This is a genomic window from Pseudomonas sp. PI1 (assembly GCF_000812405.1).
Classification (GTDB): domain Bacteria; phylum Pseudomonadota; class Gammaproteobacteria; order Pseudomonadales; family Pseudomonadaceae; genus Pseudomonas; species Pseudomonas citronellolis.
This window is the reverse complement of record NZ_JWMC01000030.1, coordinates 1-55,159: the sequence shown is the minus strand read 5'-3', so window position 1 is coordinate 55,159 and position 55,159 is coordinate 1. Positions and strand designations below refer to the sequence as shown.

At 69.6% G+C, this 55,159-nt stretch carries 52 protein-coding genes and 1 pseudogene (1 of these 53 cut by a window edge); 24 read left to right on the top strand and 29 right to left on the bottom strand.

Annotation, left to right across the window (positions count from 1 at the left end):
* Positions 1–263, top strand: the final stretch of a protein-coding gene (locus tag RN02_RS11155; RefSeq protein WP_043314542.1) for a helix-turn-helix domain-containing protein. The gene continues 619 nt to the left of window position 1, outside the view; only the last 263 of its 882 coding nucleotides appear in the window; its start codon lies off the left edge, out of view; it ends in the stop codon at positions 261–263.
* A 311-nt stretch (positions 264–574) separates the two neighbouring features.
* On the opposite strand, the gene RN02_RS11150 is transcribed toward RN02_RS11155, so the two are convergent.
* From RN02_RS11150 to RN02_RS11140, 3 genes are read right to left on the bottom strand one after another with little or no spacing between them, the layout of a single operon-like run.
* Entirely contained in the window at positions 575–1,870 is a 1,296-nt protein-coding gene (locus tag RN02_RS11150; RefSeq protein WP_043314541.1) for an NAD(P)/FAD-dependent oxidoreductase, read from the bottom strand.
* Positions 1,871–1,884: 14 nt separating this feature from the next.
* Positions 1,885–2,970, bottom strand: coding sequence for a polyamine ABC transporter substrate-binding protein (locus RN02_RS11145; protein ID WP_043314540.1), 1,086 nt, complete (start codon positions 2,968–2,970; stop codon positions 1,885–1,887).
* Between the two features lie 44 nt (positions 2,971–3,014).
* Positions 3,015–4,373 carry a glutamine synthetase family protein gene (locus tag RN02_RS11140; protein ID WP_043314539.1) on the bottom strand — a complete coding sequence of 453 codons (1,359 nt, stop codon included), beginning with the start codon at positions 4,371–4,373 and terminating at the stop codon, positions 3,015–3,017.
* A 525-nt stretch (positions 4,374–4,898) separates the two neighbouring features.
* Between RN02_RS11140 and RN02_RS11135 the strand changes: the two genes are divergently transcribed.
* From RN02_RS11135 to RN02_RS11125, 3 genes are all read left to right on the top strand, one after another.
* Positions 4,899–5,168: a hypothetical protein gene (locus tag RN02_RS11135; RefSeq protein ID WP_051879039.1), complete on the top strand. Its 270-nt coding sequence runs from the start codon at positions 4,899–4,901 to the stop codon at positions 5,166–5,168.
* A 176-nt stretch (positions 5,169–5,344) separates the two neighbouring features.
* The gene (locus tag RN02_RS11130; protein ID WP_009622394.1) at positions 5,345–5,908 is read left to right on the top strand and encodes a GNAT family N-acetyltransferase; all 564 of its coding nucleotides are present in this window, start codon (positions 5,345–5,347) and stop codon (positions 5,906–5,908) included.
* A gap of 16 nt (positions 5,909–5,924) precedes the next feature.
* Entirely contained in the window at positions 5,925–6,122 is a 198-nt protein-coding gene (locus RN02_RS11125; protein WP_043314538.1) for a hypothetical protein, read from the top strand.
* A gap of 79 nt (positions 6,123–6,201) precedes the next feature.
* Here RN02_RS11125 and RN02_RS11120 read toward each other — a convergent pair whose 3' ends face one another.
* Together RN02_RS11120 and RN02_RS11115 are read right to left on the bottom strand one after the other, a co-directional pair.
* Complete coding sequence (locus RN02_RS11120) at positions 6,202–7,098, bottom strand: universal stress protein (RefSeq protein ID WP_043314536.1); 897 nt, start codon at positions 7,096–7,098, stop codon at positions 6,202–6,204.
* A gap of 106 nt (positions 7,099–7,204) precedes the next feature.
* Entirely contained in the window at positions 7,205–7,906 is a 702-nt protein-coding gene (locus RN02_RS11115) for a hypothetical protein (protein ID WP_152623744.1), read from the bottom strand.
* A gap of 205 nt (positions 7,907–8,111) precedes the next feature.
* Between RN02_RS11115 and RN02_RS11110 the strand changes: the two genes are divergently transcribed.
* The 4 genes from RN02_RS11110 to RN02_RS11095 all read left to right on the top strand — a co-directional run bounded on the left by RN02_RS11110 (position 8,112) and on the right by RN02_RS11095 (position 10,812).
* On the top strand, positions 8,112–8,654 hold the full coding sequence (locus tag RN02_RS11110; RefSeq protein WP_043314535.1) for an Hsp20/alpha crystallin family protein: 543 nt from the start codon (positions 8,112–8,114) through the stop codon (positions 8,652–8,654).
* A 111-nt stretch (positions 8,655–8,765) separates the two neighbouring features.
* Positions 8,766–9,518 carry a fumarate/nitrate reduction transcriptional regulator Fnr gene (gene fnr, locus RN02_RS11105; protein WP_043314534.1) on the top strand — a complete coding sequence of 251 codons (753 nt, stop codon included), beginning with the start codon at positions 8,766–8,768 and terminating at the stop codon, positions 9,516–9,518.
* 143 nt (positions 9,519–9,661) lie between these two features.
* Positions 9,662–10,126, top strand: coding sequence for a CBS domain-containing protein (locus RN02_RS11100; RefSeq protein ID WP_043314533.1), 465 nt, complete (start codon positions 9,662–9,664; stop codon positions 10,124–10,126).
* 14 nt (positions 10,127–10,140) lie between these two features.
* Positions 10,141–10,812: a phosphoribosyltransferase gene (locus RN02_RS11095; RefSeq protein WP_043314532.1), complete on the top strand. Its 672-nt coding sequence runs from the start codon at positions 10,141–10,143 to the stop codon at positions 10,810–10,812.
* Between the two features lie 2 nt (positions 10,813–10,814).
* On the opposite strand, the gene RN02_RS11090 is transcribed toward RN02_RS11095, so the two are convergent.
* Positions 10,815–11,381, bottom strand: a complete 567-nt coding sequence (locus RN02_RS11090) for a phosphoribosyltransferase family protein (protein ID WP_009622377.1) — start codon at positions 11,379–11,381, stop codon at positions 10,815–10,817.
* Positions 11,382–11,571: 190 nt separating this feature from the next.
* On the opposite strand from RN02_RS11090, the gene RN02_RS11085 reads away from it, so the two are divergent.
* Positions 11,572–12,480, top strand: a complete 909-nt coding sequence (locus RN02_RS11085) for a universal stress protein (RefSeq protein ID WP_043314531.1) — start codon at positions 11,572–11,574, stop codon at positions 12,478–12,480.
* Here the strand turns inward: RN02_RS11085 and RN02_RS11080 are convergent.
* Positions 12,477–13,163: a type 1 glutamine amidotransferase domain-containing protein gene (locus RN02_RS11080; protein WP_043314530.1), complete on the bottom strand. Its 687-nt coding sequence runs from the start codon at positions 13,161–13,163 to the stop codon at positions 12,477–12,479. The genes RN02_RS11085 and RN02_RS11080 overlap by 4 nt on opposite strands.
* A gap of 179 nt (positions 13,164–13,342) precedes the next feature.
* Between RN02_RS11080 and RN02_RS11075 the strand changes: the two genes are divergently transcribed.
* From RN02_RS11075 to RN02_RS11040, 8 genes are all read left to right on the top strand, one after another.
* Positions 13,343–13,660 carry a DUF2388 domain-containing protein gene (locus tag RN02_RS11075; protein WP_043314553.1) on the top strand — a complete coding sequence of 106 codons (318 nt, stop codon included), beginning with the start codon at positions 13,343–13,345 and terminating at the stop codon, positions 13,658–13,660.
* 121 nt (positions 13,661–13,781) lie between these two features.
* Positions 13,782–14,297, top strand: coding sequence for a sigma-70 family RNA polymerase sigma factor (locus RN02_RS11070; RefSeq protein ID WP_043314529.1), 516 nt, complete (start codon positions 13,782–13,784; stop codon positions 14,295–14,297).
* Positions 14,294–15,268, top strand: a complete 975-nt coding sequence (locus RN02_RS11065; RefSeq protein WP_009622367.1) for a FecR domain-containing protein — start codon at positions 14,294–14,296, stop codon at positions 15,266–15,268. The genes RN02_RS11070 and RN02_RS11065 overlap by 4 nt, the downstream gene beginning before the upstream one ends.
* Positions 15,269–15,391: 123 nt before the next feature.
* On the top strand, positions 15,392–17,836 hold the full coding sequence (locus RN02_RS11060) for a TonB-dependent siderophore receptor (RefSeq protein WP_043314527.1): 2,445 nt from the start codon (positions 15,392–15,394) through the stop codon (positions 17,834–17,836).
* Positions 17,837–18,468: 632 nt separating this feature from the next.
* Complete coding sequence (locus tag RN02_RS11055) at positions 18,469–18,927, top strand: HvfA family oxazolone/thioamide-modified RiPP metallophore (RefSeq protein ID WP_043314526.1); 459 nt, start codon at positions 18,469–18,471, stop codon at positions 18,925–18,927.
* A gap of 61 nt (positions 18,928–18,988) precedes the next feature.
* On the top strand, positions 18,989–19,834 hold the full coding sequence (locus RN02_RS11050; RefSeq protein WP_043314525.1) for an HvfB family MNIO-type RiPP peptide maturase: 846 nt from the start codon (positions 18,989–18,991) through the stop codon (positions 19,832–19,834).
* The gene (locus RN02_RS11045; RefSeq protein WP_043314524.1) at positions 19,827–20,618 is read left to right on the top strand and encodes an HvfC family RiPP maturation protein; all 792 of its coding nucleotides are present in this window, start codon (positions 19,827–19,829) and stop codon (positions 20,616–20,618) included. The genes RN02_RS11050 and RN02_RS11045 overlap by 8 nt, the downstream gene beginning before the upstream one ends.
* Positions 20,615–21,040: an organic hydroperoxide resistance protein gene (locus tag RN02_RS11040; RefSeq protein WP_043314523.1), complete on the top strand. Its 426-nt coding sequence runs from the start codon at positions 20,615–20,617 to the stop codon at positions 21,038–21,040. Before RN02_RS11045 ends, RN02_RS11040 begins: the two co-directional genes overlap by 4 nt.
* 469 nt (positions 21,041–21,509) lie before the next feature.
* On the opposite strand, the gene RN02_RS11035 is transcribed toward RN02_RS11040, so the two are convergent.
* From RN02_RS11035 to RN02_RS11025, 3 genes are all read right to left on the bottom strand, one after another.
* On the bottom strand, positions 21,510–21,998 hold the full coding sequence (locus RN02_RS11035; protein WP_043314522.1) for an HvfX family Cu-binding RiPP maturation protein: 489 nt from the start codon (positions 21,996–21,998) through the stop codon (positions 21,510–21,512).
* A gap of 109 nt (positions 21,999–22,107) precedes the next feature.
* A complete protein-coding gene (locus RN02_RS11030; RefSeq protein ID WP_043314552.1) occupies positions 22,108–23,400 on the bottom strand; it encodes a sensor histidine kinase in 1,293 nt (430 codons plus the stop codon).
* 5 nt (positions 23,401–23,405) lie between these two features.
* Entirely contained in the window at positions 23,406–24,146 is a 741-nt protein-coding gene (locus tag RN02_RS11025) for a response regulator (protein ID WP_043314521.1), read from the bottom strand.
* A gap of 222 nt (positions 24,147–24,368) precedes the next feature.
* Between RN02_RS11025 and RN02_RS11020 the strand changes: the two genes are divergently transcribed.
* The gene (locus RN02_RS11020) at positions 24,369–24,623 is read left to right on the top strand and encodes a DUF2790 domain-containing protein (protein WP_043314519.1); all 255 of its coding nucleotides are present in this window, start codon (positions 24,369–24,371) and stop codon (positions 24,621–24,623) included.
* A gap of 61 nt (positions 24,624–24,684) precedes the next feature.
* Complete coding sequence (locus tag RN02_RS11015) at positions 24,685–25,890, top strand: cytochrome c biogenesis protein DipZ (RefSeq protein WP_043271679.1); 1,206 nt, start codon at positions 24,685–24,687, stop codon at positions 25,888–25,890.
* Between the two features lie 49 nt (positions 25,891–25,939).
* Here the strand turns inward: RN02_RS11015 and RN02_RS11010 are convergent, their stop codons facing one another.
* The 3 genes from RN02_RS11010 to RN02_RS11000 all read right to left on the bottom strand — a co-directional run bounded on the left by RN02_RS11010 (position 25,940) and on the right by RN02_RS11000 (position 29,452).
* Positions 25,940–27,940: a peptidase U32 family protein gene (locus tag RN02_RS11010; RefSeq protein ID WP_043314517.1), complete on the bottom strand. Its 2,001-nt coding sequence runs from the start codon at positions 27,938–27,940 to the stop codon at positions 25,940–25,942.
* A 126-nt stretch (positions 27,941–28,066) separates the two neighbouring features.
* On the bottom strand, positions 28,067–28,447 hold the full coding sequence (locus RN02_RS11005; RefSeq protein WP_043271675.1) for a RidA family protein: 381 nt from the start codon (positions 28,445–28,447) through the stop codon (positions 28,067–28,069).
* Between the two features lie 240 nt (positions 28,448–28,687).
* The gene (locus tag RN02_RS11000) at positions 28,688–29,452 is read right to left on the bottom strand and encodes an AraC family transcriptional regulator (protein ID WP_043271673.1); all 765 of its coding nucleotides are present in this window, start codon (positions 29,450–29,452) and stop codon (positions 28,688–28,690) included.
* A gap of 135 nt (positions 29,453–29,587) precedes the next feature.
* On the opposite strand from RN02_RS11000, the gene RN02_RS10995 reads away from it, so the two are divergent.
* The gene (locus RN02_RS10995; RefSeq protein WP_043314516.1) at positions 29,588–31,273 is read left to right on the top strand and encodes a 2-isopropylmalate synthase; all 1,686 of its coding nucleotides are present in this window, start codon (positions 29,588–29,590) and stop codon (positions 31,271–31,273) included.
* A 303-nt stretch (positions 31,274–31,576) separates the two neighbouring features.
* Here the strand turns inward: RN02_RS10995 and RN02_RS10990 are convergent, their stop codons facing one another.
* The 4 genes from RN02_RS10990 to RN02_RS10975 all read right to left on the bottom strand — a co-directional run bounded on the left by RN02_RS10990 (position 31,577) and on the right by RN02_RS10975 (position 35,293).
* Positions 31,577–31,816: a TetR family transcriptional regulator C-terminal domain-containing protein gene (locus tag RN02_RS10990; protein WP_268872059.1), complete on the bottom strand. Its 240-nt coding sequence runs from the start codon at positions 31,814–31,816 to the stop codon at positions 31,577–31,579.
* Between the two features lie 36 nt (positions 31,817–31,852).
* Entirely contained in the window at positions 31,853–32,740 is an 888-nt protein-coding gene (locus RN02_RS10985) for an amino acid ABC transporter substrate-binding protein (RefSeq protein ID WP_043314515.1), read from the bottom strand.
* Entirely contained in the window at positions 32,737–34,074 is a 1,338-nt protein-coding gene (gene potE, locus RN02_RS10980) for a putrescine-ornithine antiporter (RefSeq protein WP_009622339.1), read from the bottom strand. Before potE ends, RN02_RS10985 begins: the two co-directional genes overlap by 4 nt.
* An 853-nt stretch (positions 34,075–34,927) precedes the next feature.
* Positions 34,928–35,293, bottom strand: a complete 366-nt coding sequence (locus RN02_RS10975; RefSeq protein ID WP_043314514.1) for a hypothetical protein — start codon at positions 35,291–35,293, stop codon at positions 34,928–34,930.
* A 212-nt stretch (positions 35,294–35,505) separates the two neighbouring features.
* Here RN02_RS10975 and RN02_RS10970 point away from each other — a divergent pair, with 212 nt between their 5' ends.
* Positions 35,506–35,820: an I78 family peptidase inhibitor gene (locus RN02_RS10970; protein WP_009622335.1), complete on the top strand. Its 315-nt coding sequence runs from the start codon at positions 35,506–35,508 to the stop codon at positions 35,818–35,820.
* 83 nt (positions 35,821–35,903) lie between these two features.
* Here RN02_RS10970 and RN02_RS10965 read toward each other — a convergent pair whose 3' ends face one another.
* Together RN02_RS10965 and RN02_RS10960 are read right to left on the bottom strand one after the other, a co-directional pair.
* Positions 35,904–36,167 (bottom strand): hypothetical protein, encoded by a 264-nt coding sequence (locus RN02_RS10965; protein WP_009622333.1) that lies wholly within the window; start codon positions 36,165–36,167, stop codon positions 35,904–35,906.
* A gap of 253 nt (positions 36,168–36,420) precedes the next feature.
* Positions 36,421–37,518 (bottom strand): FUSC family protein, encoded by a 1,098-nt coding sequence (locus RN02_RS10960; RefSeq protein WP_009622331.1) that lies wholly within the window; start codon positions 37,516–37,518, stop codon positions 36,421–36,423.
* 88 nt (positions 37,519–37,606) lie between these two features.
* Between RN02_RS10960 and RN02_RS34265 the strand changes: the two are divergent.
* A pseudogene (locus tag RN02_RS34265) lies at positions 37,607–37,850 on the top strand (MHYT domain-containing protein); the annotation flags it as partial.
* On the opposite strand, the gene RN02_RS10955 reads toward RN02_RS34265, so the two are convergent.
* Entirely contained in the window at positions 37,810–38,676 is an 867-nt protein-coding gene (locus RN02_RS10955; RefSeq protein WP_043314513.1) for a LysR substrate-binding domain-containing protein, read from the bottom strand. The pseudogene RN02_RS34265 and the gene RN02_RS10955 overlap by 41 nt on opposite strands.
* Positions 38,677–38,790: 114 nt before the next feature.
* Between RN02_RS10955 and RN02_RS10950 the strand changes: the two genes are divergently transcribed.
* Together RN02_RS10950 and RN02_RS10945 are read left to right on the top strand one after the other, a co-directional pair.
* The gene (locus RN02_RS10950) at positions 38,791–39,246 is read left to right on the top strand and encodes a nucleoside deaminase (protein WP_043314512.1); all 456 of its coding nucleotides are present in this window, start codon (positions 38,791–38,793) and stop codon (positions 39,244–39,246) included.
* Positions 39,225–40,457, top strand: a complete 1,233-nt coding sequence (locus tag RN02_RS10945; RefSeq protein ID WP_052267704.1) for a CynX/NimT family MFS transporter — start codon at positions 39,225–39,227, stop codon at positions 40,455–40,457. The genes RN02_RS10950 and RN02_RS10945 overlap by 22 nt, the downstream gene beginning before the upstream one ends.
* Here RN02_RS10945 and RN02_RS33900 read toward each other — a convergent pair.
* From RN02_RS33900 to RN02_RS10905, 9 genes are all read right to left on the bottom strand, one after another.
* Positions 40,433–40,603 carry a hypothetical protein gene (locus tag RN02_RS33900; RefSeq protein WP_177331052.1) on the bottom strand — a complete coding sequence of 57 codons (171 nt, stop codon included), beginning with the start codon at positions 40,601–40,603 and terminating at the stop codon, positions 40,433–40,435. The genes RN02_RS10945 and RN02_RS33900 overlap by 25 nt on opposite strands.
* A gap of 531 nt (positions 40,604–41,134) precedes the next feature.
* Positions 41,135–42,802 carry a methyl-accepting chemotaxis protein gene (locus RN02_RS10940; protein ID WP_082033767.1) on the bottom strand — a complete coding sequence of 556 codons (1,668 nt, stop codon included), beginning with the start codon at positions 42,800–42,802 and terminating at the stop codon, positions 41,135–41,137.
* A gap of 151 nt (positions 42,803–42,953) precedes the next feature.
* Positions 42,954–43,901, bottom strand: coding sequence for an alpha/beta hydrolase family protein (locus RN02_RS10935; protein WP_082033766.1), 948 nt, complete (start codon positions 43,899–43,901; stop codon positions 42,954–42,956).
* 600 nt (positions 43,902–44,501) lie between these two features.
* Positions 44,502–47,078: a LuxR C-terminal-related transcriptional regulator gene (locus RN02_RS34580; protein ID WP_043314510.1), complete on the bottom strand. Its 2,577-nt coding sequence runs from the start codon at positions 47,076–47,078 to the stop codon at positions 44,502–44,504.
* A 55-nt stretch (positions 47,079–47,133) separates the two neighbouring features.
* Complete coding sequence (locus RN02_RS10925) at positions 47,134–48,570, bottom strand: amidase (protein ID WP_043314509.1); 1,437 nt, start codon at positions 48,568–48,570, stop codon at positions 47,134–47,136.
* Positions 48,571–48,685: 115 nt separating this feature from the next.
* The gene (locus RN02_RS10920) at positions 48,686–50,041 is read right to left on the bottom strand and encodes an MFS transporter (protein WP_043314508.1); all 1,356 of its coding nucleotides are present in this window, start codon (positions 50,039–50,041) and stop codon (positions 48,686–48,688) included.
* Between the two features lie 89 nt (positions 50,042–50,130).
* Positions 50,131–51,741, bottom strand: coding sequence for a WS/DGAT/MGAT family O-acyltransferase (locus RN02_RS10915; RefSeq protein WP_236695177.1), 1,611 nt, complete (start codon positions 51,739–51,741; stop codon positions 50,131–50,133).
* A 130-nt stretch (positions 51,742–51,871) separates the two neighbouring features.
* Entirely contained in the window at positions 51,872–52,675 is an 804-nt protein-coding gene (locus RN02_RS10910; RefSeq protein WP_052267699.1) for a lipase family alpha/beta hydrolase, read from the bottom strand.
* A gap of 34 nt (positions 52,676–52,709) precedes the next feature.
* Entirely contained in the window at positions 52,710–54,410 is a 1,701-nt protein-coding gene (locus RN02_RS10905; protein ID WP_082033765.1) for a long-chain-fatty-acid--CoA ligase, read from the bottom strand.
* Positions 54,411–55,159 lie beyond the last annotated feature (749 nt).

Sequence of the window (55,159 nt, the reverse complement as noted above, 5' to 3'; positions counted from 1 at the left end):
TGGCGGCGAAGGCGGGCGTTTCGCCGCGTACCCTGCAGCAGTCCTTCCTGCGCTATGCCGGCATGCCGCCCATCGTCTGGCTGCGCAACCGCCGCCTGAACGCCGCCCGCCGCGACCTGCTGGGCGCCGCCGAGTCGGGCATGACCGTCGCCGAGGTGGCGATGAAGTGGTCGTTCTGGCACCTGGGGCGCTTCTCCCAGTCCTACCACGCGCTGTTCGGTGAGTACCCCAAGGCTACTGTCAGGCAGGGTGCCCGGCCTTAGCGCCGTTACCTTCGGCCAGCGGCGGATAACCGCGAACGGTTATGCGCCCTACGGTGTTCGCCGGAAAGGCGGGGTGCGAGGATGGCGCCGGACTACCAGCGCACTCAGGACAGCCCCCTCTCCCGCTTGCGGGAGAGGGTTGGGGAGAGGGCGCTCTTGTGCCCAGCACCTACGCCACCGGGAAACACCGTTCGCGAGCAAGCTCGCTCCTACGAAAAGCTCTTCGCGCCACGCAAAGAAATGATGGGTATCGCTTCGCTCAACCCATCCTACGGGTGTTGTGTTTGCCGGAGAGCATTTCGGCGCGAGCCTCAGCCCAGCTTCTCGCGTATCCGGTACCAGGCCATGCCCAGCGCCAGCAGCGGCGAGCGCAGCAGCTTGCCGCCGGGGAAGGTCAGGTGCGGCACCGCGCTGAACAGGTCCAGGCCCTGGCTGTGGCCGCTGTGGATGGCCTCCGCCAGTAGCTTCGCCGACCAGTGCGTGACGTTCAGCCCGTGGCCGGAGTAGCCCTGGGCGAAGAACACGTTCGGCTGCGCCTTTAGCCGCCCCACCTGGGGGAAGCGGTTGGCGGTGATGCCGATCATGCCGCCCCACTGGTAGTCCAGCCTTACGTCCGCCAGTTGCGGGAACACCTTGAGCACCTTCGGCCGCATGTAGGCGCCGATGTCCTTCGGGTCGCGCCCGGAATAGTGGCAGGCGCCGCCGAACAGCAGGCGGCGGTCGGCCGTCAGGCGGTAGTAGTCCAGGCCCACCTTCTGGTCGCACAGCGCCATGTTCTGCGGGATCAGCTGCGCCGCCAGCGCCTCGGGCAGCGGCTCGCTGGCCACCACGTAGCTGCCGGCGGGCAGCACCTTGCCGGTCAGGCGCGGTTCCAGTTCTTCCAGGTGCGCGTTGCAGCCGAGCACCAGGTTGTCGGCCAGCACCCGGCCCCGCGCGCAGTGCACCACCACCTGGCGGCCATGCTCGATGCGCAGGGCGGGGCTGCGCTCGAATACCCTGGCGCCCAGGGCGGCCGCCGCGCGGGCCTCAGCGCGCACCAGGTCGAGCGGGTGCAGGTGCCCCGAGCCCATATCCACCAGGCCGCCGGCGTACTGGTCGCTGGCCACCACTTCGCGGATGCGCTCCGGCGCCACCAGATGCGTCTCGTGCGGGTAGCCCTGGGTGCTCAGCTGGGCGTGCTCCTCCACCAGGCCGGCATACTGCGCCGGGGTGTTGGCCAGCTCGCAGAAGCCCCAGCGCAGGTCGCATTCGATGGCCAGGTCGCGGATGCGCTGCGCCACCAGTTCCACCGACTCGCTGCCGGCCCGCTCCAGGTAGCGCACGCCTTCCTCGCCGACGTACTTGGCGAAGCCGCTGACGTTGTGGCCGATGCCGCGGATCAGCTGGCCGCCGTTGCGCCCGCTGGCGCCCCAGCCGATGCAGCGGGCCTCCAGCAGCACCACGCTGAGGCCGCGCTGGGCCAGCTCCAGCGCGGTGTTGACGCCGGTGAGCCCGCCGCCGACGACACAGACGTCCGCGCGAACCTCGCCCTCCAGCGCAGGGTAGGGCTGTTTGTCCCGGGCGCTGGCGGCGTAGTAGGACGCGACATGCTCGTCGGTGTGGCTCATGGCTCGCTCTCGCTTCATTGGTTGAACTTGATCTTGCTCCAGCTGCGGGTCATCAGGCGCATGATCTTGGGCGGCGGCGCCTTGGCGATGTACAGCTTGTCCAGCACCTGCTGGCTCGGGTAGACCTCGGGGTCGTTCTGCATCTGGGCGGGCAGCAGCGCCTTGGCGTCGGCGTTGGCGCTGGGGTAGCCGACGTACTCGCTGATGCCGGCGATCACCTGCGGATCGAGAATGTAGTTGATGAAGGCCAGGGCCTGCTCGGGGTGCGTCGCGTCCGAGGGAATGGCCATCAGGTCGAACCACAGGTTCGCGCCTTCCTTGGGAATGGCGTAGGCGATCTCGATGCCGTTCTTCGCTTCCCGGGCTCGCGCGGCGGCTTGGAACACGTCGCCGGAGTAGCCGAAGGCCACGCAGATGTTGCCGTTGGCCAGGTCCGAGATGTACTTCGAGGAGTGGAAGTAGGTGACGTAGGGGCGCACCGCCGCCAGCTTGGCCTCGGCCTTCGGGTAGTCCGCCGGGTTGGTGCTGTTGGGGTCCAGGCCCAGGTAGTTGAGCACCGAGGGGATCATCTCGTCGGGCGAGTCCATGAAGGCCACGCCGCAGGCGCTGAGCTTCTTGATGTTCTCCGGCTCGAACAGCACCGCCCAGGAATCGATGCGGTCCACGCCCAGCACCTGCTTGACCTTCGCCACGTTGTAGCCGATGCCGTTGGTGCCCCACAGGTAGGGCACCGAGTGCTTGTTGCCCGGGTCGTTCTGCTCCAGCAGCTTGAGCAGCCGCGGGTCCAGGTGCTTCCAGTTCGGCAGCTTGCTGCGGTCCAGCTCCAGGAACACCCCGGCCTGCACCTGGCGGGTGAGGAAGTGGTTGGAGGGCACCACCACGTCGTAGCCGGAGCGGCCGGCCAGCAGCTTGCCTTCCAGGGTTTCGTTGGAATCGAAGACGTCGTAGACCGGCTTGATGCCGGTGGCCTTCTGGAAGCCGCCAAGGGTGTCCGGGGCGATGTAGTCGGTCCAGTTGTACACGCTGACGGTCGGTTCGGCGTGGGCGCCCGCGGCCAGCGTGGCCAGGGCGAAGGGCGCAAGGTAGCGCAGCAGTCTCATGACGACTCCTGAATTGTTGTTGTGGTTGAGGCGAAAAGGGCGGATCAGACGCTCAGCAGCAGGAACTCGCGCTCCCAGGAACTGATCACCCGCTTGTAGTTCTCGTGCTCGGTGCGCTTCACCGCGACGTAGCCCTGCACGAACTTGCGGCCCAGGTATTCGCCGAGCACCTCGCAGTCTTCCATCTGCGCCAGGGCGTCCTCGATGGTGATCGGCAGGCGCAGGTTGCGGCGCTCGTAGGCGCGGCCCTGCACCGGGGCGCTGGGGTTCAGCCGCTCGACCATGCCCAGGTAGCCGCACAGCAGGCTGGCGGCCAGCGCCAGGTAGGGGTTGGCGTCGGCGCCGGGCAGGCGGTTCTCCACGCGCATGGCCGCGGGCGGGGCGGCCGGCACGCGCAGGCCCACGGTGCGGTTCTCCTCGCCCCACTCGACGTTCACCGGCGCGGAGGTGTCCGGCAGGAAGCGGCGGAAGGAGTTCACGTTCGGCGCGAACATCGGCAGCACTTTCGGGATGTACTTCTGCAGGCCGCCGATGAAGTGCAGGAACAGCTCGCTCATGGAGCCGTCCTCGTTGGCGAAGACGTTTTTGCCGGTGGCGATGTCCAGCACGCTCTGGTGGATGTGCATGGCGCTGCCCGGCTCGTCGGTGATCGGCTTGGCCATGAAGGTGGCGCTCACGTCGTGCTTGAGCGCGGCCTCGCGCATGGTGCGCTTGAACACGGTGATCTGGTCGGCCAGGTGCAGCGCGTCGCCGTGGCGGAAGTTGATCTCCATCTGCGCCGGGCCGTCCTCGTGGATCAGCGTGTCCAGGTCCAGGCCCTGCAGTTCGCACCAGTCGTAGACGTCTTCGAACAGCGGGTCGAACTCGTTGGCGGCGTCGATGGAGAAGCTCTGCCGGCCGCTCTCGGCGCGGCCCGAGCGGCCCACCGGGGCTTCCAGGGGGAAGTCCGGGTCGCTGCTGCGCTTGGTCAGGTAGAACTCCATCTCCGGCGCCACAATCGGGCTCCAGCCCTTGTCGGCGTACAGCTTCAGCACGCGCTTGAGCACGTTGCGCGGCGACAGCTCGATGGGGTTGCCGTATTTGTCGAAGGTGTCGTGGATGACCATCGCGGTCGGCTCCAGCGCCCAGGGCACCACGAAGATGGCGTCCGGGTCGGGTTTGCAGAGCATGTCGATGTCGGCCTCGTCCAGCAGGTCGTAATAGACGTCGTCATCGACGAAATCGCCGGTGACGGTCTGCAGCAGCACACTTTCCGGGAGCCGCATGCCCCCTTCGCCGAGGAACTTGTTGGTGGGGGAAATCTTGCCGCGGGCGATGCCGGTCAGGTCGCTGACCACGCATTCGACTTCGGTGATTTTCTGTTGCTTCAGCCGTTGCTCCAGTTGCTCGGCGGGGGTGCTCATACAAGCCTCGGATGGTTCATGGGTTCTGGGTGGGGGCGCCGGCAGCGTGGCGCTGCCTGGCCGCGGGGCTAGTTTCGTCCGCCGGGCGGGGGCGTTCTATCCACTTTCCGCACGCTTGAGGCCGCGGGGGGCGCAGGGCGGGGGACTTGTGGCGATTCTTCGGGCGGAATCAGGGGAAGTTTCCGTCGCGGCAACTGCCTTGAGCCCTTACAAGGCGCATCCGTAGATTCCGTCTGCCACGGTTCGCCCGTGGTGGGGCGTAGGAACCCCGGAATATCGCAAGACGTGCGGTAGCGCCATTGCCGCAGGGCAGACGTGTATCCAAGGCCCTGCGGTTCCATGGCGGACCGTGCGAGGAGGCTTCGGCCTGCCGGTTGTCTTGTGACGGTATTCCTACCCTGGCACGGTCCGCCTCTCCCTTCCAGGAGGCGGCTCCCATATCCCATAGAGGAGCAAGACGGAACATGCATCGCCTTGTCGTTCAGTCCAAGCAACACCCCCGCAGCACCCGCCAGGAGGTCCGTCATGGCTGACCTCGTTCCCCTCATCCCCCTCAGCCCGGCCACCGAGCCCCACGACGACGTGCTGTACGTCAACCCCAACGCCCCCGCCGACCACCTCCACGAAGCCGCCGTCCGCCGCCTGAGCGCGCTGGAAGACCTGCTGCACATGCTGGAGGACAGCGCCGACGAAATGCCCCTGACCCACCTCCAGGCCCGCATGGCTGCCGCGCTTGCGCCGCTGGCGGCGGAAGCGCGGCAGCTGTACGAGCTGGCGCAGGTCAAGCGGGGGTAATGCCCCGGCCCCGGGTGCGCCGGGGCCATGACGGGGCGGCGCTGGCGGCGTACCGTTCGACCGCCGGCAGCGTCGTCCTCCCCGTGATTTGATCGTGGTCAAACTTCCGTTCGCCCCGCGGCGTACAAGTGACCCGGCGGTTCCTTCCCACGCCGGCGCCACGCCAGGAGGTTTCCATGCCCACCACCCAGCCTTCACAGCCCACCACCGAAGCCCCCGACGAGCATTGGGTCGAGGCCCTGCCCGACGGCAGCCATGTTCTGATCCGGCCGTTGCGCGCGGAAGACCGCCAGCGCGAGGCGGACTTCATCGCCCGGCTGTCGCCAGAGGCGCGGCATTTCCGCTTCCTGTGCAGCATGCGCGAGGTCAGCCCGGCACTGCTCGACCAGTTGATGACGGTGGACTTCCACGACAGCGCCGCCTACATCGCCCTGGTGCACCAGGACGGTGAGCTGGTGGAGGTGGGCGTCAGCCGCTACGCCCGCGGCGCCGACGCCGGCCATTGCGAGTGCGCGGTGACGGTGGCCGATGACTGGCGGCACCGCGGCCTGGGGGTGGCCCTCATGCGCCACCTGATCGAAACCGCCCGGCGCAACGGCATGACGCAGATGTATTCGATCGATTCGGCAGCCAACGCGCCGATGCACGAGCTGGTGCGCTTCCTCGGCTTCAGCAGCCACCAGGACCCCGAAGACCCCACGCAGACCATCCATACCCTGCAGCTGCAACCGGCGACCTGAAGCGGGGGAGGCAGCCATGCACATCCAACTGCTGTGCACCGGCGACGGGCGTTGCTACGTCCAGCTCGACCAGTTCCGCGTGCATTTCCGCAACGCGGAGCAGGCCAGCGCCTACCTTGAGCGCCTGCAGCAGCGTATCGCCGCGCCCCACGTGCTGGCCGAGGCGCAGCGCCGCGACGCCGACAAGCGCCAGGCCCAGCGCCGCGCGGGCTAAGCCTTCCACGGGCCGCGGTCACGGCCGGCGCGCCGTGGGCCTCCTGGCCGCCCACAAGGGGCGGCCGCTCACCGGCCGTTCAGGGGCGTATCGCCAGGATGCTGGAGTGCACCCGGTACAGCGCCTGCTCGGTGGTGCTGCCGACGATCTTCGCCAGCCCGGCGTGGTAGAGGGTGCCCATGACCACCACATCCATGCGGTAGTCGTCGACGAATTCGGCGATGACGCGGTTGGCCGCGCCCTTGATAAGGTGCAGGCACTTCTGCTCGATGCCGAAGCGCTCGCCCAGGCGCTGCATGCGCTCGGTGGCGCGGCCGCTCATCTGCTCCTGGATTTCGCTGGTCCAGGCCACCGGCCCCACGGCATAGGCGAGGAAGCTGCTGCTCAGGTCGTAGGCCTGCAGCAGGTGCAGCTCGGCGTCGCATTGCAGCGCGAGCTGCTGGGCCGATTCGACGATGCGCTCGTTCAGTTCGTCGACGCGGGTGTCGTCCTGGGACAGGTCCAGCGCCGCCACCACCTTGCGCGGCAGGGGATGTTCCGCGTGGCTCACCAGGTGCAGCGGCACCGCGCACTGGCGCAGCAGTTGCCAGTCCAGCGGCGTCATCAGCGCCCGGCTCACGGCCGTTTCGTAGTGGACGTCCTTGACCAGCAGGTCGAAGCCGCGTTCGCGCACCCGGCGCAGGACTTCCTGCAGCGGGTCGTCGCTCCACACCGCCTCGGCGCTGGCCTCGATGCCGCGCCCGCGCAGCAGCTCCACCTGGTCGTCGAGCCAGGCCTGGTGCCGCTCCTGGATGGTGTTGCGGGCGCGTTGCTGCAGGTCGTAGTCGAGGGTGTTCAGGGCTGGCGCCAGGCTGTCGATCATCAGCATGTGCAGGCTGGCGCCGGCGGAGCCGGCCAGGGCCTGGGCGCGGGCCATGGCGGCGGAATAGTGCTGGTGGGTGTCGCAGATCAGGAGCAGGCGCGAGTAGGCGTTCATGGCGGTCTCCGCAGCGGCGCCCGCGCCACGGGCGGCGCGGGCTGGGTGGCTGTGAGCCTGGGCCGGGGCGCGTGCGGGCACTTTGATGCGCATCAAGAACGATGCATCAAGAACGATAGTGGAGAGGGGGCGGCAGGCGGTCGAAGCGGACCACCGGTCCTTCGCCCGGGGGCGGCGACAGCAGGCGCTCGTTACGCAGCCAGATGCTCGCCGCCGGCACCCCGCTGCGCAGGCACGCCTGGGCCGCGCTGCGGCCGAGAAAAACCGGGGTGGCGCAGAACACCACGTCGGGCGGCCGCTCCAGCAGTTGCCGGTGCAGGCGTTCCAGCAGGCAGGCGCCGTGGACCCTTTCGTCGAGCAGGCCCAGCGAGTGCAGCCAGCGCCGGCATTCCTCGGGCAGGCCCGCCAGGCTGGCGGCGTCGGCGATCAGGTCCAGGCGCAGCGCGGGCATCCAGCAGGCCAGTTCGTCGATCGCCGCCGCCACCGACAGCAGGCCGTTGCCGCTGGCCACCACCAGCAGCCGGCCGGCGCGCAGCGGCAGGGGCCAGCCGACGCCCAGGGGGCCGCGGTAGTCCAGCCAGCCGTCCGTGGCCGCGAACCGGCCGGGGTGGCTGGCGCTGACGATGAACGGCCCGTGGTGCTCCGGCAGGCTGATGTAGCTGCACGGCTGCAAGGCCCCGCCATGCGCGCCCAGCAGGCAATACTGGCCGGGTATGACGGCGCTGCCCGCGTCGTCCTCCAGCAGCAGGCGCAGGCATTGCCCCGTGCCCGGCAGGCAAAGCACTTCCAGTAGCCGTACCCGTTCCATTGCGCGCCCCCTTGGCGAGGTCGACCAGACGCGTCGTTTCGGGTCAGGCTAGGCGCCGCGGGCCGGGCCGCCTTGACCGTCATCAAGTTCTGCGCTGCGGGGGCCGATGCCGGCGTTTTGACCGGGATCAAGGACAGCCGCCATGGCCGTCGCAGAATCGATTCGCCCCATTTCCGAGGCGGTTCATCCAGCGGAGGAATTCCCCATGTCCGACCCCGCAAAGCAAGTCCCCGTCACGCCGTCCCCCAGCCAACCGACCAAGGCGCCAACCCCCGGCGCCAGCCCCTTCGATACGCTGCGACGGCAGATCGACAGCCTGTTCGACGACTTCGGCCGCACGCCGCTGCGCCTGCCCTTCGGCCACAGCGCCTTCGACGTGGAGCCGTTCTGGCGGCGCGAGCCGTTCAGCCGCGGCCTGCCCGCGGTGGACGTCAGCGAGCAGGCCGAGGAGTACCGCATCAGCGCCGAGCTGCCCGGCATGGATGAGCAGGACATCGAGGTGAAGCTGGCCAACGGCAACCTGGTCATCAAGGGCGAGAAGAAGGAAGAGAAGGACGAGAAGCGCAAGGAGTACCACCTGTCGGAACGCCACTACGGCAGCTTCGAGCGGGTGTTCCGGCTGCCCAAGGAAGTGGACGCGGAGAAGGTCCACGCGCAGTTCTCCAAGGGCGTGCTGCAAGTGCACCTGCCCAAGCGCGCCGAGGCGGTGCACCCGGAGAAGGTCATCCCGGTGAAGAACGGCGATTGATGCACTCGGGCGCGCCTGCTGGCGGCAGGCGCGCCCCTTCGTCGAGTGGCGTAGCGCGGCCAAGCGCAACGGCTATAGTGGGAAAATCCCCTTATTGCCGGAGGCGCCGCCATGTCCGACGCTTACCGCTCCCCGCCGCGCCCGCAGGTCAACTGCCAGGCGTGTTCGTTGAGCCGCCTGTGCCTGCCGGCGAGCCTCAGCGACGGCGAGGTCGAAGAGCTGGACCGCATCGTCCGGCGCAGCCGCCCCCTGCAGAAGGGCGAGTACCTGTTCCGCGCCGACGAGCCGATGCAGCACGTGTTCGCCGTGCGCTCCGGGGCGCTGAAGAGCTACCTGCTCGACGCCAACGGCGGCGAACAGGTGATCGGCTTCGTGCTGCCGGGCGAGATGCTGGGGCTGGACGCCATCGGCTCGCCGCGCTTCCCGGGCTATGCGGTGGCGCTGGAGGTTTCCATGGTGTGCAGCATCGGCCTGGAGCAGCTGGAGGACCTGTCCGGGCGCATCCCCGGCCTGCGCCACCAACTGCTGCACATCCTCAGCCAGGGCATCCAGGGCGAGTACGCGCACATCCGTTGCAGCCGCGAGCGCGCCGAACAGCGCCTGGCCGGCTTCCTCCTCGGCCTGTCGGCCCGCTACCAGCAGCGCGGCCTGTCGCAGGACCGCTTCACCCTGCCGATGAGCCGCGGCGACATCGGCAACTACCTGGACCTCACCATGGAGACGGTCAGCCGGCTGTTCACCCGCTTCGTGCAGACCGGCCTGATCGACTGCCACGGGCGCGAGGTGCGCCTGCTCGACCGCCAGGGCCTGTGCCGGATGAGCGGCCTGGAGGCGCAGCCGGAGCGCGCGGCGGGGCGCCCGTAGGCGGTTCCCGGGCCGTTCATCCGCTGGCCGCGGCGCGGGCGCCGGGCGCGCCGCCAATCTGATCGAGATCAAAGTCGGGCCGTGGCGTCGCGCCCATCGTGCAAGGCGAGCGAATGTCCGCTTCCCCGCACAGGAGACGAGCCATGGCCATCGGCGAATACTGCAACCGCGACGTCGTCATCGCGGCGCCTACCGTATCCATCCTGACCGCCGCCCGGTTGATGAGCGAATACCACGTCGGCGACCTGGTGCTCGCCGAGCAGGTGGAGCGCGAGCGCTACCGGCCCGTGGGCATCATCACCGACCGCGACATCGTGCTGGAGGTGGTCGCCAACAACGAGCCGGAGCCGGGCAGCATCCAGGCCGGCGACATCCAGCTGCGCAACCTGGTCACCGCCCAGGAAAGCGACGATGTGTTCGACGTCATCACCCGCATGCGCCAGGCCGGCATCCGGCGGATGCCGATGGTCGACGAGCAGGGGCTGCTGGTGGGGATCGTCTCGGCGGACGACCTGCTCGGCGTGCTGGCCGACAACCTGCGCGACCTCTCGCGGCTGGTGGGCTTCCAGAACCTGCGCGAAGAGGGCGAGCGCGAAGCCGACTACTAGGCGAGGTGGCTGCCATGCATGACGTAACGCTTCCCTTCGTCGACCGCGCCGCTGCCGGCAAGGCCCTGGCGCGGTTGCTGCCGGCTTACCGGGGCCGCCCCGGGGCGATAGTGCTGGCCCTGCCGCGCGGCGGGGTGCCGGTCGGCTATGAGGTGGCCAGCGAACTGGGCGTGGAGCTGGACCTGATGATCGTGCGCAAGCTCGGCGTGCCCTGGTACCCGGAGCTGGCCATGGGCGCCATCGCCAGCGGCGGCGTGCGGGTGCTGAATGACGACGTGCTGCGGATGCATGGCGTCGACGCGCACGCCCTGGAGGCGGTGGAGCGCAGGGAAAGCGCCGAGCTGCACCGGCGCGAGCGCGCCTACCGCGGGCAGCGGCCCATGCCGCAGCTGGCTGGCCGCCAGGTGCTACTGGTCGACGACGGCCTGGCCACCGGCGCCACCATGCTGGCCGCCGTGCGCGCGGTACGCCAGCAGGCGCCGGCGGCCATCGTCGTCGCCGTGCCGGTGGCGCCGGCGGAAGTGCTGGAAGAGCTGCGCCACGAGGTCGACGAGGTGGTCTGCCCGTTCACCCCGGAGCCGTTCAGCGCCATCGGCCGCTGGTACCTGGACTTCTCCCAGACCAGCGACGCCGAGGTGGTGGCGCTGCTGCAACGGGCCTGGCGGCGGGAGGCGGGCGAAGCCTAGCCTCAGGTGCAGCGCCGGCCGTGGCGCAGCACGTCGATGCGCAGCTCCGGCTCGTAGGGCGGCACGTTGCATTCGACGATGTCGTCCGGCGCCACCTGCAGGCGCAGCCCCACCACGTCGGCGTGTACCGGTTGGCGGCTCACGCAGCGGTCCACCAGTACGCCGGCCAGCACGTGCCGCGCCCCGAGCTGGGCCAGGTAGGCGCAGGCGCGCAGCAGCGAGTGGCCTTCGTAGAGCACGTCGTCCACCACCAGCAGCGTGGTGCGGCTGAGGTCCATGCCGGCCAGTTGCGGGTTCTCCGTCAGTTCTGTCTCGGGGTGCAGCAGGCTTAGGTCGTCGGCGTAGCGCTTCACCTTCAGGGCGTGGACGGGCAGGGGCGGGTGGCCGCATTGCACCAGGTGTTCCTGCAGCCGGTGCGCCAGGGGTTCGCCACGCCGGACTATGCCGACCAGCGCGCTTTCGCCCGGGGGCAGCAGCGGGGCGGCCTTTTGCGCCATGGCCTGGAGCACGGCATCCAACTCCCGGGCGTCGTACAGGGTCAGGCGTTGCGGAGCGTTCGGGGTCGCCATGGTGGGCCTCCAGGCCGTTGCTGGGCATGGCTTTCACCATCGCGCGTCGGGCGAGGGGCGAATTTGATCCAACGCAAATCCGGCGCAGGCCAGGGGGCTGAAACTCGTTGGTAGTTCCCCCATCGAGCCCGATGCGGGCCCCTGCCTTCCGGCGCGCTGGCGGCGTGGCCGGATACCCACGAGGTGCGCTATGAGCCAGCCACGCAAGCTCCTGTTCCTGACCCACCCCGAGCAGCACGATTCCCCCGGCCTGCAACGCGCGCTCGCCCTGGCATCGGCCTGCAATGCGGCCTTGCACGTGCTCGTCTACGTGGGGCCCTTCGCGACCTTCCTGCTGGACCGCAAGGTCATGGAGCAGGCCCGGGAAAGCCTGGTGCAGGCGCAGCGTAAAACCTGGGAAGGCGAATGCGCGGCCCTGCGCGGGCGGGGGCTGGAGGTCACGGCCTCGGTAGTGGCGGCGGACAACCTGCGCGAGGAGATGCTCCAGGACATCCGCGAGCTGCAGCCTGACATGGTGATCAAGGACGTGCGGCACGAACCGGCGCTCAAGCGTTCCTTCGTCACCCCGCTGGACTGGCACCTGCTGCGGGAGTGCCCGGCGCCCCTGCTGCTGGTCAACGACATCCGCCAGCCGATGCCGCGCAAGATAGTTGCCGCGGTGGACCCGTCCGACCCGCAGACCCAACTCAGCGACATCAACGACAGGATCATCGCGGCCGCCAACGGCCTGGCCCTGCAATGCGACGCGGAGCTGCACCTGCTGTTCGTCTACGACTGCATGCCGGCCTACATGGCCAACGGCGGCGAGGGCGGCGTGGCCTGGGTCGACCTGGTCGAGGAGATGCGCGGCGCGCTGCACAAGCCCTTCGTCGCCCTGGCGGACAAGTACGGCGTGCCCGAGGAGCGCCGCCACTTCCTGATGGGCACGGCGGTGCGCGGCATCGCCAACTTCGTCCAGCAGAACGCCATCGACGTGACCGTGATGGGCCGCATCCACCGCAGGGCCGTGGACAGGCTGATCGGCAGCACCACCGAGCACCTGATCGAGCATGTGCAGGGCAGCGTGCTGGCGCTGCAGCCGGGCGAGCAGGGCGCCTAGCGCAGCAGTTCGGCCACCCGCAGCGCCGTGGCTTTCGCCGACTGCGGGTTCTGGCCGGTCACCAGGCGGCCATCCACCACCACCTTGGGCACGAACGGCAGCAGGGCCTTTTCGTAGCGCGCGCCGCGCTGCTTCATTTGCTCTTCGGCGTTGTAGGGCATCTTCTTCGCCACGCCGGCGAGGATTTCCTCGCGCCAGGAGAAGCCGGTGAGCCTGCGCCCCGCCACCAGCAGGCTGCCGTCCGACAGCGTTGTGTTCAGCAGGCCGCAGTAGCCGTGGCAGACCGACGCGACTATGCCCCCGCGTTCGTAGATGGCACGGGTGAGGCGCTGCAGGCCGGCGTCGTCCGGGAAGTCCCACATCACCGCGTGCCCGCCGGTGAAGTAGATGGCATCGAAGTCCGCCGGGTCGATGTCCCCGGGCTTGGCGGTGTTGGCGAGCAGCGCCCGGTGGGCGTCGTCGGCCAGCCAGGCCTTGGCCGAGGCATCCCGGTTCGGCCATTTGAGCGAGCGCGGCTCCAGCGGCGTGACACCGCCCTTGGGGCTGACGATCCGCTGCACGTAGCCCTTGGCGGCGAACAGGTCGTAGGCATGGGTCAGCTCCGACAGCCACAGGCCGGTGGGGTCGGCCGGGTCGGCGTAGTGCGCGACGTTGCTGACGACGTGGAGAATGCGCTTGCTCATTTGCCCTTCCTTCCCGGAGGTTGACCTTGCCGGCCTGTATCGGCGGCGTGGGGGAACTCTAAGCTTGAATATAACTTTAAGGTCAAGGGTTCCGGGGATGGGGAATGAAGGGGCTGATCTGGCCACCAGCGCCGGGGCAGGGTAAAAGAGCGGGTTCATTGCCGCAGGATGCCCATGCCTTGAAACGCGCAAGCCCATTGCTGATCGCCACGCTACTGGCCGCCGCCGGCCAGGCGGGGGCCATGGACGGGAAAGGCAACTCGTCCGACCACTTCACCGTCGCCACCAGCCTGGGCAGCGCGGCGCTCAGCGAGTCCACCAGCCAGCCGCTGCGGACCTACCGGGCCGCCCGCGACGATGCCCTGGCGTACATCGCCTCCGACGGGCGCATCCATGGCGCGCAGTTGGAACAGGCGCTGCGCTTCTACCGGCAGGCGCATCCGCAGTCCGGCCTGAGCGACATGCAGCTGGCCCGGGCCATCGCCAGCCTGGGCTGAGCCCTGCTCGCCGGGGCGCGGGGCCGGCGAGGTCCGCATTGTGGAAATGCACGGCATTGAAATAAAATGAGACGCTTTCTCATTTTCACTCTTTTGGCGTTCCCGCCAAGGATGCCCGCGCATGTTTTCCGCTTCGTCCCACGCTTCGCCGGTCGTCGCGCTGGAGCGCCTGTATGGCGACCACCACGGCTGGCTGTTCGGCTGGCTGCGCCAGCGCCTGGGCAATGCCCCGGACGCGGCGGACATCGCCCATGACACCTACCTGCGCATCCTCAGCTCCGGGCGCACGCCGCCGCTGGCCGATTCGCGGCGCTACCTGGTGCAGGTGGCCAAGGGCCTGGTCATCGACCTGTGGCGCCGCCAGGACGTGGAGCGGGCCTACCGCGAGGCCATCGCGCACCTGCCCGAGGCGCAGGTGCCGGCGCCGGAAACCCACTGGCTGATCGTCGAGTCGCTGCTGCGCATCGACGCGATGCTGGACGGCCTGCCGCGCCAGACGCGCGAGGTGTTCCTGCTGGCGCAATTCCACGAGCTCACCCTGCAGCAGATCGCCGAGCGCACCGGCATGGCGCTGATCACCGTGCGCCGGCACATCCACAAGGCGCTGGTGGCCTGCATGACGGCCTGCGAGCCATGAGCCGCGGGGAGGCCCGCGCCGCGCCGGCGGCCAGGCTGCTGGAGGAGGCCGCCGAGTGGGTCATGACGCTGCGCTTCGACGCCCCCGGCGAGGCGCAGTGGCAGGCCTTCGAGCGCTGGCGCGGGCAGAGCGACGCGCACCGCGAGGCCTGGGCGCGCGCCGAGCGGGTATTCGGCACCTTCGACGCAGTGCCCACGGAGCTGGGCCGCCAGGCGCTGCATGGCCTGGAAGGGCTCAAGGGCCTGAGCCGCCGCCGTGCGCTGCGTCTGCTGAGCGCGCTGTTGATGGCCGCGCCGGCCGGCTGGCTAGTGGCGCGCAGCGCCCCCTGGGACAGCTGGATGGCTGACGCCAGCACCGCCACCGGCGAGCGCAAGGCGCTGACGCTGGCCGATGGCAGCCGGGTGGTGCTCAACACCGTGTCGGCGCTGGATGTCCACTTCGACTCTACGGCGCGCCGCCTGCGCCTGCGCACCGGCGAGGTGCTGGTGACCACCCATGCCGACCCGCTGGCGCCGCGGCGGCCGTTCCTGGTCGCTGCGCAGCAGGGCGTGGTCGAGGCGCTGGGCACGCGCTTCAGCGTGCGCCAGCTGGGCGAGCAGTGCCAGGTTGCGGTGTTCGAGCACCAGGTGGAGATCCGCCCGCACGCTGGTGCGGCAATGCGCCTTTCCGCCGGCCAGCAGGCCTGGTTCGATGCCCGCGGCGTGCTGCGCAGCGCGCCGGTGGACGACAGCGCCGCGCTCTGGGAGCAGGGCATGCTGGTGGCCCGCGACCAGCCGCTGGCGGAGGTGCTGGCGGAGCTGGCGCGCTACCGCCACGGCCTGCTGCGCTGCGACCCCGAGGTGGCCGGGCTGCGCGTTTCCGGCGCGCTGTCGGTGGCGGACACGGACCAAGCGCTGAACGCCCTGGAGCTGACGCTGCCGGTGCGGGTGTCACGCCTGAGCCGCTACTGGGTGACGGTTTCGGCCCGCTAGCGAAAAAATTTCGCGCCCCCCCCTGAGCACTTTTTCCATCTCGTCCGGGATAGAGGGTGAACACGCCTCATGGGGAGGGGTGGGCAGCCCGCGCGAGGCGCGGCTTGAAGGATGGCAAAGCACATGGCTTCGAAGCACCGACGGCATTCCGGCACTCGTCGATTCACCCACCTGGCCCTGGCGGCGGCGATCCATGGCGTGGCCCTGGGCTGCGCCGGGCTGGCCCTGGCCCCATCCGTGGCCATGGCCGCCGAGGCCGCGCGCGACTATGCCATCGGCGCCGGCGCCCTGAGCGACGTGCTGGCCCGCTTCGCCGCCAGTGCCGGCGTGCAACTGGTGCTCGACCCGGCCAGGCTCGCCGGGCGCAACAGCCCGGGCCTGAAGGGCCGCTACACGCTCGAGCAGGGCTTCCAGCAACTGCTGCGCGGCAGCGGCCTGCAACTGGTGCAGCGCGGCGCGGGCATCTACGCCCTGCAGGACGCCGGCAGCGCCCTGCAGATGCCGGCCGAAACCGTAGTCGGCAAGGGCGGCGATACCCTGGCCATGTCCGCGACCGTGATCCAGGCGAACGCCAACGGCGCCGGCACCCCCACCGGCTACCAGCAACTGAGCGACAGCAGCACCACGCGCCTGGGCCTGACGCCGCGGGAAACGCCCCAGGGCGTCACCACGCTGTCGCGCCAGCAGCTGGACGACTTCAACATGAACAGCGTGAAGGACGCGCTGCGCAGCGCGCCCTCGGTGACGGTGGAGCAGTACGAGACCGACCGCACCAACTTCACCTCGCGCGGCTTCGACATCAACAACTTCGAGTACGATGGCATCGGCTCGCCGTTCAGCGCCGGCCTGCTCAGCGGCGACCTGGACCTGGCCGAGTACGAGCAGGTGGACATCCTGCACGGCGCCAATGGCCTGATGAGCGGCACCGGCAACCCCTCGGCCACCGTCAACTTCATCCGCAAGCGCCCGACCTACACGCCGCAGGCGCAGGTGAAGCTGTCGGTGGGCTCCTGGGGCACCCGCCGCATCGACCTCGACGCCTCCGGCCCGCTGACCGACTCGGGCAAGGTGCGCGGCCGCTTCATCTACGCCAACGAGACCGGCAATTCCTACCTGGACCGCTACTCCCACGAGAAGAACGTGCTCAGCGGCATGCTGGCCTTCGACCTCACCGAGGCGGACACCCTGACGGTCGGCTTCTCCGACAACAAGAGCAACTCCAACGGCAGCAGCTGGGGCGCGCTGCCGCTGACCGACCAGGCCGGCAACCTGATCCACTACAGCCGCCGCGGCGCCAACATCGGCCAGGACTGGACCTACTGGGACGTGCACACCCAGCGCGCCTTCGTCGAGCTGGCCCACGACTTCGGCGGCGGCTGGAAGGGCAAGCTCAACGTCACCGGCGTGGACCAGAGCCAGCAGGCCGACATGTACTACCTGATGGCCAACGACGCCGACACGCCCTGGCTGGCCGACCCCAGCCACAGCCACTCCGGCGAGAAGCAGCTGCTGGGCGAGGCCCAGCTGAGCGGCCCGTTCAGCCTCGGCGGGCGCCAGCACGAGCTGACCCTGGGCGTGGACTACGGCCGCTCGCGGCACAGCGACCGCGGCTACTACAACAACGAAGACGAGTTCATGGACGCCGACCTGGGCCAGACCCTGAGCGGCGCGGTGCCCAGGCCGAGCCTGACCTACACCAACGACACCATCGAGATGGCGCGCTTCACCGACCGGCAGAAGAGCGTCTACGCCGGCACGCGACTGAACCTCACCGACCAGCTGCACTGGATCCTCGGCGCGCGCATGCTCAGCGTCGACAGCGACGGCACCGACTACGGCAGCGCCCGCGACGTGCGCATCCACGGCGAGGTGACGCCCTACACTGGCGTGGTCTACGACCTCGACGAGCAGTATTCGCTGTACGCCAGCTACACCAAGATCTTCAACCCGCAGTACGTGATGGACGCCCAGGGCAAGGTGCTCGACCCGCTGGAGGGCAAGAGCTACGAGGCCGGCCTCAAGGGCAGCCTGCTCGACGACCAGTTGAGCGTGTCGGCCGCGCTGTTCAAGACCGACCAGCGCAACGTCGCCGAGGCCACCGACCAGAGCCTGCCCGGCGGCGAGACCATCTACAACGGCGAGGACTTCAAGAGCCGCGGCGCGGAGCTGGAAGCCAGCGGCCAGCTGGCCCCCGGCCTGCAACTGCAGGGTGGCTACACCTACGTGCACATCGAGGACCCGGACGGCCACAAGGCGCGCCAGTACGTGCCCCGGCACAGCCTGCGCAGCAGCCTGACCTACCAGTTGCCCGGCCTGCCCCAGGCCAAGGTCGGCACCCGGGTGAGCTGGCAGAGCGCGATCCAGCTCGACGACGACAGCCGTGTGCGGCAGAACGCCTATGCGCTGGTGGATTTGATGGGGAACTACGACATCGACAAGCACTGGAGTGCGTCGTTGAACCTGAACAACCTGACCAATCGCAAGTACCTGATGAGCTTGTATAGCGGTGGGTCCGGTTTCTATGGGCCGTCGCGCAATGTGACGGCTTCGGTGAGTTATAACTTCTGAGGTTGGGGTTTTGTGGGGGAGGGGCTGCCCGTGCCACTGGGGCGTCCGGCGTGGCCTACGGCCCGTGTTTCCCTGGAACCATAGGAGCAACTGTCTTGCCGACTGCACCGAGGCGCTTTTCGTAGGATGGGTTGAGCCTTGGCGAAACCCATGCTGCCGCGGCGATGGGTATCGCTTCGCTCAACACCATCCTACGTGGCGTCATATTTGTCGGAAGGCGTAGGAGCGGACTCCGTCCGCGATTGGACTCTCCGGTCACGCCGGACATCCCGGTGGCACGGCCAACGGCGGATAACCGAGTCGCCCTACGAACCTCCCGGCTGACGCCGTGTTATCCACCCACGCCGAACGGCCCCCTCTCCCTCCGGGAGAGGGCTGGGGTGAGGGGCTCTTGACCCCCACATCGCCAGCCACCCCCAAGCCGCTGTATCCCAATGTATCCAACTCACCCCTCCGCAAGGCACGCATACAAACCCAACCCCCCTCCGATACGCCACCGATACATGGCGCGGGCCAAATGGCCACACCCGGACGCGACACCCGGCGGGCTTCGAAAGCCAGCCCCTCGCGCATCCCGGTTCGACCAAGCCCCTTGAACCGCGCCCCAAGCGCCCAGCATCGGAGAAACACCCATGTCCCGTAACCCGATCCAGACCAAGACCCGCATCGGCCTGCTCGCCATCGCCCTGGTGGGCGGCGCCAACCTGGCCACCTCGGCCTTCGCCGTCGAGGCGCTGCCCCAGGGCTACCAGCTCGCCGCCGCCGACAAGGCCGGGGAGGGCAAGTGTGGCGAAGGCAAGTGCGGCGCCAGCAAGGCTAAGGTCACCCAGGCCGAAGGCAAGTGCGGGGAGGGCAAGTGCGGCGACGCTTCCTTCACGCGCACCGACAGCGACCACGACGGCAAGGTCTCGCGCGATGAGTTCCTGGCCGTGGCCAAGGACCGCGCCGGCGACTTCGACAGGATCGACGCCGACCACGATGGCTTCATCTCCGAAGCCGAGGCCTACCAGCACCTGAAGAACGTCTTCGAATCCAACGGCAAGCCGATGCCGGCCGGGCTGTTCGCCAGGTTCCAGGGCGACCGCCACTAAGCCGGACGCGCCACCCAGCCCTCCCTGCCGGGAGGGCATTCCTCCTCCGCGGAGCCTTGCCATGAATGCCCATTCCCTATTGCGCGGGGCCGGCCTCGGCCTGCGTCGTGCGCTGCTGCCCGAGCTGCTGGCGATGCCTGCCGCAGCCGTGGACTTCCTCGAATGCGCGCCGGACAACTGGATCGGCGTCGGCGGTGCCTACGGCGACGGCCTGGCGCAGCTCGCCGAACGCTTCCCGCTGGCCTGCCACGGCCTGTCGCTATCCCTCGGCGGCCCCGGGCCGCTGGACCTGGAACTGCTGCGGCGCACCCGGCAATTCCTCGACCGCCATCGCGTCGGCCTGTTCAGCGAGCACCTGAGCTACTGCTCCGACGACGGCCAGCTCTACGACCTGCTGCCGCTGCCCTTCACCGACGAGGCGGTGCGCCACGTCGCCGCGCGCATCCGCCAGGCCCAGGACGTGCTGGGGCGGCGCATTGCGGTGGAGAACATTTCCTACTACGCCGCGCCCTACCAGGCGCTTAGCGAGATCGAGTTCCTGCGGGCCGTGCTGGCGGAAGCCGACTGCGACCTGCTGCTGGACGTCAACAACCTGGTGGTCAACGCCTGCAACCACGGCTACGACGCCGCAGATTTCCTCGCCCGGGTGCCCGCCGAGCGGGTGGCCTGCATCCATGTGGCGGGGCACTACGACGAGGCGCCGGACCTGAAGATCGACACCCACGGCGCCAGCGTGCAACCACCAGTGTGGAGCCTGCTGGAGCAGGCCTATGCGCACTGCGGCCTAGTGCCGACGCTACTGGAGCGCGACTTCAACCTCCCGCCGCTGGCCGAGCTGCTGGCGGAAGTGGAGCACATCCGCACCCTGCAACGGGCCGCCACAGCGCGGGAGGTGCGCCATGGCTGAGACCCTGCGCGAGCAGCAATTGCAATTGGCCCGGCACATCCGCGACCCACAGCGCAACGCGCCGCCGCCGGGCATCGAGGCACGGCGCCTGGCCGTGTACCGCCAGTTGTTCCTGGGCAACGTGCAGTCGCTGCTGGCCGGCAGCTTCCCGGTGCTGCGCGCCAGCCTGGCCGAGGCCCAGTGGCAGGCGCTGACGGAAGCCTTCTATGCCGACTACCGCTGCCAGACGCCGCTGTTCACCGAGTTGGCCGGCGAGTTCGTCGCCTTCCTCGAACAGGGCGGGATAGACGCGCCAGCCTGGGCTGCCGAGCTGGCGCACTACGAATGGGTGGAGACCGCACTGTTGCTCAGCGACAGCCAGGAGCCGGCCCACGATCCCCAGGGCAACCTGCTGCACGGCGTGCCGCTGCTGTCGTCCCTGGCCTGGCCGCTGGCCTACGCCTGGCCGGTGAGCGAACTGGGCCCAGGCCACCTGCCCGAGCAGCCGCCGGAGCAGCCGACCCTGCTATTGGCCCACCGCAGCGACGACCAGCAGGTGCATTTCGCCCGCCTGGCGCCGCTGGTCCATGCGCTGCTGGAGTCCGTGCGTGACCGCCAGCTGAGCGGCCGCGAGCACCTGCTGGCGCTGGCCGAGGCCATCGGCGCCGACCCCGAACCCATCCTGCGGCAGGGCCTGGCCCTGCTGCGCAGCCTTCACGCACAAGGCGTGGTGCTCGGCACGCGCAACCTGTGCGCCACCCACCGCCGACAGCCTTCCCCAGCCCCCAAGGAGACACCGCGATGACCGACATCCTGGACAGCATCCTCTACACCGCCCACACCCGTACCACCGGCGGCCGCGACGGCCGCGGCAGCTCCAGCGATGGCGAGCTGGACGTGCGCCTGAGCCCACCCGGCTCCGGCCGCCCCGGCAGCAACCCCGAGCAGCTGTTCGGCGTGGGCTGGTCCGCCTGCTTCATCGGCGCCCTGCGCCGCGCCGGGCAGAAACTGGAGATCCGCCTGCCGGCCGACGTGGCGGTGGCCGCCGACGTGACCCTGGGCACCACCGACAACGGCAGCGGCTTCGCCCTGGCGGCCAGGCTGACGGTGGAACTGCCGGGACTGCCTGCCGGGGACAAGGCGAAGCTGGTGGAGACGGCGCACCGGATCTGCCCGTATTCCCGGGCTACCCGGGGGAATATCGAGGTGACTTTCGAGGTTCCGTGATGGGGTGAGTCGATGATTAGGAAAGCCCGCGTGCCAAGTCAGGTGCGCGGGCTTTTTTCGTTTGGGGGAGGCGAGGGCTTGGAGATTGCTGGTGAAAGGTGTTTACCGTTGGCGAGGGCTTTTCGGATCGCCTCCGTTCCCTCACCCCAGCCCTCTCCCAGGGGGAGAGGGGGCCGTCCTGAGTGGCCGGAGGATTCGGAGTCATCCTGATACGTCGCGGTCGCGAGCAAGCTCGCTCCTACGCCTTCTGGAAGCCCGCAGGGCGGCGGTAAAGGACAGCGCCGAGCTTCCAAAGCGCACGGGACAGCCCCCTCTCCCTTTGGGAGAGGGTTGGGGTGAGGGAGCAGGGTCAAGCCAAGACACCTGCGCAACAGGTGACAGCTGTTCGCGAGCAGGAACTGGGCGCCCCCCCGCTCCTACACAAAAGAAAACCCGCCATGCGGCGGGTTCGTCAGTGCTGTGCGGCAGCCTACGCAAACCGCCGCCGCAACCACGCATCCAGGCTCAACCGCCCGGCCCCCTTGAGCAGCAGCGGCAGCAGCGCCACCAGGTAGATCAACGGCAGCTTGTAGTTGCCATAGCCGTTATCGCTGATCGAATACCCCATGGCCAGTTCGCCCAGGCTGGACCAGTGCGCCGGCCAGTGCACGGCGGCGATGGCTACCAGCGTCAGCACCATCAGCACCGCCGAGGCGAAGCGGGTGCCCAGGCCCAGCAGCAGGAGCGCCGGGGCTATCAGTTCGGCCCACAGGGAGATTTGCCAGTCCAGGCTCACCGGCAGGCGGTCGAAGGGGAAGGGGAAGGCGTCGTGGATCTGTGCGAACCAGTTTTCGCCGTTCCACTTCTCCAGGCCGGATTCGAGGAATTCCCAGGCCAGGAACAGCCTCAGGGGGATGTCGGCGCTCCAGGCGCCGAGGCGGTCGAGGGGGCGCAGGGTGGTGGCGAGGGTGCTTTGCATGGCGGTGTCTCCTTGGGCCGGTTGGTCGGCGGGTGGAGCCATGCTGGCAAGGCGGCTTGTCCCGGATGTGTCCCGCCGGGGGCCGCCTTGTATCGGCTTGTACGCTCGCTCAGGCCGGGAGCGGCAGTTCCAGTTGCGCGCACAGGCCGCCTCCGTCGCGGTTGGCCAGGGTCAGGCGGCCGCCCAGGGCCTGGCTCAGCTGGTGGGCGATGGCCAGGCCCAGGCCGGTGCCGCCGGTGCTGCGGTTGCGCGAGCTTTCCACGCGGTAGAAGGGTTTGAGGACTTCTTCCAGTTCTTCCTCGGCGATGCCCGGGCCGCGGTCGAGCACGCGGATACACAGCTTGCCGTCCTCGCGGTCCACTTCCAGCTGCGCGGCGCCGGAGAATTTCACGGCGTTGTCCAGCAGGTTGCCCAGCACCCGGCGCAGGGCGTGGGGGCGGGTTTCCAGGGGCACGCCGGCGCGGCCTTGCAGGCTGACCTGCTGGCCGGCGTCCTGGTAGTCGAGCACCAGGCTGTCGAGGAAGGCGTCGAGGTCGACGCGGCGCTGCGCCTCGCTGGCGCCGTCCATGCTGCGGGCGTAGGCCACGCCTTCGCGGACCAGGTGCTGCATTTCTTCCAGGTCGCTCCACAGGCGCTCGCTTTCCGGCGACGGCTCCATCTGCTCGACGCGTAGTTTCATGCGCGTGATGGGCGTCTGCAGGTCGTGGGAGATGGCCGCCAGCAACTGCATGCGCTCCTTCAGGTAGTCGCCGATGCGGCCTTGCAGGGCGTTGAAGGCGCGGGCGGCGTAGGCCACTTCGTTGGGGCCGTTCTCGTCCAGCGGCGCGGCCGGGGTGTCCGGGTCGAGATGGTCGACGGCCTGGGCCAGGCGCGTCAGCGGGCGGATCGCGGTGCGCACCGCCAGCCAGGTGCAGACCAGCAGCACGGCCAGCTGCAGCATCAGCACCACCGGCAGCCAGCGCGCCACCGCCGCCACCCCGCGCGGGGTGACGTCTATGGTCAGCGGCCTGCCGTCGGCCAGGCGCAGGTGCGCCTGGAAGTGCGCGGCCGGGCCGGGGAGGGTTTCGAAGCGCAGGGCGTAGCGCGAGCCGATGGCGCTCTCGATGCTGCTTGCGGCCATGGGCGCCCGGGCCATGTCCATGGCCTGGCCGGGTTCGCCTTCGTCCAGGCGGTAGCGGTAGTTGGGGCGGTCGACCATGGGCAGCCACTGCTCGCGCTCGTTCGCCGGCAAGCGGTCGAGCAGGGCCACGGCGGTGCTCACGTCGCTTTCCAGGTTGCCGAGCATCATGCTCCGCGCGCTGACGTAGCGTTCGTAGAACTGCGAGCTGAAGGACAGGCCGTAGGCCAGCACCAGCCCGGTGAGGAAGATCAGCGCCAGGCGCGCTGCCAGGGTGCGGGGCATGGCGGTCACTCGGCGGGTTCGATGAGCTGCACCGGCAGCGAGAAGACGTAGCCTTCGTTGCGTACCGTCTTGATGCAGTCCGGCTCGCGGGCGTCGTCGCGCAGGCGCTGGCGCAGGCGGCTGACCAGCAGGTCGATGGAGCGGTCGAAGACGTCCGCCTCGCGGCCCTGGGTCAGGTTCAGCAGTTGCTCGCGGCTGAGCACCCGCTGCGGGTGGTCGAGGAACACCCGCAGCAGGCGGTACTCGGCGCCGCTCAGGGCGACCAGGGTGCCTTCGGCATCCAGCAGGTGGCGCGCGCTGGTGTCCAGGCGCCAGGGGCCGAAGCCGATCAGCCGGCTGCTCTCGGTGATCGACAGGTTCGGCGGCAGCATGCGCGTGCGCCGCAGCACGGCGTTGATCCGCGCCAGCAGCTCGCGGGCGGAGAAGGGCTTGGTCAGGTAGTCGTCGGCGCCCATTTCCAGGCCGATGATGCGGTCGGTCTCGTCGTTGCGCGCGGTGAGCATCAGCACCGGGGTGGCCTTGTGCTTGCCCACGCGCAGCTCGCGGCACAGCTTCAGGCCGTCGTCGCCGGGCATCATGATGTCCAGCACTATCAGGTCCACGGCGTTGCCGTCGAGGAAGGCGCGCATCTGCCGGCCGTCCGCGGCCAGGCTGACGCGCAGGCCGCTCTTCTTCAGGTAGTTGCCGACCAGCTCGCGGATCTCGCGGTCGTCGTCGACGATCAGGACGTGATCGACATGTTCCATGGTGGTTCCCCAATCGGTTCGTTCGTTGGGGCAAGTGTATAGAGCAAGGCGGTGCCTGCCCGCCAGGGTTTGTATACCAGTGTATCTATTCGCCGCGCCGATACCTGGGGCGGCATTCGCGGGCGGCGGCGGACACAGGCGGGATACCCGCGGCGGGTGAAATGGGCACCAAGCGGAAGGCACAAGGCCTCCGCGCCACGAACCCACACTGAGGACACCGCCATGAAAACCCTGACTCTTGCCGCCGCCCTGTTCGCCTTCGCCGCGCCCCTGGCCAGCTTCGCCGCCAGCGCTCCCGAGCCGGTGGAGCAGTACCACTACGGCCAGCAGCTGGACGTGAAGAAGGTCCTGGCCCTGCACGAAGACCCCGGCAGCTGCCAGGTGGTGCAGGCGCGCATGGACTACCTGGACTCCAACGGCCAGCCCCACAGCCTGGCCTACCAGAAGTTCTCCAGCGACTGCAACGAAGGCGGTTGATGCACGCCGCCCCGGCCAGGGATGGCCCTGCCGCTCCAGCCCCTTTCAAAAGGAGATTCCCATGCTGATCATCGCCTTTCTCGGCGGGGTGCTGACCCTGCTCAGCCCCTGCATCCTTCCCGTATTGCCGTTGTTGCTGCAGCGCGCCGGCGGGCCGGCCTGGTCGCCGCTGCTGACCCTGGCGGGCCTGGCCAGCGGCTTCGCCGTGCTGGCCAGCCTGGCGGCGGTGTCCAGCGCCTGGGTGGTGGAGGCCAGCGAGGTCGGCCGCTACCTGGCCCTGGGGCTGCTCGGGCTGTCCGCCCTGGCGCTGCTGTCGCCACGCTTCGGCACCTGGATTTCGCGGCCCTGGGCCTGGCTCGGCGACCGCCTGCACGGCCAGGCCCGTGGCCTGCCGCCGGCGCTGTCCGCCTGGCTGCTGGGCTTCGCCGCCGGCCTGCTGTGGGCGCCCTGCGCCGGGCCCATTCTCGGGCTGATCCTCTCCGGGGCCATGCTCCAGGGGCCCAATGCGTCCACCAGCCTGCTGCTGTTCGCCTACGGGCTGGGCAGCGCCGTCGCCCTGGGCGCCGCGCTGTTCCTCGGTCGCGGCCTGTACCAGCGCCTGCGCCCGTCGCTGGGTGCGCTGGAGTGGCTGCGTCGCGGGGCAGGGGCCCTGGCCCTGCTGGCGGTGGTGGTCATCGGCAGCGGCGCCAGCGCGCAGCTGGTGGGTTCCGGCGCCTCGCGCACCCTGGCCGTGCTGGAGCACAAAGTTCTGGATGGTGTGCCCAAGCTGCTCGACAAACTGATGCCCAGTGCCAGCGCCGCCGACCTGGCCGACCTGGGCGCCATGCCCAGCCTGGACGGCGCCGTGCAGTGGCTCAACAGCGCGCCGCTGACCAGCGAAGCGTTGCGCGGCAAGGTGGTGCTGGTGGACTTCTGGACCTACGACTGCATCAACTGCCAGCACACCCTGCCGTATGTCAACCAGTGGGCGAAGCGGTATGCCGACCAGGGCCTGGTGGTGATCGGCGTGCACACCCCGGAGTATCCCTACGAACGCATCCCAGCGAACGTGGCGAAGGCCGTGGCGCGCAACGACATCCACTACCCGGTGGCGCTGGACAACCAGTACCGCATCTGGAACGCCTTCGCCAACCAGTACTGGCCGGCGCACTACTTCATCGATGCCAAGGGCCACGTGCGCTACCAGCACGTGGGCGAAGGCGATTACCAGGGGCAGGAGGCGATCATCCGCCAACTCCTCAAGGAGCGCGGGCAGCCGGCGGGCTGAACAGCGGCGGGGCGGTCATGGGGCCGCCCCGCGCTGTCGTGTTGGGGCCTCAGTGCGGCGCGCGGCGGATGGTCTTGAGCAGGTCTTCCGGGCTGATCTGGCCGACCACCTGGCTGACCGCGCTGCCCGGCTGCGGCAGGTCGAGGATGTGGCCCTTCATCTTGCCGATCACGTGCATCTCGCAGGGTTTGCAGTCGAACTTCAGCGTCAGCACCTCGTCGCCGTGCACCAGCTGCATGGGCGCGACCTTGGTGCGCACGCCGGTGACGCCCTTGGCCTGCTTCGGGCACAGGTTGAAGGAGAAGCGCAGGCAGTGCTTGGTGATCATCACCGGCACCTCGCCGGCTTCCTCGTGGGCCTCGTAGGCCGCGTCGATCAGCTGTACGCCGTGGCGGTGGTAGAACTCGCGGGCCTTGTGGTTGTACACGTTGGCCAGGAACGACAGGTGCGCCTCGGGGTACACCGGCGGCGGGTTCGTCTCGGCCTTGCGGCTGCCGCGCGGGTGGGCGGCGACGCGGGCGGCGGTGAGCGCCTCGATGGCCTCGCGGCGCAGGGCCTTGAGCTGCGAGTTGGGGATGAAGAATGCCTGCGGCGCATCCAGCTCGATGCGCTCGGCGTGGTACTGGGTAGTGCCCAGCTGGCCGAGCAGGTCGTGCAGTTGCTCCAGGGCCTGTTCCGGCTTGTTGGCCACGCCGAAGGGGCCGTCCAGGGCGACGCTGACGCTCACGCCTTCCTCGCTGGTGGCGGTCAGCTCCAGGCGTTCCTCGCGCAGGCGGGCCTGCCAGTCCAGGCCCACGCGGCGCTCGGCGGAGGTCTTGAGCAGGGCCTGCTGCCAGTTGTGGTCGAGGTTGCGCGACAGCGGGTGGTTGGGGCGCAGACGGTACAGGCCCTCGGGCATTTCGTTGGGCTCGACGCGGTAGCGGTAGCGCTTCTCGCCGTCTTCCTCGAATTCACCCTTCGGCTCGGCGATGTTGGCGCGGAAGCCCACCACCTCGCGCTTGACCAGCACGTTGAGGCCGTCGCCGTTGGACAGCGGCTGCTCGGTGGCGACGATCAGGTCGCGCTTGCCGACCTTTTCCACCACACCCACCGGCAGGCCGGTGAAGGTCGGCGAGTCGAAGGCGCCGATGTCCACCTTGCGCTCGTTGACGAAGTAGTCGGTGCTGCCGCGGTGGAAGGTCTTGTCCGGGTCGGGCAGGAAGAAGTGCTCGGTGCGGCCGCTGGAGGCGCGGGCCAGGTCCGGGCGCTCGGCGAGGATGCCGTCCAGGCGCTGGCGGTAGTAGGCGGTGATGTTCTTCACATAGCCCATGTCCTTGTAGCGCCCTTCGATCTTGAAGGAGCGCACGCCGGCGTCGACCAGGGCGCTGAGGTTGGCGCTCTGGTTGTTGTCCTTCATCGACAGCAGGTGTTTCTCGAAGGCCACCACGCGGCCCTGGTCGTCCTTCAGTGTGTAGGGCAGGCGGCAGGCCTGGGAGCAGTCGCCGCGGTTGGCGCTGCGCCCGGTCTGCGCGTGGGAGATGTTGCACTGGCCGGAGAAGGCCACGCAGAGCGCGCCGTGGATGAAGAACTCGATGGCCGCGTCGGTTTCGTCGGCGATGGCGCGGATTTCCTTCAGGTTCAGCTCGCGGGCCAGCACCAGCTGGGAGAAGCCGGCCTGGTCGAGGAACTTGGCCCGGCCCAGGGTGCGGATGTCGGTCTGGGTACTGGCGTGCAGTTCGATTGGCGGGATGTCCAGGTCGAGCACGCCCAGGTCCTGCACGATCAGCGCGTCGACGCCGGCGTCGTAGAGCTGGTGGATCAGCGCGCGGGCCGGCTCCAGCTCGTCGTCGTGGAGGATGGTGTTGATGGTGACGAAGATGCGCGCGCGGTAGCGGTGGGCGAATTCCACCAGCCGGGCGATGTCGCTCACCTCGTTGCAGGCGTTGTGCCGGGCGCCGAAGCTCGGGCCGCCGATGTACACGGCATCGGCTCCATGCAGGATGGCCTCGCGGGCGATGCTCGCATCGCGGGCAGGGCTGAGCAGTTCCAGATGGTTCTTGGGCAGGGACATGGTTTCTTCTTCATCAGGCGTGACACGGCAAGGCGCGCATTGTAGCGGCGAAACGCCGGCGCGGCACCCGTGCGCTGCCCGATGGCGGCGCCGTCCGGCGGGGTGCCGGGCGGCGCCGCGGCGGCATCAGGCCTTGGCGGCCAGCGCGGTGACTTCCACGCGCATGCCTTCCACCGCCAGGGCGGCCACGCCGACGGCGGCGCGCACCGGCCAGGGCTTGGCGAAGAAGCGCTGGTAGACCTCGTTGAAGGCGGCGCGGTCGGCCATGTCGGTGAGGTAGATGGTCAGGTGCAGCACGCGCTCCATGGAGCTGCCGGCGCGTTCCAGGGCGCTTTTCAGCGCGCGCAGGGTGCACTCGCTCTGCTCGACGATGCCGCCCAGCTCCAGGCTGCCGTCCTCGCGGGTGGGGATCTGGGTAGAGACCAGCAGGCCGCCGAAGCCGGCGACGTCGGAAGAGATCGACTGCGGGTCGGCGTCGGGGAGGAAGCTGAGGTCGTTGTTCGCCATGGGGGCCTCTTTCTGCGGGTGGGACGAGGGGCGGCAGCTTACCCGCCGGGGCCGGTGGCGTCATCCGCGCGGGACCGCACATCGGGCAACGCCGGGGCCGGGACGTAGGGCGCATAACGCCTACGGCGTTATCCGCCGTTTGGCCTTGATTCCCGGCGGCGCCGGGGCCGACCTTGGCGTCGATCGTGGCCTCGGTGTAGCGGCGGATAACCGCGAACGGTTATTCGCCCTACGTCCAGGTCAGCGGTAGAAGGCCGAGGGCGCCACGCCGAACTGTCGGCGGAAGGCAGCGGCGAAGGCGCTCTGGCTGTCGTAGCCGTGCTGCAGCGCCACTTCCAGCACCGGCAGGCCCTGGGCCAGGGCTTCCAGGGAGAGCAGCAGGCGCGCCTGCTGGCGCCAGCGGCCGAAGGTGATGCCGGTGCTGCGCTGGAAGCGGCGGTGGAAGGTCTTCGGGCTCATCGCCAGTTGCTCGGCCCAGTGCTCGGCGCTGCTGCCCTGCGCCGGGTTTTCCGCCAGGGCGCGGCAGACCCGGGCGATGCGCTCGTCGTCCGGCCAGGGCAGGTGGAAGGGCAGCACCGGCAGGCTGCGCAGTTCGTCGAGCAGGAAGCGCATCAGGCGGCCGTCGCGGCTGTCGCTTGCGTAGCGCCCGGGCACCTGGGTGGCGGCCTGGATGAGTTCGCGCAGCAGCGGCGACACGTCGATCACGCAGTCGCCGACCGGCAGGCCGTCGATGGCGTCGGGGTTGACGAACAGGCTGCGCACCCGCGTCACGCCGCGCATGCGTAGCGAGTGTTCGACGCCCGCCTGCAGCCAGACGCCGCGGGTCGGCGGCGTCACCCAGCGCCCCGCCGGGGTCTCCACCACCAGCACGCCCTCGATGGCGTAGATCAGCTGCGCCCGCGGGTGGCTGTGGGGCGGCACCACGTGGCCGCTTGGGTAGTCGATGGCGACGCCGGTGACCGGCATCTCCAGGGATTCGTAGGGCAGGCTGGCGTGGTCGACCATGGGGCGCGTCCGTTGCGGGGGAAGGGCGAGCTTAGCGCAGGATGACCCTTTCGCGACAACGATGGACCCTTTGGCGCGAGTTGGACGGCTGCGCCCCGCCTATGCTGGGCCCGAACACCCGTTCGAGGCCAGACCATGCAAGCGAACCCACAAACCAAGTACCGCCCGTTCCCCGCCATCGACCTGCCCAACCGCCGCTGGCCGTCGCAGACCATCGTCCAGGCTCCGGTGTGGCTGTCCACCGACCTGCGCGACGGCAACCAGGCGCTGTTCGAACCCATGAACCGCGAGCGCAAGCTGCGCCTGTTCGCCGAACTGGTGCGGCTGGGCTTCAAGGAGATCGAGGTGGGCTTCCCGGCCGCCTCGCGCACCGACTTCGCGATCATCCGCCAACTGATCGACGAGGGCGGCATCCCCGACGACGTCACGCCCATGGTGATGACCCAGCTGCGCGAAGACCTGATCGACGAGACCGTGCGCGCCGTGGCCGGCGCGCGGCGGGTGATCGTGCACCTGTACAACGCCATCGCCCCGGTGTGGCGGCGCGTGGTGTTCGGCCTTTCGGTGGACGAGGTGGAGCAACTGGTGGTGCGCCACGTGCAACTGCTGAAGGAGAAGGTGGCGGCGCACCCGCAGACCGAATGGGTGCTGCAGTACTCGCCGGAGACCTTCTGCATGGCCGAGCTGGAGGTGTCGCTGCGCATGTGCAATGCCGCCATCCGCACCTGGGACGCCGGTCCCGGAAGGCCGATCATCGTCAACCTGCCGACCACCGTGGAAGTGGCCACGCCCAACGTCTTCGCCGACCAGATCGAGTGGATGCACCAGCGCCTGGAACACCGCGAGCACGTGGTGCTGTCGGTGCACCCGCACAACGACCGCGGCACCGGCGTGGCCTGCGCCGAGCAGGCGCTGCTGGCCGGCGCGCAGCGGGTGGAGGGCTGCCTGTTCGGCAACGGCGAGCGCAGCGGCAACCTCGACCTGGTGACCCTGGCGCTGAACCTCTACACCCAGGGCATCCACCCGGGCCTGGATTTCAGTGATATCGCCGGCGTGGCGCGGGTGGCCGAGGCCTGCACGGGGTTGCCGATCCACCCACGGCATCCCTATGTCGGCGACCTGGTGTTCACCGCCTTCTCCGGCTCGCACCAGGACGCCATCGCCAAGGGCTTCGCCGCCCAGGCCGCGGATGGCTTCTGGGAAGTGCCCTACCTGCCGATCGACCCCCGGGACCTGGGGCGTACCTACGACAGCATCGTGCGGGTCAACAGCCAGTCGGGCAAGGGCGGCATCGCCTACCTGCTGCAGCGCGACCATGGCGTGGTGATGCCGAGGCGGATGCAGGTGGAGTTCAGCGCCATCGTGCAGCGCCAGGCTGACAGCAGCGAGACCGAGCTGAGCAGCGAGGCGCTGTGGCAACTGTTCGCCCAGACCTACCTGGCCCCGGCGCGGCCCGGCGGCGCCCTGGCCTACGTCGGCCACCGGCTGTTCGAGGCCGAGGGCGGGCAGGGCATAGTGCTGGAGGTGGAACTGGCCGACGGCCGCCGCCGACAGTTGCAGGGCGTGGGCAACGGCCCGATCGACGCCGCCGTGGCGGCCCTGGGCCTGCCGATCCGCATCGACGGCTACGAGGAACGCAGCCTCGGCGGCGGCGCCGACGCCCAGGCCCTGGCGCTGGTGGAAGTGGCCTGGCCGGGCGAGCCGGGCACGCGCTTCGGCGCCGGTTGCCATGCCAACATCGTCAGCGCGTCGATTCAAGCTGTGCTTTGTGCGGTGTCGCGCTTTGCTGGGGGACGTGTAGTGCCTGGTGGCTTTTTGTAGGAGCGAGGGGGACGCCTAGTTCTTGCTCGCGAACGGGGTGGCTGTGGTGTTGGGTTCAGGAGCACCCTCTCCCCGGCCCTCTCCCTGAAGGGAGAGGGGGCTTGTCCGTGCCGAGAGAGGTGATGGTTCAGCCGGAAACTTTCGGTGCTGCCGGCTAACTCCAGAACACCCAAGCGCTCCGAACGGTCCCCTCTCCCTTCAGGGAGAGGGTTAGGGAGAGGGAGCAGAGTTAACCGAGTGCACTGAAATCACCAGTGAAGCCGGTTCACTAGCAAGCTCGCTCCTACGAAAGCCCGCCGCCCACTAAAGCGGAAAAGGCCGCAACCGCCCCCGCGCACCATCCATGGCAAGGGCACCCAGCACCAGCCGGCTCACGCTTTCAGCCACCGCCCGGTAGTCCGCCTCCGCCGGCCGGGCCTTGCCGGTGATCAGCGAGGCCTGCCAGCCGAAGTGGGTATGCGCCTGGGTGGCCGACCAGAGGAACAGCAGCAGGTGCTGCGGGTCGGCCGCGGCGATCAGGCCGCGCTCCATCCAGCTGCGCAGGCAGGCGAGGCCTTGTCCCCTGGACCTTGCGCCGCCTCAGGGCAGGGTGTACAGGCGCAGCAGCATGCGTTGCTGTTCCGAGGGCCGGCCGAAGTAGCGGCTGTACAGCGCCTCGCCGCCGGGGCCGCGCAGGGTCTCGCTGATGGCGCGGTCCACCAGCAGGCGGAAGGCGTCGTCGTCGCGGGGCAGGGCTAGGGCGACGCGGGCCACTTCGAACAGATGCTCGGAGACCTGCAGGCGGTCGCCCTGGGCCGAGCGGGCCTGGTAGTTGAGCAGCGACAGGCGCTCGCCGAAGAAGGCGTCCACCTGGCGGCGCAGCACGCGCTCGACGCCTTCCTGGTAGCTGCCGACCTCTTCCAGGCGCGACTGCAGGCCCAGGGCGCGGACCTGCTGCTGCGCCCATTGCAGGTTGGTGCTGCCGCGCAGCACGGCGAAGCTGCGCCGGTTCAGCCCCTGGTTGATGGTTGCCCGCCAGGTCGGGGTGCGTTCGCGCGGGGCGCCGCTGAGCGCGGCCAGCAGGGTGGGGTCGGCGTCGCGGCGGAGGATCACCCCGAGGCCGGCGGTGAACACCGGCAGCGAGAAGCTGACCAGCTCGCGGCGCTGCAGGGTTTCCACCAGCGGGCTGCAGAACAGGTCGACCTGGCCGCCGTGCACGGCTTCCAGGGCCTGCTCCAGGGGCAGCGGGCGGTAGCGCACCTGCAGGTCGCCCAGGCCCGGCTCGCTGCGCAGACGGGCGACCAGCGCCTGGCACAGGTCGATGGCGTAGCCGCTGGCCGTGCGCTCGTCGCCCTCGGAGAAGGGCGCGTTGTCGGCCAGAAAGCCCAGCGTCAGGGTATGGCTGGCCTGGATGCGCGCCAGGGTGCCGGCCTGGGCGGCGGGCACCAGCAACAGCAGCGCGAGCAGGGGAACGAGCAGGCGGTTCATGGCGACTCCGGCGGCGCGGCGAGGCGCTCGTAGGCCTTGACGAAGCGCTTGGCGATGAAGCCGAACAGCAGGTAGCCGACCACCATCACCAGGGCCGCGCCGAACACCGCTTCCAGCCCCGAGGCATAGAGCGCGTAGAAGCAGTAGCAGGCGGCGACCAGCATCACGGCGGTGTTGCGGCGCACCAGCTCCAGGCCGACGCCGGCCTTGTAGAGGATCACCACCAGCCCGGTCAGCGAGGTGATGTAGGGGATGATGTTGGTGACCGCCGCCAGGTTCACCAGCTTGTTGAACTGCGCGGTGGCGTTGGGCGAGATGGTCGACAGGGCGATCAGGCTCTGCAGCACCGCGCAGGTGACCAGCCCGGCCAGGGGCGCGCCGGCGTTGGTGACGCGGGTGAACAGCTGCGGGAACAGGCCCTGGGCGGCGGTGACCTTGGCCGTCTCGGCCAGGGTGAACTGCCAGCCCAGCAGCGAACCGACGCAAGCCATCACCGCCAGGGCCATTACCAGGTTGCCCACGCCGTCGTTGAACAGGCGCGCATAGGCCAGGGCGAAGGGCGCGCTGGAGTTGGCCAGCTCCGGGTTCGGCACCAGGCCCTGGATCACGGTGGTGGACAGCACGTACACCACCGCCGCGCCCAGGGTGCCCAGCAGGCAGGCCAGCGGCACGTTGCGCTTGGGGTTGTCCACCGCGTCGGAGTTCTGCGCCGCCGACTCCATGCCGAGGAAGGCCCAGAGCGTGAGCGGGATGCTGTCGGTGATCGCCTGGCTGACCGGCAGGTCGTTGGGGTTCCAGGCGGCGGCGAAGACCTCGGGGCGGAACCAGAACCAGCCGAAGAAGCCCAGCCCGGCCACCGGGATGATCACCCCCCAGACGGTGACCGAGCCCAGCCGCCCGGTGATCCGCGGGCCGCCGAAGTTGGCCAGGGTGGTCAGCCAGATCAGCCCCAGTGTCCCGAGGAGCAGGGGCACCGAGCCGCTGCCCAGCCAGGGGAAGAAGGGCGTCAGGTAGCCCACCGCGGAAAGGCTGATGGCGACGTTGCTGATCACTAGGGACAGGAAATACAGGTACGAGCAGAGGAAGAACGCCGACTTGCCATGGGCCTCCTCGCTGTAGGCGGACATGCCGCCGGAGCGCGGGCAGTAGATGCCGCACTGGGCGAAGCAGTAGGCGATGGCCATGGAGCCTACGGCGGTGAACACCCACGACAGCAGCGAGACCGCGCCCAGCTGGGCCATGCTGGAGGGCAGCATGATGATCCCCGAGCCCATCATGTTGACCATCACCAGGGTGGTCAGCCCGGTGAGGCCCATCTTCCTGGTCGTGGCCATGCAGGCCTCCTGGGGCGGTGAGCGAAGCGGCGGAATGCTCAAAGAATAGGCACGGCCTGGCGGGGCGGCCATCGAGTGGCGGGGTGTTTTTCAGGAATGGGATTGGGGTGGCATTTGCGGGGGAGCGGAGTACAGGTTGGCAGCGGAGTGGCGGTGCAGTCCGTTGCCCTCACCCCAGCCCTCTCCCGGAGGGAGAGGGGGCCGTTCGTGCCGCCGGGGCGTCCGGCGTGGCCGGTGAATCCAATCGCGGACAAGGTCCGCTCCTACGCCCGTGCTTCCTGGAACCGTAGGAGCAACTGTCTTTTGCCGAGGTGCTCATGCGGTCACGGCGATGGGTATCGCTTCGCTCAACGCCATCCTACGAAAAGCTGTGCTTCCTGTAACCGTAGGAGCGGACCTTGTCCGCGATTTGGATTTCCAGAGAAATAGCCGAGCGCACCGGAGCGCCCCTTCAGCAGGCCGAGCGAAACCGGCGCTCAGGAGGTCATGCGACATGGATGTCGCGAGAGCCCCGATGGGCTACAGAGACGTACCCTCGGGGCGGGCCTCCGTGGCGGGGGAGTTCGTGAGGGTAGCCCGACTGTGTCGGGCCCGTATGTCGGGGCAAGCCTTTTTGGTTCCTTTTGTGGCGACTGACAAAAGGGACTCGCCCGAGGGGGCGAAACAAGACGGTCGGGCAGACTCGGAGCGGCGCGCTACACCAAGCCCCCAAGCCACTGGCTTCCGCGTTCGCGGGAATGACGAGGGAAGGTCAGGAACGCGGGGCCAAGGTTCAGGATGCAAACAAAACATGCCCCAGAAAAAACGCCGTTCCCTTCAACAGGAAACGGCGCTCTTCCAGACTCAGGCACGATTACCAATGCCGATACCCACGATAGTAACCATGGGGCGGCCCGTAATAACGCGGCCCATAGTACGCCGGCCCGTAGTACACCGGCCGGTAATAGCGCACCGGCGGCGCCACCACCACGGCCACCGGAGGCGGCGGCGGAGCGTAGTACACCGGGGCCGGCGGATAGTAGGCCGCCGGCGGCGGGGCAGGTTGCACGTAGACCGGGGCAGGCGGCGCGGAGGCGCCGGCGACGACAGCGCCACCCACGACGGCGCCGACCACCGCGCCGATGGCCGCCGCATCGGTATTGCTGTTGGCCGATGCCTGCCCGGCCAGGGCGAAGGACGCGCACACCACCAGGGCGAGTTGCGGGATCCGGCGAATCATCTGTCTTACCTCCTGAAATTCCCGGCCTGGGGGCCGGATACTTCTAAGACATTCTGTTCCCGCAAAGTGTAACCGGCGCTGTGTAAATCCTGTGTAAAGGGCGCCGTACGGTCGTTCCGGGGCCGATTCGATGCAGCCGGCAACACAAAAACCGGGCCGGCTGCGGCGCGGCTTGTTATGGTTGCGGTTTTCCCTCAAGCCAAGGAGGCTTTATGCCCTTGAATCGAGCCCTGCCGGCCATGCTGTTCGGCGCCATCCTGCTGGCCGGTTGCAGCAGTGCCGACAAGCCCGCCGAATCCCCGGCCGCCGCCGCGCCCGAAACCGGTCGCTGCAATGCCGGGGCGGTGCAGTCGCTGGTCGGCAAGCCGCTGTCCCAGGCGCTGGTGGAGCAGGCCCGGCGCGACTCCGGCGCGCAGAGCGCACGTGCGCTGCACCCCCATGATGCGGTGACCCTGGAATACAACTCGCAGCGCCTGAACATCAATGTCGACGACAGCGAAATAGTGCGCGGGCTCAACTGCGGTTGAGGCGAAAAACGGCGCCCGGCGTGCAATGCCCGGGCGCGGGGTGACGGGAGCCCGGTGTGGGCTCCCGCACTGGTAGAGCCCGGTCAGCGGTTGGCCGGTTTGCGGATGATGCGCAGCGCCTGGGTGGTGTGGTTCACGCAGGACTCGTAGTCGCCGGCGGCGCGGGCCTTCTCGGCCTGGTCGATATGCTCCTGGACCACGTTGACCTTCACGCCCGTGGCGTTCTTGCTGGCCGTGGCGATGAAGTCCTTCAACTGCGTCAGGTTGGCGTCGCAGAGCTTGCTGTCGGCCATGGCCGCCAGCGGCAGGGCAAGGGTGGCGGCGAGGACGAGGGCGATCTTCTTCATGGGGCTGTCTCCTGGATGGGTTCACCATGAACCTGAGGGCGCAGGGCCTTGGCAGGGCGAGCCTGCGGGTCCGTGGATGGCGCTTCACCCGATGCCGATCGGGGCGGTCAGGAATACCTGACGCCTGTTTCGACCTTGCCTTTTGCCGGACGTGTCATTTTTTTCGCGCTACAGCGCATCGCCAGTGCGCTCGGCATAGCGCCGGCGCAATTGGAGTTGTAGTTTCCCGACACCGCAGTGGGCGCCCGAAGACTCACCGCGCCGGCACCCGGTCGCGGCTCTGGATGTTCCAGTGCGCGGCGCTGCCGGCCAGTTGTGCGGAGAGCTGTTCCACCTGCTCGTACAGGCGCAGGGTCAGCCAGTAGAAGCCCTGTACCTCGAAGGAGCCGGCCAGGCTCTGCGGGCGCGGCGGCAGGTGGCCGCTGCCCTGGCATTCCTGGACCAGGCGCGAGGTGCGGCTGAACTTCAGGGCGTGGGCCGATTGCAGCAGCAGGCGGCCGATGGCTTGGCGCATGGGCTCCAGGTCGGCGGGCGGCGGGGCGATGTCGCCGGCCTGGGCGGCGAACTGGCGCGAGGCGAGCAGCGATTCCAGGGTGCCCATGATGGCCCGGTGGGCGCGCTGGATCAGTTCCAGTTCGCGCAGCGGCATGCCGGTTTCCCGCGCCACCGGCGCCAGGTGCGCGCGGGAGGCCACCAGGCGCTGGTCCAGTTCCTCCAGCTGGCTGGCGAAGTGCTCGGCGCGCAGGTCGGCGCTGCTGCTCAGCTGGCCGAACAGGCGGGCGCAGGCGCGCAGGTTGTCCGACAGCAGGTAGCGCCAGACGTAGACCGCGCGCAGCGGGTAGATCTGCGCGAAGACCAGCGCCAGGGCCACGCCGATCAGCACGTTGAGCATGCGCCAGAGGCCCTCGGTCATGCTGTTGTCGCCATGCCCGGCCACGGTGCACATGGTGATGCCCGCCAGCAGCGCCACGTAGCCGGGGCGGCGGATGGCGTAGAAGGCGGCCACGGCGCCGGCCAGCGACATCAGCAGGTAGACCAGCACGCTGGAGCCGCTGAGGTTGTGCACCAGGATGATCGCCAGGCCCACGGCGGCGCCCAGCAGGGTGCCCAGGATGCGGTCGCGGGACTTGCCGCGGATGGTGCCCTGGTGCACCAGCCCGCCCATCACCACCAGCACCGTGACCGAGGCCCAGAGGCCGTGGGGGATGTCGATGCCGGTGGTCAGCAGGATGGAGGCCAGCAGCGCCAGGCCGACGCGCACGCAATGGATCCAGGCGGCGTAGCGGTAGCGCGTATAGGGGTTGGCCAGGCGGCGCCAGGGCAGGGCCAGGGATTGCAGGATGTTCGCCAAGGGGGTTCCTCGCGGAGTGGACCTGCTCAGCTTAGGTGTTGTGGCCGACGAGCGGCAAACCCGGCGGCGCCCCGGCAGGGAAATGCATCTGGTTGAAGGTACTGGCGCTTGGGGCTGCGGCATCGCCGGCATGCGCTACCTGGGCATGTACGCCATGCTCATGCAGCCGGGCATCGACTACGACCCGCTGTTGTTCGGCCTGCCCCTGGTGGTCGCCGGCCGGGCTGGACAGCGGCTGGCTGGCGCTGCTGGTGATCCCCGTGACCCTGGCCATCCTCGCCATCGCGCTGCTCACCTCCGTGCTCGACGCCTGCCTGGAGGTGCGCACAGCTCGCGCAGTTGTTCGCACAGGCTGCGGCCGGCGCTGGGCAGGTCGGCGCGGGCGTAGAGCGCCAGTTCCAGGCCGGTGATTTCCGCGAAGCCCTCGGCGGCGCCGAGCACCCGGTGCGCCGGCGACCGGCAGCGCTGTGGCAGCAGGCTGACGCCCAGGCCCGCGGCCACCGCCGCCGACAGGCTGGCCAGGGCGGCGCTGCCGTAGGCGATGCGCCAGCGCCGGCCCTGGGCCTCCAGGGAGTGGATCATCTCCTGGCGGTACAGCGCGCCGAGCGGGAAGGCCACCAGCGGCAGCGGCTCGCGGGCGGCCGCCGGGTTGGCGGCGCTGTCCAGCCAGCACAGCGGCTCGGGCCAGCGCGCCAGGCAGTCGCTGTCGGCGCCCCATTGCTTGACCAGGGCCAGGTCCAGCTCGCCGTTGCGGTACTGGCGCAGCAACTCGTGGCTGAGGCCGCTGGAAACCTCCAGGCGCAGGCGCGGGCGCTGCGTGGCGAAGGCCGCCAGCAGCGGCATCATGCGCTCGCCGGCGAAGTCCTCGGGCATACCCAGGCGCAGCACGCCCTCGCTGTGTTCCTCGCCGAGGGCGGCGCGGGCCTCCTCGCCTAGCTGGAGGATGCGCCGGGCATAGCCCAGCAGGCGCTCGCCGGCCTCGGTGGGCAGCACCTGGCGGCGCCCGCGTTCCAGCAGGCGGCAGCCGAGCTGTTCCTCCAGGCGCAGGATCTGCTGGCTGACGGTGGACTGGGTAAGGTGCAGCCACTCGCCGGCGCGGGTGAAGTTGCCGGCGTCCACCACCATGACGAAGCTGCGCAGCAGGGTCGGGTCTAGCATTTGGAAATCCACTGGAAGTCATTTTTCCATTTAATTTCACCATGGAAGGTCATGCCGGGATAATCCCTTTCGACGAAAGGGGCGTCGTACGGGCCCCGCTGAAGAGGATTCCCCATGCAACACCTGGCATTCATGCGCGAAGCCCTGGCCCTGGCGCGGGCCAACGTCGAGGCCGGCGGCCGTCCGTTCGGCGCCGTGCTGGTGCGCGACGGCGAGGTGCTCGCCCGCGCCGCCAACGGCATCCACCTGGACCACGACCCCACCGCTCACGCCGAACTGCTGGCCATGCGCGAGGCCGGCCGCGTCCTGGGCAGCCCGCGCCTGGAAGGCTGCGTGATCTACGCCAGCGGCCACCCGTGCCCGATGTGCCTGGCGGCCATGCACCTGAGCGGCGTCAGCGCCGCCTACTACGCCTATTCCAACGCCGACGGCGAGCCCTACGGGCTGTCCACCGCGGCGGTGTACGCGCAGATGGCGCAGCCCGTGGAGTGGCAATCGCTGCCGTTGCAGCCGCTGCGCCCGGAAGACGAGGAGGGGCTCTACGGCTTCTGGCGGGAGCACCAGGGGTGAGCGGCGACAAGGCGCGGGTCGGCTGGATCGGCCTGCTGGTCATAGTCGCGCTGGGCATCAACCTGCGGCCGATCCTCACTTCCATCGGCCCCTTGCTCGCGGAAATCCGCCAGGCCACCGGGCTGGGCTTCCAGGGCGCGTCGCTGCTGACCGTGCTGCCGGTGCTGTGCATGGGCCTGTTCGCCCTGGCGCTGCCCTGGGTGGGCCCGCGCCTGGGCGAGAGCCGCGGCATGCTCGCCGGGCTGCTGGCCATCGCCGTGGCCTGCGCCTGGCGCCTGCTGCTGGACAGCGGCCTGGCGCTGATCGCCAGCGCGGTGCTGGCCGGCACCGGCGTGGCGATCATCCAGGCCCTGGTGCCGGGGGTGGTCAAGCGCTGGTTCCCGCAGCGGGTGCCGGCGGCCATGGGCCTGTACTCGGCCTCGCTGATGGCCGGCGGCGGCACCGCCGCGGTATTGGCGCCGGTGCTGGCCGGTAGCTCCGGGCACTGGCAGCTGGGCCTGGGCGCCTGGGTGGCGCTGGCCGTGCTGGGCTTGGCGCTGTGGGCCCTGGTGCGCCCGCGCGAGGCGGCGGTGCCCAGCGTGGCGCGGCGCGGCGAACACTTCTTCGGCAGCCGCCGGGCCTGGCTGCTGGCGCTGTACTTCGGGCTGATTAACGGCGGCTACACCAGCATGGTGGCCTGGCTGCCGATGTTCTACCGGCAACTGGGCTGGAGCGCCCAGGGCAGCGGACAACTGATCGGCCTGATGACCCTCTTCCAGGTGCTTGGCGCGCTGAGCATGCCGGCCCTGAGCCGCGGCTCGGCGGACCGCCGGCCCTGGCTGTGCCTGTGCCTGCTGATCCAGCTCGGTGGCTTCGCCGGCCTGCTGCTGTCGCCCCTGGGGCTGCCGGCGGCCTGGGTGGCGCTGATCGGCTACGGCCTGGGCGCCTGCTTCGCGCTGAGCCTGACGCTGACCCTCGACCACCTGGCCGAACCCGGCCCGGCGGGCAGCCTGGCGGCCTTCGTGCAGGGCATAGGCTTCATCATCACCGGGATCATTCCCTACGTCACCGGCTGGCTGCGCGACGCCACCGGCAGCTTCCAGGCCTCCTGGACGCTGCTGGCATTGTCGGTGCTGCTGATGCTGGGGGTGACCCTGCGCTTCGCCCCGGCCGGCTATGCCCGGGCGATGCACGGCTGGCGCGGCGCTCAGACCGCCGAGGTGGCGAGGTAGATGCGGTAGGTGATGATCGACAGCATGCTCAGCACGCCGCCCCACATCAGCAGCACGCCCGCGCCCCGCTCGCGGATGGTGAAGCCGATGCCGAGCATGAACATGCCGAAGATGATGACTGCGAGGGTGACGCCGAAGGAGTCCATGGGTGGGCCTTATCCATTGTGTCGTTGGAACAAGTCTAGGCCAGCTGCGGCTCGAAAGGGGTTGATCCGGGGCAAATCCGGCGTCATGGCACCTGGTCTTCTCGTGTAGCCGCGGGCCTTGCCCGCGATTCGCGCGCAGGGCGCGCTCCTACAGATGGGCATACCCCAGGCGCAAGAGTCTTGCCGACCGCGCCGATGCGCTTTTCGTAGGAGCGAGCTTGCTCGCGAATGGAGTTTACCGGTGGCTACGGTGTTGGGTGCAAGAGCGCCCTCTCCCCAGCCCTCGGCTGCGCGCCCCGCCCTGAAGGGAGAGGGGGCTTGTCCGTGCCGAGAATGGATTTGGCGTCAGTCGGCAACTTCGTGCTAGCCGGCTAACGCCGAAACACCAACGCACTCCGAACGGTCCCCTCTCCCTTCAGGGAGAGGGTTAGGGAGAGGGAGCGGAGTCAGCCGAACACGCCGAAGTCACCGGTACCTTCCGTTCGCGAGCAAGCTCGCTCCTACGAAGAGCAGGTCGGCGCACGGTCGTTTCTACAGGCGGAACTGCTGCACCAGGCCGCTGAGGTCCACGGCCAGGCGCGACAGTTCGTGGCTGGCGCTGCTGGTCTGCTGCGAACCGGCGGCGCTCTGGTTGGACAGGTCGCGGATGTTGCCCAGGTTGGTCTCGATGTCGCGGGCCATGGCGGCCTGGTGTTCCACCGATTCGGCGATGCGCCGGTTGCGCTCGTCGATGCTGCGCGCGGCCTCGATGATCTGCGCCAGGGCGCGGTCGGCGGCGCTGGCTTGGCCCTGGGTGTGCTCGGCCTGCTCGGCGCTCTGCTGCAGCGCCTCGACGGTGCGCCCGGTGCCTTGCTGGATGGCGCCGATCAGCTGTTCGATCTCGCGGGTGGAGTCGCCGGTGCGCTTGGCCAGCGCGCGCACCTCGTCGGCCACCACCGAGAAGCCGCGCCCGGCCTCGCCGGCGCGGGCCGCCTCGATGGCGGCGTTGAGCGCCAGCAGGTTGGTCTGCTCGGCGACGCTGCGGATCACGTCCAGCACCTTGCTGATGTTCAGCGTCTGCTCGGCCAGGCCCTGGGCCTGCTGCGCCGCGTGGCGCACGCCTGCGCCCAGCTCGCGCAGCGAACCCAGGGTGGTGGCCAGCTGCCGCTGGCCGTCCAGGGCCTCGTCGTTGGAGCGCCGGGCCACCGCGGCGGTGCTCTGCGCGTGCTCGGCGACGTCGCCCACCGCCGCGCTCATCTGGCTCATGGCGCGGCTGACGTTGTCGATCTCGCCGTGCTGCTGGTGTAGGCCGCGGCTGCCTTCGTCCATCACCATGCTCATCTGCTCGCTGGAGGTGGCCAGCTGTTCGGCGGCCTCGCCGATCTGGCGGATGGTGCCCTGCAGGTTGTCGCGCATGCGCCCCAGGCGCTCCAGCAGCTGCGCCGCCTCGTCGCGGCCGCGGCTGTGCACGCCCTGGCTGAGGTCGCCGCCGGCGATGCGCTCGGCCACCTGCAGCGCCTCGGCCAGCGGCCGCACCAGGCTGCGCGTCAGGCGCCAGGCCAGTAGCAGGGTGACCAGCAGAGCGCCGCCCAGGGCCGCCCAGACGATGCGCAGGGCCTGGGCGTAGGCGCTGGCGGCCGCGCTGGTGGCGCTGTCCGCGGCCTGGCGGTTGAGTTCGCGCAGCAGCTGCACCTGGGTGTCGATGGCTTCGCCCTGCTGGTCGATGTTGGCGATCAGCAGAGTGCGCGCCTCGTCCAGCTTCTGCTGCTCCAGCAGTTGCTGTTCCTCGCGTATGGTCTGGATGAACTGGCCGAAGGCCTGGTGCAGCGCCTCGATGGCGCCGCGCTCGGTGTCGTCGCTGATCAGCGTCTGGTAGGCGCGGAATTCCTGTTCGATGTCCAGGGCCAGCTGCTCGATGATCACCTTGTTGCCGCTGCGCACCATGGGCTCGGGGTTGGCCACCTGCTGCATGGAGCGCACGCGCAGCTGGGCGAGGTTGAGGGCGATGCTGTCGGCCAGGGCGATGCTCGGCAGCTGGTCGCTGTCGATGGCCTCGCCCTGGGCGCGGATGGCCGCCATCTGGTACAGGCAATAGGCGCCGACGCCTCCCAGCAGCGCCGCGCTGAAGAGGAAGCAGAGCAGGGTACGCTGGCCGATGCGCAGGCGCCGCAGGGGCTCCCAGCGGGCGAATCGGCCGAGGAGGGCTTGGAGTGTCTTCATCACGGGCTACCACGGACTGCTGTGATGCTCTGGCGAGCGGGTTTCGGACGCGCAGAGCATATGAAAGCCATGTGACAGTCTTGTGTAATGGCCAGGGGATATCACTGCCTTCGGTCGGGCAGTGCCTTGATTTGCCTGGGGAATTTCGTTGTCAGGCGGGCGTTGGATGGCGCCGGGCCGGGTGCACCAGGTAGGCGGCGAGGCTGTCGTCCAGCTCGCCGTCGCGCAGCCAGCGCAGGGCGATGGGCCAGAGGCTGTCCTGGAAGCGGCTGTGGAAGAAGGCGAAGTGGCCGATGCTGGCGAAGCCCATGGCCCGGGGCGGCAGGCGCAGGTGCAGGCAGCGGCTGTTGCGGTAGTAGTCGAGCAGGCGCTGGATGGCCGGGCCGGTGCCGAATTCGTCGTCGGTCACGCTCAGGGCCAGGGTGTCGCCGCGCAGCCCGGCGAAGCCTTCGGCCAGGCGCCTGCGTTCTTCCGCCGACATGGCCCGCGGGCCGCGCCGGTAGGCGTCCTCGAAGCGTGGGGAGCGGTGCGTCCAGTCGCGCACCACGCCGTGGGGCGTGTCTTCCATCCAGCCCAGGCGCTTGGCCGGGAAGTAGCCGAACAGGCCGCTGAGCACCGGCATTGCCAGGTGCCACTTGAGCAGCATGCGCAGGCGCCGCTGTGGGTGGTAGTCGCGCCAGTGGGCGAACTGCGCGCCCATGCTGAACACGCGCTGGATGAGGTGGTTGGAAGGGGCCAGGCCGACGAGGAAGCCGCCGACGCTGTGCGCCACCACCTGGATGGGTTGCTGCGGGGCGTTGGCGACGGCCCATTGCAGGGCGCCTTCGAAGTCCAGGCGGCCCCAGTCCAGCCAGCTTGCGGAGAAGCCGCGCAGCGAGGCCGGGCGCGAGCCGCCGATGCCGCGGTAGTCGTAGCAGAGCACGTCGAAGCCCTGGCCGTGCAGGTAGTCGGCGAAGCGTGCGTAGTAGTCGCTGCGCACCGAGGTGGCCGGGTTGACGATCACCAGCGGGCGCGGCTGCGCCGCCGCTTCGGCATGGCGCCAGAGGCGGCCCCGGAGCGGGTAGCCGTCGGTGGCGTCGAAGGTCAGTGGCTGGCCCATGGCGTTCTCTTTTCCCGTTGCGCAGCAGGCACTCTAGCGCCGGGCGATGGGGCGCTACCAGTACAGTTGCGGGAAAAAAGACCGCCGCACCCATCCCGGGTGCGACCGGGGTTGGGGCGGCGGAGGCTGCAGATCGGCAGCGGGGCGATTGGCCTCGCTGATCCGGTTGATAGTGTGTGCCGGGGCGGGGTTGGGGGGTAGGTTCAGGTGGGGTGGGAAAAAGCGGTGCAGAGGGTGGCTCGCTCCTACGAGAGGCCGTGCCTGGCTGTGCCGTAGGGGTAACTGTTTATTGGGTTCCCGCGAATGCGGGAACCCAGAAACAACGGAGCGGACTTTGTCCGCGATGGAGTTTGTCGGTGGCTGCGGTGTTGGGTTTAAGAGCGCCCTCTCCCTAACCCTCTCCCTGAAGGGAGAGGGGACCGTTCGGTGTGCGTTGGTGTTTCGGCGTTAGCCGGCTGGCACAGAGATTACTGGCTGAAACCATTCCTTCTCTCGGCACGGTCTAGCTCCCTCTCCCTTCAGGGAGAGGGTTGGGGAGAGGGAGCGGACTAACCCCAGTGCGCCGATCCCCCAGGAAAAAACACCCACCAAGACCCCCCATCAAGCCAACAACCCACTCGCCTTGGCCCTTGCCACCGCCTGGGTGCGTCTTTCCACTTCCAGCTTGATGTTGATGCGCCGGGCGTGGGTTTTCACCGTGTGCAGCGAGATTTCCAGCTGCTCGGCGATCTCCTGGTTGGAGCAGCCCTGGGCGATCAGTTCCAGCACCTCCAGTTCGCGCTGGCTGAGCATTTCCGTCGGCGCCGGGGCGGGGGCCGCGGTGGGCTGGGCCTGGGGCGCCGTGGGCAGTTGCGCCAGCAGTTGCCGCGACCAACTGGCGTCCTTGCGTTGCAGCCTTGCCAGGGGGCGCAGCAGGGACAGCCGGCGGCAGTCCTGCAGGGCTTCGCGCAGGTGTTCCTCGGCGGCGGCCGGGTCCAGGCCGTGCAGGGCCTCGGCCAGGCGCAGCTGGCTTTCGCAGGCCAGGCTGCGCAGGCCCAGGCGCTGGCAGTCGCGTTGCAGGGCCAGCAGTTCCTGGCTGGCGCGGGTGGTTTCGCCCAGCTCGCCATGGGCCTGGGCCAGCAGCAGGCGCACGCGGTACTGCAGGTCGTAGAAGCCGGTGGGCGCCAGCAGCGGGTTGAGGCGCAGCTCGGCGAGCACGCCGAACAGCTCGTCGCGGGCCTTGGCCGGTTCGCCGCTGGCCAGCCACAGGCGGGCGCGGGCCAGGCGCAGTACTTCGCGGTAGCGGATCTCGGGGATGCACAGGCGCTGCATGCGCCGCTCGGCGGCCAACAGCAGCTGGTGGGCGCGTTCCACCTCGCCGCGCTCGCAGGTCAGGCTGATCAGCGCGTGGTAGGCATAGAGCAGGTAGGCGTCCTGGCATTCCTCGGCCTCGCGCAGGCCCTGCTGGAGAGCGGCTTCGGCGGCGACGTCCTCGCCGCGCAGGGTCAGCAGTTCGCCGCGCAGCACGTGCAGGCGGGCGCTCATGGGGCCGCCGTGGGTGCCCTTGCGCAGTTCGGCGAGCATCTGCTCGGCGTAGTCCAGGGCGTGGTGGTGCTCGCCGGAAAGGGCCAGCAGGTGGATGTGCTCGACGCTCAGCAGGGCCTCGAAGCACAGGCTGGCGTGCCGCCGCGACAGGCGCAGGCCGGCCTGGCAGTGCTGCCGCGCGACGATCAGGTCGCCCTCGACCATGGCCTGCTGGGCCAGGGCCTGGTGGCAGAGGATGTGCTGGCCCCAGTAGTGCTCCTCCAGGTGTTCCAGGGCGTCGCTGCAGTTGCGCCGCGCATCGGGCAGGGCGAACTGGCGTTGCAGCACGCCGAGGATGGACTGGTAGTGCGCCAGGCTGAGCCGCTGGCGGTGGGCGTCCGGCCGCGGCAGGAAGCGCGCCAGCGCCTGCAGGCAGTCCATGGCCTCGTCCAGGCGGGCGCAGATGATCAGCGCCCAGGTTTCCAGGAGGATCAGCTTGGGGCTGGATTGCAGCAGGCCGGCGGGGAGTTCGTCGCGCCAGCGCAGCAGTTGCACGGCGCTGTGCTCGACCATCATCTGGTCGCTGTTGGCGTCCTGCAGCAAGGCCACGGCGCGTTCGATGGAGCCGGCGGCCAGGGCCAGCTGGGTGGCCTGGCGCAGGTCGCCGTGCTCGGCGAACCACTGGCTGGCTTCCAGCAGGGCGACGGTGGGCGGCGCGTCGTCCTGTTCCTGGCGCAGCAGCTCGGCGAGCGGCGGCCAGACGGCGAACCAGCCCGAGTTCTCGTCCAGGCGCCGGAGCAGCTGCAACTGGCCCAGTTGGGCGAAGGCCGCCTCGCCGACCGAGCCCAGGTGCCGGCACAGGCCGGCCTTGAAGCGGGGCAGGTGGCTGAGCACGCGCAAGGCGCCGCGCAGCTGCGCCGGCAGCGGGGCGAGCACCTCGCGGCGCAGGTAGTCGTGCAGCAGGCCGCCGCCGGCCTCGGGCCAGCGCATGCGGCCCTGCAGGGCGAGCAGGCCGAGCAGTGCCGGCCAGCCGGCGCTGTGGCTCAGCAGGTCGACGCTGTCGCCGTCGCTCGCCTCGGCCTGCTGCTTGCGCAGCAGGTGCTCCAGTTCGTCGTGGTCCAGGGCCAGGTCGCTGGCATCCAGCTCCAGCAGCTCGCCCTGCAGCAGCAGGCGCGGCAGGTTCCAGTCCGGACGGCGGCGCGAGCCGATCCACCAGCGGATGTCGCTGGCGCTGGTCTCCAGCAGGCGGGCCACGCAGGCGTCCAGCTGCGCATCGCCCTGCCGCGGGTAGTCGTCGAGCACGATCCACAGCGGCTGCGCGCTGCCCTCCAGCAGGCGCTGCAGGTCTTCCTGCCAGTTCCGCGCGCTGGGGTCCAGGTCCAGCACTATGGCCAGGCGGCTGAGGAAGTCGCCCTCCTGCAGCGGCCGGCCGCGCAGGTCCAGCCAGGCGACGCGGCCGCGCGGGCCGGCCTGGCGCGCGCATTCGTTGAGCAGCACGCTCTTGCCGAAGCCGGCGGGGGCGTGCAGCAGGTTCACCCGCTGGCGTCCGCCGAGCAGGCGTTGCAGCAGGCGCGGCCGCGCCACGTGGCGGGCCGGCAGCAGCGGCAGCGCGCCACTGAGGGGGCGTGGGGCGGGACGGCTGGCGATGGCGTGGAGGTTGGGGTGCGAATTCATCTGCGGAACTCCTGGCCCCGGGCTGCCGGGGCGCTGATGCGGATGTGCTGCCGGCTCAGCCGCGCAGCGGCGGCAGGCGCGAGGCCCAGGGACGGGCGCGTTCGAGCTCGGCGGCGAGACGGAACAGGGTGCCCTCGTCGCCCAGGCGCGCGGCGAACTGCACGCCGATGGGCGTGCCGCCGGCGGTCCAGTGCAGCGGCACGCTCATGGCCGGCTGGCCGGTGGCGTTGTACACGGAGGTGAAGGCGGCGAAGGGGCCCGAGCGGGCGAAGAAGGCCTCGATGGACTCGCCCTCGCGGAAGGCCAGCTCGCCGATGGCGCTCGGCGGGCAGGCCATGGTCGGGCTGAGGATCAGGTCGTAGCGCTCGTGGAAGGCGGCGATCTCCCGCGCCATGCGTTGCAGGGTGCGCTGGGCCAGCACGTAGTCGGTGGCGCTGACCTGGCCGGCCAGGCCGACCACCGCGCGGGTCAGCGGCTCGATGTCGTGCTCGCCGGCCTGGCGGCCCACCTGTTGCTCCAGGCTGCGCAGGTGCAGCGCCGCGGACACCACGAAGAGCCGGGCGAAGGCCTGGCCGACGGCGGGCATGTCGCTCACCGTCGGCGCCTCGTCGGTGACCTCGTGGCCCAGGCCACGGCAGAGCAGGGCGGCCGACTCCAGGGCGGCGAGGCAGTCGGGGTGCACCGCGGCGCCGGTGAGCGGGGTGCGCAGCAGGCCGATGCGCAGGCGGCGGTGCGGCGCATCGACTTCCTGCAGGTAGGGGCGGGCCTTGGACGGGGCCACGTAGGGCGCGCCGTAGTCCGGCGCCGAGGTGGCGTCGAGCAGGGCGGCGCTGTCGCGTACCGAGATCGAGCAGCAGTGCTCGGCGGGCAGGCCGCCGGTGCCTTCGCCTATCTTGGGGCCGACCGGGTTGCGCCCGCGGCTGGGCTTGAGGCCGAACACCCCGCAGGCCGAGGCGGGAATGCGGATGGAGCCGCCGATGTCGCTGGCGTGGGCCATGGGCACCAGGCGCGCGGCCACCGCCGCGGCGGCCCCGCCGCTGGAGCCGCCGGCGGAGAGGCCGAGGTTCCAGGGGTTGAGGCAGGGGCCGAAGGCCGCCGGCTCGGTGGTGGGGGTGATGCCGAATTCCGGGGTGTTGCTGCGCCCGACGGTGATCAGCCCGGCGCCGCGGTAGCGGCGCACCAGCTCGGTGTCGTGGTCGGCGCGGTTGCCCAGGCCCAGGCGGCTGCCGTAGGACAGCGGCTGGCCGCTCTCGGCGCCGCCGGCCAGGTCCTTGAGCAGGAAGGGCACGCCGCGGAAGGGGCCGCCGGGCAGCGGGCCGCGGGCGCGCTCGCGGGCCAGTTCGAACTGGCGCCAGATCACCGAGTTGAGCGCCGGGTCGTGCGCTTCGATGCGGGCGATGGCGGCGTCCACCAGTTCCAGCGGGGTGACTTCGCCGCGGTAGACCAGTTGGGCCTGGGCGGTGGCGTCGAGCAGGTGCAGCGAATCGTTCATGCGGGGGCTCCTGTGCGGGCGGCGGCGAGGAATGGGTCACGGGCATGCCTGTAGCGTAGGGCGAAGCAGGCGGGTGCGTGGATCGGCGATGACATGTCTGTTCCTCGGGGCCGGTTCAGGCCGGCTGCTGCGGCGCCGCCAGGGCCTTGCGCATGCCCAAGGCCATGGCCAGGGCAGCGATCACGAACAGCGCGCAGAGCAGGTAGATGGCATCGTCCAGGCTGCCGGTGCGGGTCTTGATGGCGCCGACCACGGCCGGGCTGATGCCGGCGACGCTGGCCAGGGTGTTGACCAGGGCGATGCCGACGGCGGCGCGTTCGCGCGCCAGGTAGCGGGTGACCATGGCCCAGAACACCGGGGTGGCCGCCACCAGGGCCGAGCCGCCGGTGCTGATGGCGACCAGCGTCCAGGCCAGGCTGCCGTTGCCGATGGCCCAGGCCAGCAGCAGGAAGCCGGCGGCGGCGACGACGAAGGCCCAGGCCCAGTGCAGGCGCTGTTCGTCGCGGCGGTCGGAGCGGCGGCCGTACCAGAACATGGCGAACAGGGCGAAGACGTTGGGGATGACCGCGTAGAGGCCGACCAGCTGCAGGTCGGCCACGCCCAGTTCGCGGATGATGGTCGGCGTCCAGAAGGCCAGGAAGTAGCCGGCGCAGCCGGAGACGAAGGCGCCGAAGGCCAGCAGGTAGACCCGTGGGTCGCGCAGCGCCGCGGCCAGCGCGCCCTTGCCGTGGCCGCCGCCGTCGACGTCGGCGCCGGTGGTGCCCTGCACGCCCTGGCGCACCAGTTCGCGCTCGTCCGGGGTCAGCCACTTGGCGTCCTGCGGGCCGTTGGGCAGCAGCCACAGCACCAGCAGGCCGAGCAGCACCGTGGGCATGCCCTCGATGAAGAACATCCACTGCCAGCCTTCCCAGCCGTGGGCGCCGTGCAGGTTCTTCAGGATCCAGCCCGACACCGGGCTGGTGATGAAGGCCGCGGCCACCTGGGCCATGCAGAAGAACGCCAGCACCCGGGCGCGGCGCTGCGGCGGGTACCAGAAGGTGAGGTAGAGGACGATGCCGGGGAAGAAGCCGGCCTCGAACACCCCGAGCAGGAAGCGCACCACGTAGAACTGGGTGGGCGTGGTGACCAGCAGGGTGGCGCTGGAGGCCAGGCCCCAGAGCAGCATGATGCGCATGATGGTCAGGCGCGCGCCGATGCGCTGCAGGAGGATGTTGCTGGGCACTTCGAAGAGCACGTAGCCGACGAAGAACATGGCTGCGCCGAGGCCGTAGACGGCGTCGCTGAAGCCCAGCGAGGTCTTCATCTGCAACTGGGCGAAACCGATGTTGGCGCGGTCGATGAAGTTCAGCAGGTAGCAGATGAACAGGAAGGGAATGAGGCGGCGGGTGATCTTGCCGTAGACGGCTTCGGCGTCGCCCTGGGGCGCCAGGGCGGCCTGTGCCGCGGCGGGGGCGCTGATGACTGTGGACATGCGAGGCTCCGGGGTGGGGTCTACCGCGGGTTACCGGTCGCCGCCACGGGGCCCTCGTGGGGCCGCCGCGCGGCGGACCGGCGCCGGGATCACTGGACCTGTGTGGCTTCGGCCGCTGCCGGCTGCGGCGCGGGGCTGGGCTGTTGCGCCGCGGTGCCGTTCGCCTTGCGCCGCGGCGGGGCCGCCGGCCGGGCCTTGGGCAGCGCCTTGGCGGGGTTCCCGGCCTTGGCTGCCGGTTTGTCCGCGGCTTCGCCCTGCTTGCTGGCGACGGCCTTGGCGGCGGCGCTGTGCTTCTGGCTGGCCGGCTTGTCGCCGCCCTTGTCCTGCGCTGCCGCGGCGGCCTTTTTGCGTGCCAGTTCGAGCAGGCGGCGGTGTTCGGCCAGCAGGTGGTCGCCCAGGTCGTTGAGGTCCGGCAGGGCGCGGCGGCAGGCGATCAGGCCGTAGTCCAGGCGGTCGTGGTAGCTGGTCACGGTGACGTTCAGCGCCATGCCGTGGGAGGGGATGGACACCGGGTAGTAGCACAGCACCTTGGCGCCGGCGAAGTACAGCTGGGCGGGGATGCCGGTGACATTGGAGATCACCAGGTTGGCCGGCGGCGGCATCCAGTTGGCCAGGCGCGAGCGGCCGTACATGGCGGCCATGCCGGAGAGCAGCCAGGGCGCGGCGAAGATCGGGAAGTCCATGGGGATGGCCGAGCGGAACTTGTTCATCGCCGCCTTGCGCTGCGTCGAGGAGGCGTTGATGCGCTGCAGGCGCTGCAGCGGGTCGGCCTCGTCGGTGGCCAGGTCGACCACCAGCATGCTCACCTGGTTGTTGGCGGTGTCGTCGCCGGGGGCGCGCAGGCTCACCGGCGCGGCGGCGGTCAGGGGCTTCTCCGGCAGCTCGCCGCTGGCCTTGAGGTAGCGGCGCAGGGCGCCGGAGACGGTGGCCATGACCACGTCGTTGAAGCTCACGTCCAGTTGGCGCGCCATGTCCTTGATCTCGGCCAGGGGCACGGTGCGCCCGGCGAAGCTGCGCTGGTTGGTGATGGCCACGTTCAGCGGGGTGCGCGGGGCCAGCAGCTTGCGCGGGTCGAGGCTGCGCCAGTTGCGCAGGTTGCCGTCACCGATTACCGGCAGCATGCTGCGCCCGGCGCGCAGCATGTCCGGCAGCATCTTCGCCAGCTTGACGTACTGGCGGCCGGCATTGCCGATGGCCGCCCCGGCCAGTTCGGCGACGCCGAGCTGGTACTGGTTGCGCCGCAGCCTGGGCTGCGCCGGCGGGATGACGCGGCCGCTGGGCACGTCGTCGAACAGCGAGCGGACCAGCTCGATGCCGGCCTGGCCGTCGACGTTGGCGTGGTGCACCTTGGCGTACAGCGCCACTTCGCCGCTGCGCAGGCCATCGATGATGGTGACTTCCCACAGCGGCCGGCTGCGGTCGAGCAGGCTGGCGTGGCTGCGCGCCACGGCCTGCTGCAGCTGGCGGTTGCTGCCCGGCTTGGACAGGGTGATGTGGCGTATGTGGTGCTCCAGGTCCAGCTGTTCGTCTTCCACCCACACCGGGTCGGACAGGTCGAAGGGCATGAACGCCAGCTTGCGGGTGAAGACCGTGGCCAGGTGCAGGCGCCCGGTCAGGTACTGCTTGACCTCCTCGAAGAAGTCGCCGTCATAGCCCTCGGGGAGTTGCAGCACATGCAGCGAACCGACGTGTGTGGGCATCTCGGCCGATTCCATGTGTAGGAACAAGGCGTCCATCCCGCTCAAATGTTTCATTGCATCACCAACCTTCGTTCTTGTCGTTGCAGGGAAAGTACTCGCAAGGCCCATTGCCGCCGGGCCGGTGTTCCCCTCAGCGCCGGGGGGCGTGGAAGGGATAGAGCGCGCGCTTCAGGCCACGCGGCCGGAACTTCCGCCACTGGTCCTGCGCTTGCGCCAGGCGGTCGCCGATGGCGTACCAGACCAGTGGGTGTACGCCCAGGCCGATATGGCTGGCGCAGTTGACTTCGATGTTGTCGGTCAGGCGCCCCCGGCGCTCGACGCTGCCGCCCCAGCCGACGATGCCGTCGGCGCGGCTGTAGATGGAAGTGGTGGGCACCGGCGGCGCCTCTTCGCCACGCTCCTCGCTCTCGCGATTGAAGCTGCGCACCAGGCGGTACAGCTCCCAGGCGTTGGTGCTGGTCTGCGGCGGGCCGTACAGCGGGCTGCCGAGGGTGATCACCTGGCGCACGCTGCCGGGCATGGCGCGGGCCAGTTCGCGGGCGAAGATGCCGCCCAGGCTCCAGCCGATCAGGCTGACCTTGCGCCCGGACGTCTCGTGCAGCTCCTGCAGCTGCGCCAGCAGGCGCTCGACCACGCCACGGCTGGGGCCGCGGTTGAGGCCCTGGCCCCAACCGTGGGTGTCGTAGCCGCGGTTGTCGAGGAAGCGCCGCAGGGGCAGGGTGGTGCAGTCGTTGGCCATCAGCCCGGGCAGCACCAGCACGCTGTGGCCATCGCCGCGCGGCACGTTGAGCAGCAGCCAGGGCATGGCCGCCGGGATCGAGGCCCATTCCAGCAGGGCGCGCGACTCCAGCGCCCAGAGCATGGGCGAGGGACGGCGCTCCACCGGGTACCGGCGGAAGGGGGCGGTGAGGGACTCGTAGAAAGCGGCGGGCATGATGGCGGTTTCCTTGTACGGGGGTACTACGGGTTCAGTTACCGGCGCTCGCTTGAGCGGCGGCGATTTCGTCCTTGAGCAGCTTCTTGGACAGTTTGCCCACGGCGGTCTTGGGCAGGTCGGCGCGGATTTCCAGGGCCTGCACCATCTCGTGCTTGCCCAGGCGGTCCTTGAGGAAGTCCTTGAGCGCGTCGAGGTCGAAGGCCGGGTGGCCGGGGCGCAACTTGACGTAGGCCTTGGGCGACTGGCCGCGGTAGGCGTCGGGGATGCCCAGGACCATGACTTCCTCCACCGCCGGGTGGGCGTAGATGGCTTCCTCGATCACCCGCGGGTAGACGTTGAAGCCGCCGCACAGGAGCATGTCCTTGGTGCGGTCGACGATGTAGATGTAGCCGTCCGCGTCCATGTAGCCGACGTCGCCGGTGCGGAAGTAGCCGTCGTGGGTGAAGGACTCGGCGCTGGCCTGGGGGTTGTTCCAGTAGCCGCGCATGATGTTCGGCCCGCGGATGGCCAGTTCGCCGTTCTGCCCCGGCGGCACCTTGCGCCCGGGGTCCTCCAGGTCGAGGAAGCAGATGTCCACGCCGATGTGCGGCACGCCGCAGGAGCCGGCCTGGGGCCGCTCGGCGGGGGTGAAGGTGCCGCCGGTGCAGGTCTCGGTCATGCCCCAGCCCTCGGTGATCTGGCAACCGGTCAGGGCCTTGAACTGCTGCATCAGCTCCACCGGCAGCGGGGCGCCGCCGGAGGCGCAGATCTTCAGGCAGCGCAGGTCGTACTCGCTCACCTGCGGGTGGCTGAGCAGGGCGGTGAACATGGTCGGCACGCCGGGGAAGCAGCTCACCCGGTTGTCGTGGATGTCGCGCAATACGGCGCCGGCGTCGAAGCGCGTGTGCAGGCGCATTTCGGCGCCCGCGGCCACCGGGAACAGCAGGCAGCCGACCATGGCGTAGACGTGGAACAGCGGCAGCACCACCAGGATGCTCTCGCGGCCTTCGTGCAGGCGCTGGTCGTTGTCGACGTTGATCATCATCACCTGGGCCGCGGCGGCGCCGAGGTTGGCGTGGGTCAGCATGGCGCCCTTGGGCAGGCCGGTGGTGCCGCCGGTGTACTGCAGCACGGCCAGGGCCTCGTCCAGCGGCGGCAGGGCGTGGGGCTGCCAGTCGCCTTCGTTGTCCAGCAGCTGTTCGAAGGGCAGGCATTGCTCGCTGTAGTGCACCTGGGCGAGCTGGCCCTCCTGCTGCAGGCGGGCGCGGATCTCCCGCGGCTGCGCGCCGAACTCGCCCAGCGAGCCGACCACCAGGGTGTGCAGGCGGGTGCTGTCGAGCAGGCGGGCCATCAGCGGGTAGAGGCTGTTGAGGTCGAGGGTGACGAGGATGTCGGTGCGGCTGTCCTCGATCTTGTGCGCGAGCACCTCGCCGGCATCCAGCGGCGAGTAGTTCACCACGGTGCCGCCGGCGCGTAGGATGGCGAAGAAGGTGATGACGTATTGCGGCACGTTGGGCAGGTACAGGCCGACGTGGACGCCGGGGCCGACGCCCAGGTCCTGCAGGCCCTTGGCGGCGCGGTCGATCAGCGAGGAGAGTTCGCGGTAGTCGATGTTGCGGCCCATGAAGTCGATGGCCGGGCGGTCGGCCCAGCGGCGCACCGAGTCATCGAGCATGTCCAGCACGCTGAGGCCGGAGAGGTCGGTGTTCCAGCGCACGCCGGCAGGGTATGAGCGAGTCCAGGGGGTTTGCACTTGCTGGTGTCTCCTTATTGTTTGCAAGCATGGTGAGGCTGCGGCGCTTGTATGAACTGTCCGGAATTTGCGGCTTGGAGAAAGTGCCGATGGTGGGGGCTGGCGTTCGTGCCAAAGGCTGATGAGCGAGGGCTGGAGAGGCTCTGGGGCGGGGGTTCTGGCGTGATCAGCGGCGTGGAGGGTGGGGGATTCATGGGGGTTATGGGGTGGTTGGCGTGGGGAGATAAGCAGTTGTGGTTTGAGGCTGTTGTGTCCGCCGTTCGCGTTGTGCTCCTGCAGGTTGGCGGGGGGCCTGTAGGAGCGAGCTTGCTCGCGAATGGGGTTTGCCGGGGGCGTAGGCGCTGGGGTTAAGAGCGCCCTCTCCCCAACCCTCTCCCGCAAGCGGGAGAGGGGGCTGTTCGGAGTGGACGGGGAATCAAGAGTCATCCTGAAACTCCTCACGACCCCTGTCATTCCCGCGAACGCGGGACGCGGCTTCATCGCGAACAGCGCTTGCGCTGGCCCGAAGGGGGAATAAGCCAGTGGCTGCTAGGTTCGCGAGCAAGCTCGCTCCTACGAAAAGCAAAAGCGCGTCCGCTCTGGCTTTTGCTCTTGAGACTTCCAGAGAAACCTCCGCGCACTCCGAAACGCCCCTTCAGCAGGCCGAGCGAAACCCGCGCTCAGGAGGTCATGCGACATGGATGTCGCGAGAGCCCCGATGGGCTACAGGGACGTACCCTCGGGGCGGGCCTCCGTGGCGGGGGAATTCG

Bases quoted from the DNA above. Each gene is read 5' to 3' on its own strand.
- RN02_RS10935 (WP_082033766.1), bottom strand. From the start codon at position 43,901: ATGGGCCAGCCACTGACCTTCGACGCCACCGACGGCTACCCGCTCCGG.
- RN02_RS11080 (WP_043314530.1), bottom strand. From the start codon at position 13,163: ATGAGCAAGCGCATTCTCCACGTCGTCAGCAACGTCGCGCACTACGCC.
- RN02_RS10995 (WP_043314516.1), top strand. From the start codon at position 29,588: ATGCAAGCGAACCCACAAACCAAGTACCGCCCGTTCCCCGCCATCGAC.
- RN02_RS34580 (WP_043314510.1), bottom strand. From the start codon at position 47,078: ATGAATTCGCACCCCAACCTCCACGCCATCGCCAGCCGTCCCGCCCCA.
- RN02_RS11120 (WP_043314536.1), bottom strand. From the start codon at position 7,098: ATGAACGCCTACTCGCGCCTGCTCCTGATCTGCGACACCCACCAGCAC.
- RN02_RS11055 (WP_043314526.1), top strand. From the start codon at position 18,469: ATGTCCCGTAACCCGATCCAGACCAAGACCCGCATCGGCCTGCTCGCC.
- RN02_RS11085 (WP_043314531.1), top strand. From the start codon at position 11,572: ATGAGCCAGCCACGCAAGCTCCTGTTCCTGACCCACCCCGAGCAGCAC.
- potE (WP_009622339.1), bottom strand. From the start codon at position 34,074: ATGGCCACGACCAGGAAGATGGGCCTCACCGGGCTGACCACCCTGGTG.
- RN02_RS11140 (WP_043314539.1), bottom strand. From the start codon at position 4,373: ATGAGCACCCCCGCCGAGCAACTGGAGCAACGGCTGAAGCAACAGAAA.
- RN02_RS10965 (WP_009622333.1), bottom strand. From the start codon at position 36,167: ATGAAGAAGATCGCCCTCGTCCTCGCCGCCACCCTTGCCCTGCCGCTG.
- RN02_RS11150 (WP_043314541.1), bottom strand. From the start codon at position 1,870: ATGAGCCACACCGACGAGCATGTCGCGTCCTACTACGCCGCCAGCGCC.
- RN02_RS11135 (WP_051879039.1), top strand. From the start codon at position 4,899: ATGGCTGACCTCGTTCCCCTCATCCCCCTCAGCCCGGCCACCGAGCCC.
- RN02_RS10910 (WP_052267699.1), bottom strand. From the start codon at position 52,675: ATGCCCGCCGCTTTCTACGAGTCCCTCACCGCCCCCTTCCGCCGGTAC.
- RN02_RS10975 (WP_043314514.1), bottom strand. From the start codon at position 35,293: ATGATTCGCCGGATCCCGCAACTCGCCCTGGTGGTGTGCGCGTCCTTC.
- RN02_RS11095 (WP_043314532.1), top strand. From the start codon at position 10,141: ATGCATGACGTAACGCTTCCCTTCGTCGACCGCGCCGCTGCCGGCAAG.
- RN02_RS11025 (WP_043314521.1), bottom strand. From the start codon at position 24,146: ATGGAACATGTCGATCACGTCCTGATCGTCGACGACGACCGCGAGATC.
- RN02_RS10950 (WP_043314512.1), top strand. From the start codon at position 38,791: ATGCAACACCTGGCATTCATGCGCGAAGCCCTGGCCCTGGCGCGGGCC.
- fnr (WP_043314534.1), top strand. From the start codon at position 8,766: ATGTCCGACGCTTACCGCTCCCCGCCGCGCCCGCAGGTCAACTGCCAG.
- RN02_RS33900 (WP_177331052.1), bottom strand. From the start codon at position 40,603: ATGGACTCCTTCGGCGTCACCCTCGCAGTCATCATCTTCGGCATGTTC.
- RN02_RS11110 (WP_043314535.1), top strand. From the start codon at position 8,112: ATGTCCGACCCCGCAAAGCAAGTCCCCGTCACGCCGTCCCCCAGCCAA.
- RN02_RS11050 (WP_043314525.1), top strand. From the start codon at position 18,989: ATGAATGCCCATTCCCTATTGCGCGGGGCCGGCCTCGGCCTGCGTCGT.
- RN02_RS11020 (WP_043314519.1), top strand. From the start codon at position 24,369: ATGAAAACCCTGACTCTTGCCGCCGCCCTGTTCGCCTTCGCCGCGCCC.
- RN02_RS10985 (WP_043314515.1), bottom strand. From the start codon at position 32,740: ATGAACCGCCTGCTCGTTCCCCTGCTCGCGCTGCTGTTGCTGGTGCCC.
- RN02_RS10920 (WP_043314508.1), bottom strand. From the start codon at position 50,041: ATGTCCACAGTCATCAGCGCCCCCGCCGCGGCACAGGCCGCCCTGGCG.
- RN02_RS11060 (WP_043314527.1), top strand. From the start codon at position 15,392: ATGGCTTCGAAGCACCGACGGCATTCCGGCACTCGTCGATTCACCCAC.
- RN02_RS11015 (WP_043271679.1), top strand. From the start codon at position 24,685: ATGCTGATCATCGCCTTTCTCGGCGGGGTGCTGACCCTGCTCAGCCCC.
- RN02_RS11010 (WP_043314517.1), bottom strand. From the start codon at position 27,940: ATGTCCCTGCCCAAGAACCATCTGGAACTGCTCAGCCCTGCCCGCGAT.
- RN02_RS10925 (WP_043314509.1), bottom strand. From the start codon at position 48,570: ATGAACGATTCGCTGCACCTGCTCGACGCCACCGCCCAGGCCCAACTG.
- RN02_RS11005 (WP_043271675.1), bottom strand. From the start codon at position 28,447: ATGGCGAACAACGACCTCAGCTTCCTCCCCGACGCCGACCCGCAGTCG.
- RN02_RS10955 (WP_043314513.1), bottom strand. From the start codon at position 38,676: ATGCTAGACCCGACCCTGCTGCGCAGCTTCGTCATGGTGGTGGACGCC.
- RN02_RS11100 (WP_043314533.1), top strand. From the start codon at position 9,662: ATGGCCATCGGCGAATACTGCAACCGCGACGTCGTCATCGCGGCGCCT.
- RN02_RS11065 (WP_009622367.1), top strand. From the start codon at position 14,294: ATGAGCCGCGGGGAGGCCCGCGCCGCGCCGGCGGCCAGGCTGCTGGAG.
- RN02_RS11145 (WP_043314540.1), bottom strand. From the start codon at position 2,970: ATGAGACTGCTGCGCTACCTTGCGCCCTTCGCCCTGGCCACGCTGGCC.
- RN02_RS11040 (WP_043314523.1), top strand. From the start codon at position 20,615: ATGACCGACATCCTGGACAGCATCCTCTACACCGCCCACACCCGTACC.
- RN02_RS11130 (WP_009622394.1), top strand. From the start codon at position 5,345: ATGCCCACCACCCAGCCTTCACAGCCCACCACCGAAGCCCCCGACGAG.
- RN02_RS10915 (WP_236695177.1), bottom strand. From the start codon at position 51,741: ATGCCCACACACGTCGGTTCGCTGCATGTGCTGCAACTCCCCGAGGGC.
- RN02_RS11035 (WP_043314522.1), bottom strand. From the start codon at position 21,998: ATGCAAAGCACCCTCGCCACCACCCTGCGCCCCCTCGACCGCCTCGGC.
- RN02_RS11125 (WP_043314538.1), top strand. From the start codon at position 5,925: ATGCACATCCAACTGCTGTGCACCGGCGACGGGCGTTGCTACGTCCAG.
- RN02_RS11045 (WP_043314524.1), top strand. From the start codon at position 19,827: ATGGCTGAGACCCTGCGCGAGCAGCAATTGCAATTGGCCCGGCACATC.
- RN02_RS11115 (WP_152623744.1), bottom strand. From the start codon at position 7,906: ATGGAACGGGTACGGCTACTGGAAGTGCTTTGCCTGCCGGGCACGGGG.
- RN02_RS10970 (WP_009622335.1), top strand. From the start codon at position 35,506: ATGCCCTTGAATCGAGCCCTGCCGGCCATGCTGTTCGGCGCCATCCTG.
- RN02_RS11000 (WP_043271673.1), bottom strand. From the start codon at position 29,452: ATGGTCGACCACGCCAGCCTGCCCTACGAATCCCTGGAGATGCCGGTC.
- RN02_RS11090 (WP_009622377.1), bottom strand. From the start codon at position 11,381: ATGGCGACCCCGAACGCTCCGCAACGCCTGACCCTGTACGACGCCCGG.
- RN02_RS11030 (WP_043314552.1), bottom strand. From the start codon at position 23,400: ATGCCCCGCACCCTGGCAGCGCGCCTGGCGCTGATCTTCCTCACCGGG.
- RN02_RS10940 (WP_082033767.1), bottom strand. From the start codon at position 42,802: ATGAAGACACTCCAAGCCCTCCTCGGCCGATTCGCCCGCTGGGAGCCC.
- RN02_RS11070 (WP_043314529.1), top strand. From the start codon at position 13,782: ATGTTTTCCGCTTCGTCCCACGCTTCGCCGGTCGTCGCGCTGGAGCGC.